Origin of the sequence: Peribacillus folii (assembly GCF_030271255.1) — a bacterium.
Classification (GTDB): domain Bacteria; phylum Bacillota; class Bacilli; order Bacillales; family DSM-1321; genus Peribacillus.
On record NZ_JASJOM010000010.1, the window covers coordinates 57,672 to 115,342 of the forward strand.

General features: G+C 43.3%; 55 protein-coding genes, 1 pseudogene and 2 riboswitches (1 of these 58 only partly in view). Of the genes and pseudogenes, 17 read left to right on the top strand and 39 right to left on the bottom strand.

The genetic code is table 11. The annotated features are described in order from the left end of the window. Positions 1–1,058, top strand: the 3' portion of a protein-coding gene (locus QNI08_RS16985) for an NAD-dependent succinate-semialdehyde dehydrogenase (RefSeq protein ID WP_285768586.1). Its footprint begins 361 nt before the window's first position; the window shows 1,058 of its 1,419 coding nt (coding positions 362–1,419); its start codon lies beyond the left edge, outside the window; it ends in the stop codon at positions 1,056–1,058. A gap of 48 nt (positions 1,059–1,106) precedes the next feature. On the opposite strand, the gene QNI08_RS16990 is transcribed toward QNI08_RS16985, so the two are convergent. The 8 genes from QNI08_RS16990 to QNI08_RS17025 all read right to left on the bottom strand — a co-directional run bounded on the left by QNI08_RS16990 (position 1,107) and on the right by QNI08_RS17025 (position 9,496). After that, entirely contained in the window at positions 1,107–2,213 is a 1,107-nt protein-coding gene (locus QNI08_RS16990) for an AI-2E family transporter (RefSeq protein ID WP_285768587.1), read from the bottom strand. Positions 2,214–2,600: 387 nt separating this feature from the next. Then, positions 2,601–4,127, bottom strand: a complete 1,527-nt coding sequence (locus QNI08_RS16995) for a succinyl-CoA:acetate CoA-transferase ScpC (protein ID WP_285768588.1) — start codon at positions 4,125–4,127, stop codon at positions 2,601–2,603. A gap of 131 nt (positions 4,128–4,258) precedes the next feature. Then, positions 4,259–4,909: a LytTR family DNA-binding domain-containing protein gene (locus tag QNI08_RS17000; protein ID WP_285768589.1), complete on the bottom strand. Its 651-nt coding sequence runs from the start codon at positions 4,907–4,909 to the stop codon at positions 4,259–4,261. Positions 4,910–5,153: 244 nt separating this feature from the next. Next, entirely contained in the window at positions 5,154–5,336 is a 183-nt protein-coding gene (locus QNI08_RS17005) for a hypothetical protein (protein ID WP_285768590.1), read from the bottom strand. 37 nt (positions 5,337–5,373) lie between these two features. Next, on the bottom strand, positions 5,374–5,736 hold the full coding sequence (locus tag QNI08_RS17010; protein WP_285768591.1) for a P-II family nitrogen regulator: 363 nt from the start codon (positions 5,734–5,736) through the stop codon (positions 5,374–5,376). 15 nt (positions 5,737–5,751) lie between these two features. After that, on the bottom strand, positions 5,752–6,966 hold the full coding sequence (locus QNI08_RS17015) for an ammonium transporter (protein ID WP_285768592.1): 1,215 nt from the start codon (positions 6,964–6,966) through the stop codon (positions 5,752–5,754). Between the two features lie 255 nt (positions 6,967–7,221). Next, a complete protein-coding gene (locus tag QNI08_RS17020) occupies positions 7,222–7,425 on the bottom strand; it encodes a YbdD/YjiX family protein (RefSeq protein WP_285768593.1) in 204 nt (67 codons plus the stop codon). Between the two features lie 13 nt (positions 7,426–7,438). Continuing rightward, complete coding sequence (locus QNI08_RS17025) at positions 7,439–9,496, bottom strand: carbon starvation CstA family protein (protein WP_285768594.1); 2,058 nt, start codon at positions 9,494–9,496, stop codon at positions 7,439–7,441. A gap of 400 nt (positions 9,497–9,896) precedes the next feature. On the opposite strand from QNI08_RS17025, the gene QNI08_RS17030 reads away from it, so the two are divergent. Next, entirely contained in the window at positions 9,897–10,109 is a 213-nt protein-coding gene (locus QNI08_RS17030; RefSeq protein ID WP_285768595.1) for a hypothetical protein, read from the top strand. Between the two features lie 81 nt (positions 10,110–10,190). On the opposite strand, the gene QNI08_RS17035 is transcribed toward QNI08_RS17030, so the two are convergent. The 4 genes from QNI08_RS17035 to QNI08_RS17050 all read right to left on the bottom strand — a co-directional run bounded on the left by QNI08_RS17035 (position 10,191) and on the right by QNI08_RS17050 (position 15,713). Further along, positions 10,191–11,393, bottom strand: coding sequence for an MFS transporter (locus tag QNI08_RS17035; RefSeq protein ID WP_285768596.1), 1,203 nt, complete (start codon positions 11,391–11,393; stop codon positions 10,191–10,193). A gap of 28 nt (positions 11,394–11,421) precedes the next feature. Next, positions 11,422–12,000: a TetR/AcrR family transcriptional regulator gene (locus tag QNI08_RS17040; RefSeq protein WP_285768597.1), complete on the bottom strand. Its 579-nt coding sequence runs from the start codon at positions 11,998–12,000 to the stop codon at positions 11,422–11,424. 199 nt (positions 12,001–12,199) lie between these two features. Beyond that, positions 12,200–14,011, bottom strand: a complete 1,812-nt coding sequence (locus tag QNI08_RS17045; protein ID WP_483313791.1) for an ABC transporter ATP-binding protein — start codon at positions 14,009–14,011, stop codon at positions 12,200–12,202. Continuing rightward, complete coding sequence (locus QNI08_RS17050) at positions 13,965–15,713, bottom strand: ABC transporter ATP-binding protein (protein ID WP_285768599.1); 1,749 nt, start codon at positions 15,711–15,713, stop codon at positions 13,965–13,967. The genes QNI08_RS17045 and QNI08_RS17050 overlap by 47 nt, the downstream gene beginning before the upstream one ends. A gap of 454 nt (positions 15,714–16,167) precedes the next feature. On the opposite strand from QNI08_RS17050, the gene QNI08_RS17055 reads away from it, so the two are divergent. After that, on the top strand, positions 16,168–16,728 hold the full coding sequence (locus QNI08_RS17055) for a nitroreductase family protein (protein ID WP_285768600.1): 561 nt from the start codon (positions 16,168–16,170) through the stop codon (positions 16,726–16,728). A 636-nt stretch (positions 16,729–17,364) separates the two neighbouring features. Here QNI08_RS17055 and QNI08_RS17060 read toward each other — a convergent pair. Both QNI08_RS17060 and queF read right to left on the bottom strand, forming a co-directional pair. Next, positions 17,365–18,711, bottom strand: a complete 1,347-nt coding sequence (locus tag QNI08_RS17060) for an aspartate kinase (protein WP_285768601.1) — start codon at positions 18,709–18,711, stop codon at positions 17,365–17,367. 349 nt (positions 18,712–19,060) lie between these two features. Beyond that, positions 19,061–19,558 (bottom strand): preQ(1) synthase, encoded by a 498-nt coding sequence (queF, locus tag QNI08_RS17065; RefSeq protein WP_285768602.1) that lies wholly within the window; start codon positions 19,556–19,558, stop codon positions 19,061–19,063. Between the two features lie 106 nt (positions 19,559–19,664). After that, a riboswitch (PreQ1 riboswitch) is annotated at positions 19,665–19,710 on the bottom strand. A gap of 149 nt (positions 19,711–19,859) precedes the next feature. Between queF and QNI08_RS17070 the strand changes: the two genes are divergently transcribed. From QNI08_RS17070 to qoxD, 6 genes are all read left to right on the top strand, one after another. Next, positions 19,860–20,696 carry a DMT family transporter gene (locus QNI08_RS17070; protein ID WP_285768603.1) on the top strand — a complete coding sequence of 279 codons (837 nt, stop codon included), beginning with the start codon at positions 19,860–19,862 and terminating at the stop codon, positions 20,694–20,696. Between the two features lie 254 nt (positions 20,697–20,950). After that, on the top strand, positions 20,951–21,085 hold the full coding sequence (locus tag QNI08_RS17075; RefSeq protein ID WP_285768604.1) for a BA3454 family stress response protein: 135 nt from the start codon (positions 20,951–20,953) through the stop codon (positions 21,083–21,085). A gap of 474 nt (positions 21,086–21,559) precedes the next feature. After that, on the top strand, positions 21,560–22,477 hold the full coding sequence (qoxA, locus tag QNI08_RS17080; protein WP_285768605.1) for a cytochrome aa3 quinol oxidase subunit II: 918 nt from the start codon (positions 21,560–21,562) through the stop codon (positions 22,475–22,477). A 55-nt stretch (positions 22,478–22,532) separates the two neighbouring features. Continuing rightward, positions 22,533–24,482, top strand: a complete 1,950-nt coding sequence (qoxB, locus tag QNI08_RS17085; RefSeq protein WP_285768606.1) for a cytochrome aa3 quinol oxidase subunit I — start codon at positions 22,533–22,535, stop codon at positions 24,480–24,482. Then, positions 24,479–25,075 (top strand): cytochrome aa3 quinol oxidase subunit III, encoded by a 597-nt coding sequence (gene qoxC, locus QNI08_RS17090; RefSeq protein WP_285768607.1) that lies wholly within the window; start codon positions 24,479–24,481, stop codon positions 25,073–25,075. The genes qoxB and qoxC overlap by 4 nt, the downstream gene beginning before the upstream one ends. A 7-nt stretch (positions 25,076–25,082) precedes the next feature. Continuing rightward, positions 25,083–25,367 carry a cytochrome aa3 quinol oxidase subunit IV gene (gene qoxD / locus QNI08_RS17095; protein ID WP_285768691.1) on the top strand — a complete coding sequence of 95 codons (285 nt, stop codon included), beginning with the start codon at positions 25,083–25,085 and terminating at the stop codon, positions 25,365–25,367. A gap of 19 nt (positions 25,368–25,386) precedes the next feature. Here the strand turns inward: qoxD and QNI08_RS17100 are convergent, their stop codons facing one another. From QNI08_RS17100 to QNI08_RS17110, 3 genes are all read right to left on the bottom strand, one after another. Continuing rightward, on the bottom strand, positions 25,387–25,692 hold the full coding sequence (locus QNI08_RS17100) for a hypothetical protein (protein ID WP_285768608.1): 306 nt from the start codon (positions 25,690–25,692) through the stop codon (positions 25,387–25,389). 535 nt (positions 25,693–26,227) lie between these two features. Then, a complete protein-coding gene (locus QNI08_RS17105; RefSeq protein ID WP_285768609.1) occupies positions 26,228–27,448 on the bottom strand; it encodes a S1C family serine protease in 1,221 nt (406 codons plus the stop codon). Between the two features lie 164 nt (positions 27,449–27,612). Continuing rightward, positions 27,613–28,275, bottom strand: a complete 663-nt coding sequence (locus QNI08_RS17110) for a hypothetical protein (RefSeq protein WP_285768610.1) — start codon at positions 28,273–28,275, stop codon at positions 27,613–27,615. 154 nt (positions 28,276–28,429) lie between these two features. Here QNI08_RS17110 and QNI08_RS17115 point away from each other — a divergent pair, with 154 nt between their 5' ends. Further along, on the top strand, positions 28,430–28,786 hold the full coding sequence (locus tag QNI08_RS17115) for a hydrolase (RefSeq protein ID WP_285768611.1): 357 nt from the start codon (positions 28,430–28,432) through the stop codon (positions 28,784–28,786). A 136-nt stretch (positions 28,787–28,922) separates the two neighbouring features. Here the strand turns inward: QNI08_RS17115 and QNI08_RS17120 are convergent, their stop codons facing one another. The 5 genes from QNI08_RS17120 to QNI08_RS17140 all read right to left on the bottom strand — a co-directional run bounded on the left by QNI08_RS17120 (position 28,923) and on the right by QNI08_RS17140 (position 36,248). Continuing rightward, positions 28,923–29,924, bottom strand: coding sequence for an ABC transporter permease (locus tag QNI08_RS17120; protein ID WP_285768612.1), 1,002 nt, complete (start codon positions 29,922–29,924; stop codon positions 28,923–28,925). A gap of 1 nt (position 29,925) precedes the next feature. Continuing rightward, on the bottom strand, positions 29,926–31,428 hold the full coding sequence (locus tag QNI08_RS17125; protein ID WP_285768613.1) for a sugar ABC transporter ATP-binding protein: 1,503 nt from the start codon (positions 31,426–31,428) through the stop codon (positions 29,926–29,928). Positions 31,429–31,485: 57 nt separating this feature from the next. Continuing rightward, positions 31,486–32,598, bottom strand: a complete 1,113-nt coding sequence (locus tag QNI08_RS17130; RefSeq protein WP_285768614.1) for a sugar ABC transporter substrate-binding protein — start codon at positions 32,596–32,598, stop codon at positions 31,486–31,488. Positions 32,599–32,712: 114 nt separating this feature from the next. After that, positions 32,713–32,818, bottom strand: a riboswitch (SAM riboswitch). A 96-nt stretch (positions 32,819–32,914) separates the two neighbouring features. After that, positions 32,915–35,656, bottom strand: a complete 2,742-nt coding sequence (locus QNI08_RS17135; RefSeq protein ID WP_285768615.1) for a GTP-binding protein — start codon at positions 35,654–35,656, stop codon at positions 32,915–32,917. Positions 35,657–36,074: 418 nt separating this feature from the next. Then, positions 36,075–36,248, bottom strand: coding sequence for a hypothetical protein (locus QNI08_RS17140; RefSeq protein WP_285768616.1), 174 nt, complete (start codon positions 36,246–36,248; stop codon positions 36,075–36,077). 256 nt (positions 36,249–36,504) lie between these two features. Between QNI08_RS17140 and QNI08_RS17145 the strand changes: the two genes are divergently transcribed. The 5 genes and pseudogenes from QNI08_RS17145 to QNI08_RS17160 all read left to right on the top strand — a co-directional run bounded on the left by QNI08_RS17145 (position 36,505) and on the right by QNI08_RS17160 (position 39,650). Continuing rightward, positions 36,505–37,437 (top strand): aldo/keto reductase, encoded by a 933-nt coding sequence (locus QNI08_RS17145; protein ID WP_285768617.1) that lies wholly within the window; start codon positions 36,505–36,507, stop codon positions 37,435–37,437. An 89-nt stretch (positions 37,438–37,526) separates the two neighbouring features. After that, positions 37,527–37,931, top strand: a pseudogene (locus QNI08_RS22545) (DMT family transporter); the annotation flags it as partial. A 6-nt stretch (positions 37,932–37,937) separates the two neighbouring features. Next, entirely contained in the window at positions 37,938–38,423 is a 486-nt protein-coding gene (locus QNI08_RS22550) for a DMT family transporter (RefSeq protein WP_352231230.1), read from the top strand. A 95-nt stretch (positions 38,424–38,518) separates the two neighbouring features. Beyond that, on the top strand, positions 38,519–39,226 hold the full coding sequence (gene rluF / locus QNI08_RS17155) for a 23S rRNA pseudouridine(2604) synthase RluF (protein ID WP_285768618.1): 708 nt from the start codon (positions 38,519–38,521) through the stop codon (positions 39,224–39,226). A 166-nt stretch (positions 39,227–39,392) separates the two neighbouring features. Further along, positions 39,393–39,650: a hypothetical protein gene (locus QNI08_RS17160; RefSeq protein WP_285768619.1), complete on the top strand. Its 258-nt coding sequence runs from the start codon at positions 39,393–39,395 to the stop codon at positions 39,648–39,650. A 72-nt stretch (positions 39,651–39,722) separates the two neighbouring features. Here the strand turns inward: QNI08_RS17160 and QNI08_RS17165 are convergent, their stop codons facing one another. The 10 genes from QNI08_RS17165 to QNI08_RS17210 all read right to left on the bottom strand — a co-directional run bounded on the left by QNI08_RS17165 (position 39,723) and on the right by QNI08_RS17210 (position 49,550). After that, positions 39,723–40,691: a sugar phosphate isomerase/epimerase family protein gene (locus tag QNI08_RS17165; protein WP_285768620.1), complete on the bottom strand. Its 969-nt coding sequence runs from the start codon at positions 40,689–40,691 to the stop codon at positions 39,723–39,725. A 21-nt stretch (positions 40,692–40,712) separates the two neighbouring features. Then, positions 40,713–41,753, bottom strand: a complete 1,041-nt coding sequence (locus tag QNI08_RS17170) for a Gfo/Idh/MocA family protein (RefSeq protein ID WP_285768621.1) — start codon at positions 41,751–41,753, stop codon at positions 40,713–40,715. 17 nt (positions 41,754–41,770) lie between these two features. Then, positions 41,771–42,793 (bottom strand): Gfo/Idh/MocA family protein, encoded by a 1,023-nt coding sequence (locus QNI08_RS17175; RefSeq protein WP_285768622.1) that lies wholly within the window; start codon positions 42,791–42,793, stop codon positions 41,771–41,773. Positions 42,794–42,807: 14 nt separating this feature from the next. Next, a complete protein-coding gene (locus QNI08_RS17180; protein WP_285768623.1) occupies positions 42,808–43,536 on the bottom strand; it encodes a ThuA domain-containing protein in 729 nt (242 codons plus the stop codon). Between the two features lie 219 nt (positions 43,537–43,755). After that, entirely contained in the window at positions 43,756–44,799 is a 1,044-nt protein-coding gene (locus QNI08_RS17185; RefSeq protein WP_285768624.1) for a LacI family DNA-binding transcriptional regulator, read from the bottom strand. Positions 44,800–44,856: 57 nt separating this feature from the next. Beyond that, positions 44,857–45,675: a carbohydrate ABC transporter permease gene (locus tag QNI08_RS17190; protein WP_285768692.1), complete on the bottom strand. Its 819-nt coding sequence runs from the start codon at positions 45,673–45,675 to the stop codon at positions 44,857–44,859. Next, positions 45,675–46,535 carry a carbohydrate ABC transporter permease gene (locus QNI08_RS17195; protein ID WP_285768625.1) on the bottom strand — a complete coding sequence of 287 codons (861 nt, stop codon included), beginning with the start codon at positions 46,533–46,535 and terminating at the stop codon, positions 45,675–45,677. Before QNI08_RS17195 ends, QNI08_RS17190 begins: the two co-directional genes overlap by 1 nt. 122 nt (positions 46,536–46,657) lie before the next feature. Next, positions 46,658–47,950, bottom strand: coding sequence for an ABC transporter substrate-binding protein (locus tag QNI08_RS17200; protein ID WP_285768626.1), 1,293 nt, complete (start codon positions 47,948–47,950; stop codon positions 46,658–46,660). 349 nt (positions 47,951–48,299) lie between these two features. After that, on the bottom strand, positions 48,300–48,485 hold the full coding sequence (locus tag QNI08_RS17205) for a hypothetical protein (RefSeq protein WP_285768627.1): 186 nt from the start codon (positions 48,483–48,485) through the stop codon (positions 48,300–48,302). A 225-nt stretch (positions 48,486–48,710) separates the two neighbouring features. After that, on the bottom strand, positions 48,711–49,550 hold the full coding sequence (locus QNI08_RS17210; protein WP_285768628.1) for a YitT family protein: 840 nt from the start codon (positions 49,548–49,550) through the stop codon (positions 48,711–48,713). Between the two features lie 337 nt (positions 49,551–49,887). Here QNI08_RS17210 and QNI08_RS17215 point away from each other — a divergent pair, with 337 nt between their 5' ends. Both QNI08_RS17215 and QNI08_RS17220 read left to right on the top strand, forming a co-directional pair. Then, entirely contained in the window at positions 49,888–50,862 is a 975-nt protein-coding gene (locus QNI08_RS17215) for a bile acid:sodium symporter family protein (RefSeq protein ID WP_285768629.1), read from the top strand. Positions 50,863–51,059: 197 nt separating this feature from the next. Then, a complete protein-coding gene (locus QNI08_RS17220; protein WP_285768630.1) occupies positions 51,060–52,316 on the top strand; it encodes a DUF445 domain-containing protein in 1,257 nt (418 codons plus the stop codon). Positions 52,317–52,449: 133 nt separating this feature from the next. Here the strand turns inward: QNI08_RS17220 and QNI08_RS17225 are convergent, their stop codons facing one another. The 7 genes from QNI08_RS17225 to QNI08_RS17255 all read right to left on the bottom strand — a co-directional run bounded on the left by QNI08_RS17225 (position 52,450) and on the right by QNI08_RS17255 (position 57,665). After that, positions 52,450–52,641, bottom strand: coding sequence for a hypothetical protein (locus QNI08_RS17225; protein ID WP_285768631.1), 192 nt, complete (start codon positions 52,639–52,641; stop codon positions 52,450–52,452). Positions 52,642–53,155: 514 nt separating this feature from the next. Beyond that, positions 53,156–53,512, bottom strand: coding sequence for an Imm3 family immunity protein (locus tag QNI08_RS17230; protein ID WP_061140568.1), 357 nt, complete (start codon positions 53,510–53,512; stop codon positions 53,156–53,158). A gap of 28 nt (positions 53,513–53,540) precedes the next feature. Further along, positions 53,541–54,170 (bottom strand): deaminase domain-containing protein, encoded by a 630-nt coding sequence (locus QNI08_RS17235; protein ID WP_285768632.1) that lies wholly within the window; start codon positions 54,168–54,170, stop codon positions 53,541–53,543. A 344-nt stretch (positions 54,171–54,514) separates the two neighbouring features. After that, positions 54,515–54,982 (bottom strand): immunity protein YezG family protein, encoded by a 468-nt coding sequence (locus QNI08_RS17240; RefSeq protein WP_285768633.1) that lies wholly within the window; start codon positions 54,980–54,982, stop codon positions 54,515–54,517. A 3-nt stretch (positions 54,983–54,985) separates the two neighbouring features. Next, positions 54,986–56,956: a DNA/RNA non-specific endonuclease gene (locus tag QNI08_RS17245; RefSeq protein ID WP_285768634.1), complete on the bottom strand. Its 1,971-nt coding sequence runs from the start codon at positions 56,954–56,956 to the stop codon at positions 54,986–54,988. Then, positions 56,953–57,240, bottom strand: coding sequence for a YwqI/YxiC family protein (locus QNI08_RS17250; protein ID WP_285768635.1), 288 nt, complete (start codon positions 57,238–57,240; stop codon positions 56,953–56,955). The genes QNI08_RS17245 and QNI08_RS17250 overlap by 4 nt, the downstream gene beginning before the upstream one ends. Further along, positions 57,240–57,665 (bottom strand): YwqH-like family protein, encoded by a 426-nt coding sequence (locus QNI08_RS17255; RefSeq protein WP_285768636.1) that lies wholly within the window; start codon positions 57,663–57,665, stop codon positions 57,240–57,242. The genes QNI08_RS17250 and QNI08_RS17255 overlap by 1 nt, the downstream gene beginning before the upstream one ends. Positions 57,666–57,671: the final 6 nt, after the last annotated feature.

A 57,671-nucleotide genomic window follows, 5' to 3' on the forward strand; every position in this document is an offset into this window, starting at 1 on the left:
AAACGATACCTCCCTCCGTTTCCAACAAGCGACTCTTCGTGACCAAACAGCCAGTCGGAGTCGTGGCTGTCATTACCCCATGGAACTTCCCAGCAGCGATGATCACCAGGAAAGTGGCGCCCGCCCTTGCTGTAGGCTGTACCGTCGTCATTAAACCCGCTAACCTGACGCCAATCACCGCCTTAAAGATGGCTGAATTGGCTGAAGAAGCCGGCATTCCAAAAGGGGTCATCAATGTTGTGACAGGCAAATCAGCTGAAATCGGGGAAACTTGGCTTCAAGATGCAAGAGTTCGCAAATTGACGTTCACCGGTTCTACAGAGGTCGGGAAAACCTTAATGAAAGGATCGGCCGACACGGTCAAGAAAATCTCGCTTGAGCTCGGAGGCCATGCCCCAGCAATCGTTCTTGAGGATGCTAACCTTGATAAAGCGGTTGATGGCATCATTAGCTCCAAATTCAGGAATGCCGGGCAAACGTGCGTCTGTTCCAATCGCATTTATGTCCACGAAGCCATTCAAGAAGCCTTCATCGAAAAGCTCGTTGCCAAGGTCAAGGAACTTAAGGTTGGAAACGGAATGGAGGATGGCGTCGATATCGGGCCGCTCATCGACCAAAATGCTGTGGATAAGGTTCAAAAACAAATTGATGAAGCGATAAACAGCGGAGCTAAGCTTGAAGCAGGCGGGAAAGCCATCGGCGGCCTTTTCCTTGAACCTACTGTCCTATCCAACATTGATGACAACATGCTTTGCATGAAGGAAGAAACGTTCGGACCATTGGCTCCCATCACCTCCTTCAAGACGGATGAAGAGGCAATCAAGAGGGCTAATGACTCCATTTTCGGATTGGCAGCATACGTCTTCACTGAAAATATCACCAAAGGCATCCAAATCACCGAAGCACTTGAATTTGGTATTGTCGGTTTGAATGATGGGCTTCCATCCGTTCCCCAAGCACCATTTGGCGGTTTCAAACAAAGCGGACTTGGCCGTGAAGGCGGCCACCAAGGCATCGAGGAATACCTGGAAGTGAAATACATTTCTCTAGGCTTGTAATCTTTTAATGAGAAAGGGACCAGCTCATATGAGCTGGTCCCCCTTTTTTCATTCCAATATCTCTTCTTCAAGCTTTTCCTCTTTACGGATCCTGATCAATTTCACGATATTCAGCACGATCGTTTTAACGACGGAATAAGTCGGAACTGCCAAAATCATCCCGATGATACCGGCTATGTTTCCGGCCACGAGCAAAAGGATGATGATCGTAAGCGGATGTGTGTTCAATTTTTTCCCGATCACCAATGGCGAAATGACATTGCCATCCAGCTGCTGGATGATCGTTACAACGAGTATGACCAATAACGCCTGGGTCGGCGAATGGATTAACCCCACAATGACTGCCGGAGCTACCCCGATGAAAGGCCCAACATACGGAATGATGTTCGTAACGGCTCCAATCAGCGCAAATAGGAAGGCATAAGGCAGATCAATGATCAAATAACCAATGAATGTGCCAATTCCTACAAACATGCAAACAAGCATCTGTCCCTGTATGTAAGTGGTAAGCGTTTCCCCCGTTTCCTGAAGAACGGTCAAGGCCGGCTTCCTATATCCAACCGGTACGAATTTCATGATCGCGCTCGGAAGCTTATCTCCATCCTTCAACATATAAAACAGGATGAATGGAACCGTCACGACCACTAATGTAATGTTCGTGACTACACTGAATATGGAAGATAGGCTGTTCGTGATATTGGTAGGTAAATCAGTCAAATATTTTTGCAGCGAATCTCCTACTTTTTGCAAATCTACATAATCTTGTTCCATCGTCCACAAGAACCATTTTGACTGTGCCGAATCTTCAATGAACTTCCTTGTTTGATTGAAATAGTCAGGAAGGTTATTAATCAAATCGGTAACCTGTTTGGATAGGGATGGCCCAACAAGTCCAACCAACAAACTGATCAAACCAAGGAAGAATACATATAGCAATAATATCGCCAATCCCCTTGGCACTCGTCTTTTGGCGAGGAAATCCACAGTTGGATTGAACAAAAAGTAGAGAAAGCCCGAAATCAAAATGGGGAAAAACAACGTTGAAGTAAAGATCACAATTGGTTCAAAGAGGAAAGAAATCTTTGTACCAACATAAAAAAGTAAAGATAATAATAATAACTCTAACGTCCAAAAATGCAGTTTTGTTTTGAACAAATTATCTCCTCCACTATAGCCATTCTATCTACCCTTTTTTCTATGGAAACGAAATCATTCGAAGAAAACCTATGTATGAAAATCGTTCATTGTTAGCAGTTTACCATATTTCAATAACTTGAATGTATAATTTAATGCAAAAATAAAAGAAACCTCCCACGATTCCTTTCCCTTTCCTTATCAGGTTCAACCATTTTCTCACATGTTTCGTATTTTCAAAGAAAGGAATTATCAGGACAGTTTCCGGTGCCTGTATCTCCTAAGATTCATTTTAACACCCCGCCTGCTTACCCGCCAGCAATACCCAAATGGAAGTTGATAGGTTTCCATGCTTAAAAGAGAATACGGACCGAATAAAAAACCCTGCTATAAGCAGGGCTTTCACGATCATTCCTGAACTTGAAGGACAGCTTCAAGCATTGTACCATTTTTCATTAGGTTCATATGCCAGGAAAACGCTTTTTCAAGAATATGCGGAGTTTGGTGACCCCCTGTTTGCGCGACCGCTTCCGTGAAATAGGCACGAAGCTGCGGACGGTAGTCAGGATGTGCACAGTTTTCGATGATTAATGCCACGCGCTCTTTAGGAGCAAGTCCGCGCAGATCAGCGATGCCCTGCTCTGTCACTAACACATCCACATCATGCTCAGTGTGATCCACATGAGAAACGAATGGAACGATACTGGATATTTTACCGCCTTTTGCATAGGATTTCGTTACGAAAATACCGAGGCGTGAGTTACGCGCAAAATCTCCTGAACCACCGATCCCGTTCATCATTCTAGTTCCTGAAACATGTGTTGAGTTTACGTTGCCATAAATATCACATTCTAACGCTGTATTGATTGAAATCAGACCGAGGCGGCGGATGATTTCAGGGTGGTTGGATATTTCTTGCGGCCGAAGAACAAGTTTATCGCGGTATTTATCGAGATTACCATATACCTGCTTCCCCTTTTCTTCAGCTAATGTTATCGAACAGCCAGAAGCGAATTTGACTTTCCCAGCATCTATCAAATCGAATACCGCATCTTGCAGGACTTCCGAGTACACTTCCAAATCTGTAAATTCAGAATCAAGGAAGCCGGCGAATACTGCATTTGCCACTGAACCTACACCTGATTGCAGCGGTGCAAGTTTCTCCGTCAAACGGCCTGCCTTGATTTCATCACGAAGGAAATTTATTAGGTGATTGGCGATCGTCGCCGTTTCTTCATCAGGCGGCACGATTGTCGAGGGCGCATCAAGGTCAGTTGATACGACGATTCCCATTACCTTTTCAGGTTCAACCGATATGCCGATGGAGCCTAAGCGATCGCTTGCATCCGTCATTGGAATGGGCTCTCGCTCTCCTTGCCTGGCTGGTGTATATATGTCATGCATACCTTCCAATCCTTCTGGATGGGATACGTTCAATTCAATGATTACATGTTTAGCCTCTTGAACGAAGATGGCTGAGTTACCGACGGAAGTAGTCGGAATGATTAACCCTTCCTCCGTAATGGCCAATGCTTCGATTATCGCAAAATCAATAGGCCCGACAAGGCCTTGACGGACTTGTTCTGCTGTATGAGACAAATGCTGGTCCACATATGTGACTTCATCGGCGTTGATTTTATTGCGTATTCCTTTATCTGCTTGGAATGGTAAGCGTTTATTGATGATTCCGGCTTCCGCCATATGCAGGTCGACTTCCGGTCCCAAGGATGCACCAGTATATACGTCCACTTTGAATACTTCAGTTTTTGCCCTTTCAACCAAGGCCATTGGGATAACTTTTGCATCACCGGCACGAGTGAACCCACTCATGCCAAGCTTCATCCCGTCTTTGATCCATGAAGCGGCTTCCTCCGCCGTAACAACTTTCCCCTTAAATTGTTCATTGCGAATTTTATTGAAAACGCTTTCTTTCATCCAAAAGACCCCCATTTTTTTCGCTTTCTTACACCCAATTTTATCAATCCTTTGTAATCGTCACATTCATTTCCGAATGAAAAGCCTTTATCTGGGCATCAGACAGCATTTTCCACACATAAAGGAGAGCACTAAAAACCTAGTGCTCTCCTGAATTGGCTTGCATATGTTTGGCTGACTTGGATCTTGGAATTGTCCTTCATGATCAGTAAAAATGTTGAATGAAAATCAGGAAGGATTTCTTGTATATAATTGATATTGACGATATAAGAACGATGCACACGAATGAATAAATCGCTCGGCAACATGAATTCCAATTCACTTAAGTTCATTTTATGGTATCCACTCACAAGTTCGGACTGAACTTTCGTTTTCCTGTTTTGTGCTTCTAAATACATGATTTGATCATATGGAAGAGGAATCCAGCGGTCATCCATTTTAATGGTCAGGAATGATGTAGGTAAGATTAATGGCTTTGATGGCAGTATCGCCGTGACCGCCCCTAGAGGATGACCCTCATTCATGATCGGTACGCTCAACCCATAGTAAGGTACGCCGAATACATGACTCTCGACTTGCACCCCAATTTTCCTCCGGACACTCAATGCCTTGTATGTAGCTGTTTTTTCACTTATTAAATCACCCGGCTTTATCCTTAAGTCCACTTGCTTGCTCGGTTGATAATAAATGTATTTCTCTGAATCAGCCACGGAAATTGAAGCACCCTTTGGTACAAACTCCCTGATGATATTTAAAACGGATTCGACCGTAAATTGGTCCATTTCCTTTCACCTCTTAATAAGAACATATTAATAATTTACGAAAAAGAGCACCCGCTAATAGAATTAACGATTTCCACCCTCACCTTTTTACAACACAAGAAATGCGTCAAAAAAAGCTGCTTCAAGTTTACGCCCTTACCCATTATAGTTGTAAAGCTCCGTAATTTCCATGGCCGTTCAAGAAAAAGGTCCCTCGGAAGATCCAAGCAACAAAAAGAAACCGCTCCAGAAGAACGGTGAAGGTTCATTTATTGGAACGGGGATTACGAAAGGAGGGTTTACTTCGAAGCGACAAAATTTCCTCTAAATTCTTTAATGGCAATTCCATTAAAAAGGTTCGATCATCAGGTTGATATATTCCTTCCGAAATGAGCGTAGCGGCAATCCTCTCTTTTTTTGCATGAACGATTCGGACCAATCTTCCCATTTGGTTCGCTCCCTTTCTTCATGTTTCCTGCACTGCTTCAGTACTCATTCTTCAGCGCATCATGCCCTTCTTTTCCAGTGCGGATATTCACGACATTCGCCAATTCATAAATGAAGATCTTCCCATCACCAGGTTTACCGGTGCTTAAGAATTTACGCGCTACATCCACGACTTCCTGAACGGGAACTTCACATACGACAATTTCTATTTTCAACCGGTCATGCAGGGACATTTCGCGATTTCGTCCCCTATACGTTTCCACATAGCTTTTTTGAAGACCCGTTCCTTTCACCTCCGATACAGTCATTCCACTTACCCCTATTTTTGCCAATTCCGCTTTGAATTGTTCAAACTTGATCGGACGTGTGATAATATCTATTTTCGTTAAAACCTCTGACATATATTCACCCTCCTTTTAAATTGATTCATGATAAGCTTTTTCTCCATGAAGTGTAAGGTCGAGACCCATTGACTCATCTTCTTCACTGACTCGCAACGGTACGAACACATGAATGACCTTAGCAATGGCATAAGTGATTACGGCAACGAAAATATATGTCGCCACAATGGCCACAAGCTGCTTCCAGAGTAAGCTGAAATCGCCGTAAAACAGTCCATTTCCACCAGCTTCGTTGACCGAAGTCGTTGCGAATAAACCTGTAGCTATCCCGCCCCATGTTCCGCCTATCCCATGCAGCCCAAAGGCATCCAACGCATCGTCATATCCCAGTTTGTTTTTCAGGAAGAAGACGCCCCAGAAACAAACGGCCCCGCCGACGACTCCTATGAGGATCGAGGAAGCAGGCGTCACGAAACCACAAGCGGGTGTAATGGCAACCAACCCGGAAATCGCTCCGGACACCGCTCCAAGCAATGTCGCCTTTTTATTCGCCATGTAATCAACGATTAGCCAGCCTATGATGCCAGCAGCTGCAGCAACGGCTGTATTGACAAATACCGTCATCGCCACTGCATTGATCGTCAAAGCGCTTCCGACATTAAATCCGTACCACCCGAACCATATTAGTGACCCCCCAAGAAAAGTCAAAGGCAGATTATGCGGCGCGCTGTCCCCCGATTCCTTCCTTTTCCCCAACATGATCGCCAAAACCAACCCGGCAACACCTGAAGAAATATGGACAACATTGCCACCGGCAAAATCAAGTGTCCCAAGCTGCGCCAGCCAGCCGCCTCCCCATACCCAGTGAGCAACCGGTGCGTATACCAATAAAGACCACAAGATCGTAAAAATCAAAAATGCTGAAAACTTCATCCGTTCGGCAATCCCGCCTGCGATGATCGAAACAGTTAAAACGGCAAAAGTCATTTGAAATAACATGAATAAGCTATGGGGAATCGTATCGCTATACGGACCAGGTTCAAAGCCTACATCCTTCAAGCCAACCCAATCCAGTCCCCCCAGCAGCGCATTTCCTGGTGAAAACGATAATGAGTAGCCTAACAGCACCCAAAGAATCGATATCACAGCCAGAGGCATGTAGCTGTGCATGGCTGTATTCAGGACATTTTTACTCTTCACCATCCCCCCATAAAACAGGGCAATCCCTGGTGTCATTAGCCAAACCATCATCGTTGCCAGAAACATAAAAACCGAATCCGCCATTTGCATATTGCATTCCCCCTCATTTTATATGTTATGTTAGTTAACAAATATATGTTATATTTTTTATCATATACTCAATATTCTAACAATTCAACTGATTTTTTTCACTTTTTATTTTTTATGTCATATTACTTAACATCAAATCTACTCCACCACTTCTAAAATAAGCTCAGCAATTCATTTGTCCTTCATGTCTCACATGCCTTTCACTACAAGAAAAAGCTCCTCAAAATTGAGGAGCCTTCAACCGTATATATCCCATTAACAGCATCTTGATACTTTGCCACCTTTGGCATTATAGCGTTCATCTTGCGCTTCGCAAAAAAATTCCTTCCTGGTCTTTACCGGATCTTGCGGATGATGATCCTTCATATGTGCCACATAGGTTTCATAACTGGGCACACCGACAAGCAAACTGACAAACTGCTTTCTGTAGCTTAGTATCTTGAGTAACTTTTTCAACATCGTCACCCCCTTCTCATGATGTCCTTCTCGATACATAAGGAGATTCATGCAAATCTATTTTCTGGTTCTGCAGCACTTTAACCCACAGCTTAATTGCAGAAATCAGGACAATGATTACAACGAGCATGAAAATGGCACAAAGCGCTGCATCCACATAGTCATTGACGATAACCTGCTTCATCTCGGCCAGATTCGCTGCAGGTGCGAGGACTTCTCCTTTATCATAAGCTGCCTTGAATTTATCCTTATGGGCTAAAAAGCCGATCGCCGGGTTTTCATGGAACAGCTTTTGCCAGCCAGCCGTCATGGTCACGATTAATAAGAAGGTAGTCGGGACAAGCGTGACCCAAGTATATGCTTTTTTGCCCATCTTGAAGAGGACTGTCGTCCCAAGCAGCAATGCAATGGCGGCAAGCATCTGATTCGCGATTCCAAACAGCGGCCAGAGGGTATTGATCCCGCCAAGCGGGTCGATGACCCCTTGATAAAGGAAATATCCCCAGCCAATTACACAAAGGGCCGTCGCTATGATATTAGGCAGCCATTTATTCGTTTCGGCAAATGGCTTATAGAAGGTACCGATGATATCCTGGATCATGAAACGCCCCACCCTTGTTCCTGCATCAATGGTTGTCAATATGAACAATGCCTCGAAGAGAATCGCAAAGTGATACCAAAACGCCATTAGCGATGCTCCGCCAATCACTTGCGAGAAGATGTGGGCCATCCCGATTGCAAAGGTTGGAGCCCCCCCGGTACGGGAGATGATGGTCTCTTCCCCAACATCATCCGCAAGGCCGGTGATCATTTCCGGGGTCAAAACGAAGCCCCAATCCGATATCGTCGCCGCCACTTGAGCCGGCTCGGTTCCCACGACCGCACCCGGGCTGTTAATCGCGAAATAAATGCCTGGCGTCAGGACACAGGCTGCTATCATCGCCATGATGGCAACGAATGATTCAGTAAGCATCGCCCCGTAACCAATTGGACGGGAATGGGATTCGCGTTCAATCATTTTAGGAGTTGTACCGGATGAAACGAGTGCATGGAAGCCCGACACTGCACCACAGGCGATCGTGATGAAAAGGAACGGGAATAGATTCCCAGAGAATACAGGCCCTGTCCCATTAACGAATTGTGTGACCGCAGGCATTTCAAGGCTTGGCATGACGAGAAAGATTCCAAGCGCAAGTCCGATGATCGTCCCGATTTTTAAAAACGTACTTAAGTAATCACGCGGTGCCAGCAGCATCCATACCGGCAAAACGGACGCGATGAATCCGTATGCAATCAGCATGATGGCAATCGTTTTCCCCTCGAAGGTGAACATTGGCGCCAATGTCGCGCTTTCCGATACAAAACGGCCGAAGTATAACGCAAGCATCAATAAGATGATGCCAAGGATGGAGCCTTCACCAACACGCCCTGGCCTAATATAGCGCATATAGATGCCCATGAGGACGGCAATCGGGATCGTCGAGGCGATCGTGAACATCCCCCAAGGGCTGCCCACCAGTGCCTTTACGACGACAAGGGCAAGCACAGCCAATAAGATGATCATGATGCCGAGGATGCCGACCATGGCTATCAATCCTGTAATTGGCCCAATTTCCTCTTTGATCATTTCACCCAATGATTTGCCGTTCCGGCGCATCGAACCGAAGAGAATGATGAAATCCTGGACAGCACCAGCCAATACGACTCCTACCACAAGCCAGAGTGTCCCCGGCAAATATCCCATCTGGGCTGCTAGAATGGGGCCTACAAGCGGGCCAGCCCCAGCAATTGCCGCAAAATGGTGACCAAACAGCACCCATTTATTAGTAGGTACGTAGTCCTTCCCATCATTGTTAGCTTCTGCAGGGGTCTGGCGATTATCATCTAGTTCAAACACTTTCTGTGCAATGAATTTACTATAAAAGCGATAGGCAACGGAATATACACAGAGTGCTGCTGTGACGATCCACATGGCATTGATGCTTTCCCCGCGGTTTAAAGCCACGAAACCAAAGCTCACTGCCCCCACAGCGGATATGATTCCCCAAAGAATGACCGATTTAAGCGCTTTCATTTCAACCATCTCCTCTCATTGTAACGAATGATTTACTATAAAAAACCTTCATTTCATATGATGTCAGGTCTTAAATCTCCCGAAATCATCCAATTTAAAGAATTTTATATATATTCTGAATTATATGTTATTAATTGGATTTTTAGCAATAGGAATTTAGTCAATTTGTAATGAATTTACAATGATTTTGTCGATACATCACTTCCCATCCGCCAGATACTTTCCATGACCGAGATAACCTTCACTTTTTATATCAATGCGGGCGCTTGTATGAAATCCTTGCCGACCGATCTTCATTCGTAAATGATGGTTGTCCGATATTTTGTCGGATATTGATACGTGAAAATAAGTATAAGAATTTAATAGAGTGGATAGACTAATAAAAAAGGAGTGGGAGAATATGGAGACTAAAACGAAAGAAAGCACGAAAGAAATGTGGACGGAAATCAATGAGTGCATCACTAGAATAATTGATGAAAAACATGATTTATCTTTTCAAAAGAAAAGCAATGATAATTATATGAATCTATATATCCAAACTGCCGTATTGCACACCTTATTCGGACTTTCGGATGAGCTTAAAAGAATAGAAAGAAAATATAATGGTGTTTGATGCATTCTAAAGCACGAAGCCCCCTTTCCACTATGGACAAGGGGGCTTCGTGCTGCCGGTTGATGGTTCCACAAGAGCTGATTACTGCGCTAAGCTTTCCGCCAATCGTTTTTCCTTCCAGATGACCGTAATGCCAAGGCCAATGACCATGATGACTGCAGCAAAAAGATATGGATAGTGGATGTTTACGTCAAAAAGGATCCCTCCCATTGCCGGTCCTACGATATTCCCCAAGCTGGTATAGGTCGAGTTCATGCCTGCAACGAAGCCTTGCTCCTTTCCGCCCGCTTTCGATAAGAATGTCGTCAACGCCGGACGAAGCAAGTCAAATGCTAGGAAGATGAAGCATGTCACCGCCAAAACGGCCATATAGCTGGAGATCAAGGTTGAGGCAACCGCAAATATGGCACCGACGATCAAACATAGCTGAATCAGCCTTTTTTCACCAAGGATATCCACCATTTTTCCGAACATGAATACTTGGACAACCACCCCGAAGATAGAGCTTATCGTGATGATCATGGCAATATCCTTCGGTGTGAAACCGAATTTATGATCCGAAAACAAGCTAAAGACAGTTTCATAGGCAGATAATCCAAATGCTAGAACGAAAACTAGGATAAACGCAATAAAGAAAAGCGGATTAAGCGATTTTTTCAGATCGTACAAAAAGTTCGTTCCCCCTGCTTCAGCCGAAACTTCTGCAAGCTGCGCCTTTGTCAGCGGTTCCTTTAAGATAAATATCGATGTAAGGCAGGCAATGAAGGCAATCAATGCCGCAAGGAAGAAGGGCAAGCGTATTCCATACTCAGCAACGAACCCGCCGATTCCCGGCCCTATAATAAAGCCCAAGCTAATGGCAGCGGAGATATACCCCATCGCCTTCGGGCGTTCCTTAACGGATGTGATATCAGCAACATATGCCGAAACACCCGGCATTATGAAAGCTGCACTTATCCCCCCCAGTACCCTCGATAGATAAAACACGGCTACATTCGTGCCCAAACCGAAGATAAGCTCTGAAACGCCAAAAAGGAATAATCCGATAATGATGATCCTCTTTCTCCCGTAACGGTCGACCCACCGTCCTGCAAACGGGGACATCACGAGCTGCGATACCGCAAATACGGCCACAAGGTAGCCCATCGTACTTCCCGAAAGATGCATGATGTTCATCAAGGATGGCATGACGGGGATGATGAGCCCGATTCCCAGAAAGGCGATGAATATATTGCTGAGCAATATGATCAATACCGCCTTTTGTTCTTTAATTGGTTTAACCATGCAGTACACCTCTTCCCATGTAAATCATTTATGCACTAATACCCCGCCAAAACACTGTCCAGGAGGCCGTCACTTTGTCCTTCAGCCGCTGCTCATCATTGCCGTAAACAAGCTCGAGCATGATTGAGTCGACTACTCCAAGGAAAGCGAAAGTCGGCGTGATTGCTGCCTCTTCAATGATTAATCCGGCATCGATCCATCCCTGGAATTTCTGTTCAAGTATGACCTGAACCTTTTCCTCAATGTCCATGACTTCCTCGGTAATGGCCTCCTCCAGATGGGCTGGCGGAAAAAAAGACATCCGCAGCCAAAACTTGACATGCTCATTTTTTTGGAAAAGATCGATAATCAATTGTAAGAATCCGTATAAATCCTGCTCGGGGTTGTTTGAATCCACTTTACTGAAATATTGAAGCTTGGAAGTTAGCTCCGTCTCTTTCGCATCACGTAAAACGTTCAGAAAAAGATCATCCTTCCCTTTAAAATGGGCGTAAATGGATTGCTTTCTCATGCCGACTTCTTCTGCTATTTGTGAAAGGGATGCTCCTTCATAACCATGGATCGTAAAATATTTAAGAGCAGCTTCTTTAATGTCATTGCTTTTCAATCCTATCACCTCTCGAATTTTAACGAACGTTCGTCAGTTATCTTAGCAAATTACATATATATAAGCAAGCGGAAAACACTTATCGTTTAAAATCTTCACGGAATTCGGGCCGAACACTTGGAAAATCTTCCCACGTATTAAGTTAGTTTCCCATATAAGACACAAAAAAATGCGTGCCGGACGGCACACATTCCTTACATCACCCTGTCGTATTTTCCTTGATTGAACTGCGGTATAAATCGTAGTAGAAACCTTTTTGCCCGAGCAGTTCATCATGGGATTCCTTTTCAATGATCCTGCCTTCATCAAGAACGAGGATCAAGTCACTTTGCTGAATCGTATTCAGGCGATGGGCAATGACAAAACACGTTCTTCCCTCCATCAAGCGCTGAAGTGCTTCCTGGATTTTAAGCTCGGTGATCGTATCTATACTGCTTGTCGCCTCATCCAGGATCAAGAGGACGGGATCGGCCAAAATGGCCCTGGCAATTGATAAAAGCTGGCGTTGTCCCTGACTGATCCCGCTGCCATCTTGTCTAAGGATGGTCTCGTATCCACGCGGAAGCTTCATGATGAAGGAATGGGCATTGGCAAGCTTGGCTGCCGCTTCCACCTCTCCATCTCCTGCCTCCAATCGGCCATAGCGAATATTTTCACGAATCGTACCTTGAAACAAAAAGGAATCCTGTAAAACGAACCCCATATGTTTACGGAGACTTGACCGTGTTACCTCCTGAATGTTCTGGCCATCGATCAAGATCCTGCCGCTGTTCGGCTCGTAAAACCTGGCCAAGAGGTTAATGATCGTCGTCTTCCCTGCCCCGGTAGGCCCTACAAGCGCGATGGTTTCTCCTTTTTCTGCATGAAAGCTGATATCATGAATCGTTTGTTCCTCTTCAGTATAGGAAAACGATACCCCTTCAAAATCCACCTCACCACTGACATGCCGAAGCTCTGTGGCCTGAATCTCATCCACTTCTTCTTCTTTCTCATCCAAAATGGCGAAAACCCGTTCCGCACCAGCAACTGCAGAAAGGAGTGTATTGAATTGATTCGCAAGATCATTGAGCGGACGGGTGAATTGCCTTGAATATTCGGTAAAGATAACAATCACACCAATGGTGACCGTCCCTATCCCGCTCAACGCCAAAAAACCACCGACAGCAGCTATTACCGTAAAACTTAAGTTGTTCAACAAATTCATCAGCTTTGGAATCAATCCCGAATATGATTGCGATAAAAATCCTGCCTTCTTCAGGTTTTCACTCCTGATGATAAAATCACGAATCACTTTATCTTCCTGTGAGAAGGCCTTTACGATCCGCTGGCCGGAAATCGTTTCTTCGATGAACCCATTCAATTCCCCCAGGTTTTTTTGCTGCTCTTTAAAAAGCTTCCCGGTGCGGTTCGTTATCCATCTCAAGCCAAAAAACATGAGCGGAACGATGATCAAGGTCAGTAAAGTCAACAATGGGCTCAAATAAAGCATGACCCCGATTGTCCCAACCAACGTCAGCAAACTGGAGAAAATCTGGATGACCGAGCTGTTTAAAGTGGAGCTTACATTCTCGATATCGTTCGTGACCCGACTCATCAATTCCCCATGCTGGCGCCTATCAAAGAATGGAATGGACAACTGGTGAAGCTTTTTGAATAATTGATTGCGCATGGCATAGACCGTATCCTGCGCAATGCCGATCATCCAATAATTCTGCAGCCACATCGAGAGGGAATAGAATAGGTAAACGCCAAGCAGCCCGACGAGGAGGCTGATTAGCCCGGCACTATCCTTCGTGACAATATAATCATCGATGGCCCTTCCGACCAGAAAGGGGCCAAGCAAGCCAAGCACCGAGCTTGCCAGTACCATGAACAGGACGCAAAACAAAAGCCCTTTATTCGTTGCCAAGTACGGAATGATCCTTCTTATCGTACTCCATGAGTTAAGTGGCTTTGCCTTTGATTTATCGGGAGATATTCTTCGGCTCAATCGATATCCCCTCCTCCCCATACTGTGAGTGAACGATTTTGCGATAAAGCTCACTCGTTTGGATCAATTCTTCATGTTTCCCTTCAGCAAGCACTTCACCATTTTCCAGCAATAAGATTTTATCCGCTTCCATGGCTGTACTGATTTTCTGCGTAATGATGATCGTCGTGCATGTATAGGACTTTAAAGCACTGAGCAATTTGCTTTCCGTTTTCAAATCGAGCGCGCTTGTACTATCGTCAAGAAGGAGAATCTTCGGTTTGCGCACCAATGCCCTCGCAATCGACAGCCGCTGCTTTTGCCCCCCTGACAAATTCACTCCTTTTTGCCCTAAGAGCGTTTCATATTGCCTCGGAAGCTTCATTACGGTCTCATGGACCTGGGCATGCATGGCCGCTGCCTTGATTTCCTCATCCGTGGCCCCCTCTTTCCCCCAGGCAATGTTATTTTTTATCGTTCCAGAAAAAAGCAAGGCTTCCTGGGGTACGTAGCCGATCCTTTTCCGCAGTGAATCAAGAGGGATGTCCTTCACATCCAGTTCATCAATAAGGATGGAGCCGCCATCAGCCTCATATAATCTTGGAATCAGCTGAAACAAGGATGTTTTCCCAGAACCCGTCGCTCCCATGATGGCAAGCGAACCTCCGGGATCGATCGAGAAGTTCAAATGCTTCAACACGGCATGATCGGTACCTGGATAACGGAAAGAAACATCATGGAACCTGATGCCTCCGCCCTCGACTCCATCGGCACCGCCTTCCGTCCTGCCTTCGTCGCTATCAATCGGCGTCTCGAATATTTCCGTTACACGTTCGGCTGAAGCCTTTGCTCGGGAAATGACCGTGATCAACCAGGAAAAAACCGAAAGTGATGCGGCAATCCTTGTTGCATAGTTAACGATTGCCACGACTTCCCCTACCTTGATATTTCCTGTTTCGATAAATTCGCTTCCAAGCCAGAGAATGATCAGGATTGCCCCATTCATGACCAGCATCAGCACAGGCATGGTCGTTTCAATTAAACGAAGCGACTTCATCGTCTTTCTTTTCAGTTGGTCATTGGCCCCGTCAAACCGGCCAATCTCATGCTCCTTGCGTAGAAAGGCCTTGATCAAGCGCATACCTGTAAGATTTTCCCTCATGACATTATTGACATCATCAAGCTTTGTCTGAACGAGCTTAAACAGCTTTGCCGCCCTTTTCATGACCCACACAAGGAAGAAAACTAGAATCGGAATCGAAATCACCAAAACGAGCGAGAGCTTCAGATCGACCGTCATGGCCATGATCGCACCTCCGATTACGATCAACGGTGCTCTTGCCATGATCCGCAACCCCATAAAAACCGTATTTTGAAGCTGAGTCACATCATTCGTCATCCTTGTAATCAACGAAGAGGTCGGGATATTGTTCAGATTGGCAAAAGAGAACGCCTGTATTTTACCGAATAACGTTTTCCTCACATCATGACCGAAACTTTGACTTACATGTGATGCAGTAAAGGAATTAACGATTCCGCCCAAAAATGAAAAAATGGAAAGCCCGACCATGATGCTTCCCCATTTGATCACCACCGATAAATCTTTCTGTAAAATGCCATCATCGATGATTTTTGCAATGAATAGAGGTTGTAAAAGTTCAACGCCAAGCTCGACGATCATCAAGAATAAAGCAAGAACGATCAGGAGCCAGTATGGCTTAAGGAATGAGGACAGTTTTTTCATTTATGACACCCTTCGATTCTTCATATGTAGATAGCATTCTTTTATCTTCTCATTATACATTTTTATACAGATTTATTAAAAGATTTAACCTGATTTTAAAGATTGTTGAATCATTTGATTTTTTTTAATAAATACTATTGACAAAAAACAAGAAATAAGGCAAAATTCTAATTGATAATGATTTTCAATTTCATTATCGATCTCTGAAATTTGATAAACTTTTACGATATTCCCTTATCGTACCCTGTTGATATTGTACATAGCTACAATGTCGCCCCGGCTTTCTCTGTGCCTAGAAAAATTATATGCTCATTAGCGAATGCATGTCACTAGAATATTGCCCCCTCTTTATTCAAGTAATTTATTCACGTTGGAAGCATAAATTAGGCAGCCGGGGATTTTTTCTTTTTGAAAATGATAAACCATACATATATATTGAAGGAGAAGGATGAATATGAAACTGGAAGATATCATAAAAGGACGGCGCAGTATCAAGCGTTTCAAGGACATCCCTGTTCCATTGGATACCATCCGGACATTATTGGAAACGTCTACATGGGCTCCGAACCATAAAATGACCCAGCCTTGGCGCTTCATTGTCGTCCATGGCGAAAGTCGCCTAAAGCTTGCAGAAGCAACCCGCGCTTTCATGGCCGGCAAGGAAAAGGATCCCGAAAAGAAGAAAGAAGCTGGACAGCGTGGATTCAACAAGCTGAACGGTGTGCCGATGCTTGTCGCGGTGATCATGGAAGAAAACCCGAACCCGATGGTACGTGAAGAGGATTATGCAGCTACAAGTGCCTTGATCCAGAATTTCAGCCTGCTTGCCTGGGAACAGGGCATCGGGATGATATGGGAGACATACGGCATGATACATAGCAAGGAATTCCGTGAGGCTTTAGACGTGAAACCAGGCGAAAAAATAGTCGGCAGCCTGCACGTTGGCTATCCTGATATGATTCCTACACCAAGACCAAGGAAAGAAATTGATCAGCTGATGACTATCATGGACTAATATTAAACGAAGCCTCCAATTTTCAAGATCCTTTGATAAGGACACTTTGAAAATTGGAGGCTTCGTTTTTAGGTTCCAGTCTTCTATACTTGAGTTGCACATCTTTTCATGTCCCAAAACGGCGGAGTCTATTTATAACATGCCATATGGGACTTTTCCTGTTTATAATAATTCAGCCTTTCCGCAGTGACCCCGTATGAATTCAAACTCATGTCCATCTAAATCAATAATATCAATAGACTTCCTGCCTCGCTCCTCTCTCTCTACCTGTTAGGATAGTCACTTGTAAGCTTTTCAATTTCATATACATTTCATCACAGTCTTTTTCATCAATGGGGATACAACATGTTTATATAAAACTTCCTATATCCTTATTCTAAATTCAAGGCGAGCCGTAACCCATTAAAAGTAGGCTGTCAAAGTTCCCTTCATTAGCATTTCCGCTCCAAAAACAGCTTCGTAAAACTCGATGGATTTTTCCAGATTGGAGGTGGATAACTTACCCCTTCTAACTCGGGTTCATTATCCACATACGGGCAATGTCATGACCATAAAGAACAAGAGGAAACACTCAACCGCATGTTTAGCGGCTAAGTGTTCCCTCCCTTATAAAAGACGCTCCCTGAACTTTCATTCTCAAAAAAACTCGTGATACAATGCCTGGATGGCCGTCTCTTCACTGTGCTCTTTGACACCAAACATCATGCTTACTTCCGATGAGCCTTGGTTGATCATTTCGATATTGACCTTGGCATCCGCTAATGCTTTCGAGGCTCTTGCCGTCGTCCCGACATTATGCCGCATACCTTCGCCCACAACCATGATCAATGCCAGATTATGCTCCACGATCACTTCATCGGCTTGTAATTCTTGCTTGATTCGCGAAATGATTTTCTTCTCGGAATCCCCCTTCATCTGGTCCTGTCTGAGAATGAGTGTCACGTCGTCTATTCCCGATGGGATATGCTCATAGGCCACGCCATAATCTTCAAGGATATGCAGCAGCTTCCGGCCAAAGCCGACTTCGCGGTTCATTAAATATTTACTGACGTAAATACTGCAAAACCCCTTGTCACTTGCAATCCCGATAACCGGTCCATTCGTATTATCTCGGGTACTCACAATTCGGGTCCCTTGTGCCTCAGGATTGTTCGTATTTTGGATATGAACGGGTATTCCCGCCCTGAAAGCAGGTATGAGCGCCTCATCATGAAATACCGAAAAGCCAGCATAAGAAAGCTCTCGCATTTCGCGATAGGTTAATTCCCTGATTCCCTTCGGATTGGAAACGACATTTGGATTAACCGCAAAAACAGCATCGACATCGGTGAAATTTTCATACAAGTCGGCTTTGACGCCATTTGCAAGAATCGAACCCGTAATGTCAGATCCGCTTCTTGAAAACGTTAATACATCACCATCTAATGTATATCCGAAAAACCCCGGAAATACGACGATTCCCGGCTCATCATGGAGATCATATAACCGGTCATACGATTCTGGCAGCACCTTGGTAAATCCATCTTCATCCGATACGATTAAGCCGGCTCTCTTCGGGTTGATATACTGCGCCTCGATTCCGCGCCTTTGAAAATAAGCCGCAATCAGCTTCGCATTATTGTCCTCGCCACTGGCCTTTAAAGCATCCAAGTAACGCTTCGGGTTGGATTGATCTGCATGTAACAGTGCCTGAAGATCTTCGCGAATCCCAGCGATGACCTCCTCGGATATATCCAGCTCATTAGCGATATTCCCATATCGTGCGACCACCTCTTCAATTAAGGGCTCGCCATTATCCCCACGGAGTTGCTGCTTTGCAGCCTCGATCAATAAATCCGTCACCTTTGTATCATCGGAATTGCGTTTACCGGGAGCCGAAACGACGACAAACTTCCTCTCCGGGTCAGCTGCCACAATATCGAATACCTTCTTAATCTGTTCACCTGACGCAAGTGAACTTCCGCCAAACTTCGCAACCTTCATCTCGACATCCCCTATTATTATAAAAATTCTGTCAACATTAACTCTCCCTATTATTACGTTTTTCAACGAAACAATCAAGCATAAATCCATTATAGGAGGACATTTGTGTTTTTAAAAAGGACAAATCAACAACAAAACTGTACGATAACAGGTAAAGAAAAAAGCGAATATATAGGTTGTCTCCTTCTTTCATGAACCTCGCACCCTGCAGGAGTATCGTATGCCTTCCGTTCCCATTCCACTCTGCATATAATCATAAATTCGCGGACTGCGTTAGGGGGGTCAATACTATTCAAAAGGGTTTCGGAAGGAATGCCTTCGAAACCCTTTTGTCCACATTTTTCAACTTTTAACGATTATCAACAGTTTCAGGGTACAAGTCATGATTCATCAAGCGGTAATGCGACATTTCTTCATACTTCGTCCCCGGCTTCCCGTAGTTCGTATAAGGGTCGATGGAAATTCCGCCCCGGGGTGTGAATTTGCCCCAAACCTCAATATATTTCGGGTCCATCAATTGAATGAGGTCGTTCATGATGATATTCATACAATCTTCATGGAAATCACCGTGGTTACGGAATGAGAATAAGTACAATTTTAAAGACTTGCTCTCCACCATCTTCACGCTTGGAATATAGCTGATGTATATGGTTGCAAAGTCAGGCTGTCCGGTGATCGGGCATAGGCTGGTGAACTCCGGGCAATTGAATTTGACGAAATAGTCGCGGTTAGGGTGCTTGTTATCGAATGACTCAAGAATTTCTGGTGCATAGTCGAATGTATATTGGGTTCCTTGATTCCCAAGCAATGTAATATCCTTTAATTCCTCTTCTTTTCTTCCAGACATAAAAAATCCTCCTCTTCCACGCTTGTCGGGGGAGATTCATAAAAGGGGCCTCTATATAACAAAAACCATATCTTTAAAAAGATATGGTTGATTAGCGAAAAATATCAAAGCCATAGTTTTTTTAAGAGGGTGATGCTATGAACCTCTCCCATTATCGGGAAATATTTAAAATAGTTATAGTAAATATAGAAAAAAATATCCCGTCTGTCAATCAAACTCTTGTAAAATGAGTTTGATTCCTGCCTATATTCCGCTTAAAATGGAAATGAAGATATCCTACCTGAAGGAAGAGAGTATACAAATGTGGATTTTTGCAGCACTCATCACCAGCATATGTTTCGGTATCAATAACAGCATTTTCAAATGGAGCAGCGGAAAAGGGTACTCCAAGATACATATCCAATTTTTCTTTTATTTTACAGCCTTCATCATGGCATTATTGTATGGAGGAATCGTAGATGGTTTGACCACAAATTGGCTATCCATCATGCTTGGAGCTGCAATCGGAATCCTTAATGCTAACGGGAATATCCAGATGGGCAGTGCGTTTGAAAAGGGACCGGCAAGTTTGACTTCACCGTTGATTGCGGCGAATGCGATTTTCCCCATCCTTTGTGCTGCGATCATTTTTCATGAGCATATTTCTTCTTTGCAATGGAGCGGAATCGCCTGCATGCTCCTTGCTACACTTGTCATTCAATATACCCCTAACGCTAAGGGCAATCACCAATATTTGCCCTGGATGATGCATACATTATTTGCAATATTCTCATTTGGTGTGCTCGGGATCTTGATGACAACAACTACACGCCTGCATCTGAACTCCCTGGATATCCTGGTCTCGATGTATGGTGGCGGAACTCTTTATCTAATGGCGGCCTCGGGTATGAAGAAAGATAAACTCCAGTTGAGCGAAGTGAAAATCGGCTCTCTCGTAGGTTTATTAAGCATCATCGCTTATGTTTGCTATTTCTTCGCTTTAAATACCGGAATTGCCAGCATCATTTTTCCAGTGGTGAGCCTAAACTGTTTGATCGTGGTTTTTGCCGGTTGTTATTTATTCAAGGAGAAATTGAAATCCTATCAAATAGCAGGTGTTTTAGCTGCCTTGATCGGGATCATCTTAACTAAAATATAGAGAAACGGCCCTGCCAGTGCAGGGCCGTTCCTTTTTAACGAAGAAGGATTTCCTGAACAGCATTTTCACTTTTAATGACCTTACCCTCATAAAAATATTGACAATTTTCATAAAATATCAGATAATTATGAATATTAAGTTATGGAACCTCGTTACTTTCAAAATGTTTGAGAAATCGACTCCTCTGGGTATACAAGAAGCGTACACCCATCCCATCAGCCTAAATATCCAAGACAGGAAAGGAAAGATGAATCATGGTAAAAGTTACAGTGAAAGTTGATTATAAAGGGAAATCCTACCAAACGAATGTACTCACGGAACCTAATGCGAATCAGGCACAGATTTTACAAAAGGCCCTCGATCAGGTTCAGAAGCAATGGAGTGAATAATAAGAAGCAGGCATCGTTTTTAGATACCTGCTTTTTTTATTGCGTTTTAGGCTAAATTCCCCAACTTATCCGAGCGATAAATCATTGTTTTTTTATAGTGAAAAACAAATAAAATCCCCATACCCCTCTACTTATAAAACGCTTTCAAATGTAATATTATTCTAATGTAATTTTATTGAAATTTTACCAATTCACGAATGGTTTTTTTGAGAATAAATTTCAATTAAAAACAGCTTATAATTGAAAGAAGTTAATAAGCTATTATACTTCTTTTCTTATTATATATCCAACTAATAAGCTCATATCCTATTCTTTCACTATCTCTTCATGAACTTTTTGTGACATATGTCACTTTTGATTGTTTTTTTCCATATATGATACTAATATAGAGACGTCAGTTTGTGAACAATGTAACACTCACTCTGAATAACTTGTTATTTAGAATTTCCAATAAAGAAAGAAAGGGGTATCTATATGAAAATGAAATGGGCTTTATTAACTATAATTTTTTCCATCGCCACCGTACTAACTGGTTGCGACAACCCATTAGCTGTGCTTGATCCGAAGGGTCCTGTAGCAGCAAACCAAGCTAATGTGATCATGATTTCAATTTGGACGATGTTAATCATTGTCTTAGTCGTTGTCATTCTCTATGCAATTATGTTATTTAAATATCGCGCTTCCAAGACGAGCGATGACTATGTGCCACCTCACGTTGAAGGAAGTCACGTTCTCGAAGCGATCTGGACAATCATCCCGATCCTAATCGTCATATTCCTTTCAGTTGTCAGTGTTCGTTCGACAAATGAAGTCGAGGCTACACCAAAAGGATATGAAGATCAAGAACCATTAATCATTTATGCTGCATCTTCAAATTGGAAGTGGCATTTCAGTTATCCAGAAGAGGATATCGAAACAGTAAACTACTTGTTCATACCAACAAACCGACCAATCGAATTTAAACTTTATTCTTACGGACCAATCTCAAGCTTTTGGATTCCACAGCTAGGCGGACAAAAATATGCGATGAGTGACATGGTGAACACTTTGCACTTAGCAGCAGAAACGCCTGGTGAGTATATGGGAAGAAACGCCAACTTCAGTGGTGCAGGTTTTGCTGAGCATACTTTCAATGTTAAGGCAATGCCTGAAGAAGAATACACGAAATGGGTTGACGAAATTCACGGTACCGCTAAGAAATTGACGGAAAGTGAATTTGATAAACTATTGGAACCAGGTCACGTTGGACAATACACATTTAACGGAACGCACCTTGACTTCAGACCAGCTCCAGAGCATAATCACGGTGCTTCAGGCAAAGGTGAATCGGAACATTCTAATCACGAAGATTCAAAAAAAGCAGATGAAGCAGAAACAGAGCACCAACATTAAGTTAAAATCTCAAGCAGTTATTTAGATGAACTTTTCGAAAGGAGTCACAAAGAGTATGGATTACTTTGATAGATTTGCCGTACCACACAGCTCCCCTATGATTGTCGGTTCACAGATCGCAATCGCGGTTACAGTACTTGCAATACTAGTAGGCGTAACCTATTTTAAAAAGTGGGGCTACCTTTGGCGCGAGTGGTTCACAACAGTTGACCATAAACGTATTGGTATCATGTACATTCTTGCTGCACTACTTATGCTTTTCCGTGGTGGAGCCGACGCAATATTGATGCGTGCTCAAACAGCAATACCTGATAATGGATTGTTGGATGGACAGCATTACAATGAAATTTTCACAACACATGGGGTCGTTATGATCCTGTTCATGGCCATGCCATTCATCATCGGTTTAATGAATATCGTCACTCCTCTGCAAATTGGGGCACGTGACGTAGCTTTCCCTCGTTTGAACGCAGTTTCTTTCTGGTTGTTCTTCTGGGGTGCCATGTTATTCAACATCTCGTTCGTAGTCGGTGGTTCACCTGATGCAGGTTGGACAGCTTACTTCCCGTTAGCGAGTGTGGAATTCAGTGAATCCGTTGGGATGAACTATTACGCGATCGCGATTCAGATCGCAGGTATCGGTACATTGATGACTGGTATCAACTTTATCGTAACAATTTTGAAAATGAGAGCACCTGGTATGACATTGATGAAAATGCCGATGTTCACATGGTCAATCCTTATTACGAACCTTATCATCGTCTTCGCTTTCCCTGTATTGACAGTGGCATTGGCGTTAATGACAATGGACCGTCTGTTTGGAACTAACTTCTTTACAATGGCTAACGGCGGATCGGATATGCTCTGGGCCAACTTGTTCTGGATTTGGGGACACCCTGAGGTTTATATCGTTATCTTGCCTGCCTTCGGTATTTACAGTGAGATCATTTCTACTTTTGCACGTCGTAACCTTTATGGTTATAAATCAATGGTTGTCTCTATGGTTGCCATTTCCGTTCTATCATTCGTTGTATGGGCTCACCATTTCTTCACGATGGGTCACGGTGCAATGGTTAACGGTATCTTCTCGATTACAACGATGGCGATTGCCGTTCCGACGGGAATCAAGATCTTTAACTGGTTATTCACGCTTTGGAAAGGGAAAATCGAATTCACCGTTCCAATGCTTTACTCTTTAGCTTTCATTCCGATCTTCACGATCGGTGGGGTAACGGGCGTCATGCTTGCAATGGCAAGTGCCGATTACCAATATCACAACACCATGTTCTTGGTGGCGCATTTCCACTACGTATTGATTCCGGGTACAGTGTTTGCCGTACTTGCTGGGTTTACGTACTGGTGGCCAAAAATCTTCAACTTCCAATTGAGCGAAAGAATTGGGAAATGGGCTTTCTGGTTCATCGTAGTCGGATTTAACGTAACGTTCTTCCCAATGTTCATCACAGGTTTGGATGGTCAAGCACGTCGTATGTACACATATTCAGAAGCGACAGGATATGGTCCATTGAACCTGCTTTCATTCGTCGGTGCACTTGGATTATTGATTGGTTTCGCATTCCTTGTGTACAACATATACTGGAGCACTCGTTATGCACCAAGAAATGTTACAAGCGATCCGTGGAATGCACGTTCATTGGAATGGGCTACTCACAGTCCAGTTCCTGAATACAACTTCGCTATCGTACCTGAAGTTGATTCTTCACAAGCATTCTGGGATTCAAAAAATAATGGTCCAGCATTGTTCAAAGGCAAGTACAAAGAAATTCATATGCCAAATAACAGCGGCGTTCCGTTCGTACTGGGCATCATCTTCTTCGTATGGGGATTTGCCATGGTATTCAGCATGTGGATCTTCGCAATCATTTCGACACTTGGAATCTTTGCTTGCATGGCCCATCGTTCATTTGAAAAAGATCACGGTCATCATATCTCCGTTGAAGAGATAGAAGAAACAGAAAAAAAATTGCGAGGTGCTAACGCATGAAAATAGATAACTCGCTGCCACTTGAATATAGTACAGAAGAAAACCGATTAAAGATTTTAGGTTTCTGGATTTTCCTTGGAGCTGAAATCGCGCTTTTCGCAACACTGTTTGCAACATACTTCACACTGGTTAACAGGACCGGAAACGGACCTATTGGTGCAGATATATTTGAGGTTACGCCAGTTCTGATTGAAACGATCCTGCTATTGACTAGTAGTTTCACCATCGGCCTTGGAATTAATGCAATGCGCCATGGCAGCAAGAATGCAATGATGGTTTTCTTCATCATCACTCTTGCACTTGGAGCAGGTTTCCTTGGCACTGAGATCTTTGAGTTCAAGCACTATGTTCATATCGGTGCAGGGCTGCAAGTAAGTGCGTTCACGTCCATCTTGTTAACCTTGCTTGGAACGCATGGCGCTCACGTAACGCTCGGTTTATTCTGGGGACTCTTCATCGTACTTCAAGTCAAGAAGCGCGGTTTGACACCGGAAACGACGAACAAAGCGTTCATCTACTCCCTATACTGGCATTTCCTAGACGTTGTTTGGATTTTCATCTTCAGCTTCGTCTACCTGAAAGGAATGATGTAATATGAATATGAAACAGCTATTCCCACGCGGACATGTTATGGGATTCATATTCTCCATGGTTCTTACAGCCGTTGCTCTTGGTGTAGTTGTATATGACCTTTCTTTCAAAACGGGTATGATCGTCCTTCTAGTGACTGCATTCATGCAAGCCGGCGTTCAGCTGGTCATGTTCATGCATGCTGGTGAATCCGAGGATAAGAAAGCCATCTACACAAACGTCTATTACGCTCTATTCATTGCTTTGGTTACCATATTCGGTACACTGCTTACAATGATTTGGGGCTACCAATAATAGCTTAAAAAGAAGGGTGTCATATTGACACCCTTCTTCTTTTTGTTTTCGCTTTTGTTTTCATTTTGATGATCTTGGTCGTCTCCGGTTCAACTCTTTCACCCTTATGTGTATTCATCACCATTTCTTCTGTCAGGACAAAAAATATACCAACTAGAAAAATGGCGGCTGCGCTTAGTGTGATGGCCATACCTACAGCGGTTAGTATATAGTCCTTATTGTAATCGCTTACAAAAAAACTTAAACAAAAAATGAATATTCCGATTACACAACCTGTGCCCGATACCCATCTCACTGCATCCAACATCTTCTGATTAGCTTCCATGATTTCATCCCCTTTCTTTCTATTTTATGATAATTCACAAATTTGTCAAATCTTTTCTATTTTTCAACATATAAACAGTAGAAATTCTTGACAAATAGACTAAGCCATCACTTGACTTTAGGCATTCATGACTAGATGGAAATATTAGCAAAACAGGATAAATACACTATTAGTTTTTCCCTCTATATCCCTTTTCTATACACTACCTATCATGAGGCCTGAACTATTAAAAATGGGCATCCCTGAATGGTTCTGCAGGAATCCTCCAAATTTAGATAAGCTAGAAGATAGGTTTGTGGCCACAGTTGCCGGAGAGGCTCCGGATTGCCATTCCAAAGCTATGCTGCAGCGTACTAAAAACATCCTTGTATGAAAGATGGTTTCTTATTTTATATATGAGGATGTTTAGCTCTTTACCTTGGCTGCCCATAGAACTATTAAAGTGCTAAGCAATAATGAAAGATTTCCAGATCCCTTTGCCTATAAACTAAAGGCCCCCTGAATTGATTTGATCATCAGGGGGCCTCCTCTCTGCCTATGATTTTTGCAATGTGATCGTTACCGTTTTTTCTTCTTGGCCCCGATATACCTTAACCTTCACTTTATCGCCGATTTTTTTATCTGTGTATAAGTACTTCCTTAATTGTGCAGCCGTACTGATTTTCGTTCCGTCAAGTTCCATGATGATATCCTGTTGCTTAAGGCCGCCCTTATCAGCAGCCGATCCAGCTTCTATACTCGTGATCATAACACCTGTTTTTGCAGCCTCAGGTACATCTTGAAGGTAATACTGCGGCAGTTCTTCAATACTGGCCAAGCTGACACCCAAGTATGGGCGGGTGATTTTTCCTTTTTCAATCAGTTCGGTAACGATCGGGATCACATCATTGCTTGGTATCGCAAAGCCTAACCCTTCGACGCCACTTTCCGATATCTTCAAACTGTTAATCCCGATAACTTCGCCAGCCGTGTTGATTAATGCCCCGCCGCTGTTCCCTGGATTAATTGCGGCATCCGTTTGGATGACATCCAGCGTCCAAGCCCCTTCCGATGTATCGACTGAAATGGAGCGTCCCGTCGCACTGACGATTCCTTGTGTAACCGAACGTGAAAAATCAAGTCCAAGCGGATTTCCGATGGCCAGTACCTCCTCACCCGGGCGCATATCATCCGAGTTTCCAAACTTAATTCCATCCGGAGCCTTTGAAGCATCGATTGTCAAAACCGCTAAATCTGTCAATGCATCGGCCCCAACAACGGCAGCTGTTGCCTTTTTTCCGTCATATAAGGAAATTTCGACTTCCTTGGCGCCCTCAATGACATGATTATTCGTGATGATATAGGCTTTTCCATTGTCTTTTTTATAAATGACCCCCGATCCGGTCCCGGTCTCTACCTTTTCACTTTCCGTGCTTTGCTGCTGGAACGGATTTTGATTTTGTGTTTCCTGTAGATTCACGACCCCGACAATCGATTTTGATGCAGCCTCTACCATATTTGCCCGATCTCTTGAATCGGTGCCTGCCGACAGCTTTTGCGTCGTGACACCTCCATCCGGTTGCGTAACACTTGCCGTCTGAGCTGAACCAGCCACAGGATTTTTTTCTTGATCTATGAAATCACCGCCAAATAAAAATACAGAAGATGTAACCATGGAAGCAACCGTACCGGAGACAAGACTAGTCATCCAAAGTGATTTCCCCTTTTTTCGTTCTTCCTTCACCCGGACTTGTTCATTGCCATTATAATTCTCCATCTTAATCCCTCCTAGGATTTCCTTTGATGGATACTATATTAAACGGGGATTATTAAAAAATTCTTAAGAAATCAATCCTTTTCCAAAAAACTTGTAATTCTTTAGCTTTATATATCGAAGTGTGCAATATAAATGGCTGCACCCTGTCCCCTGCTCCCGGCTTCTTACATGACTTCAAAAACCGCTTTCGTCTCCGCATTCACACCATACCAGCCCCATGTCGCCCTGTGACCGCTCCCCTTGCTTTTGTGGTCAGCTTCGTAAACCTGGAATATATAATTGCCCTTTTTATCCTCACGAGCATATTTGATTTGTAAATGCGGGAATTTATTCATGTCCACGTATGCTCTTACAAGCTTTTCTGCCTCATTTTCACTCAGCGCTTTGTCATTCGCTGGTCCAGCCTGCTTCTCCGAACTGGATTTTAACGAGCCCGTATTCGAATCATCATCAGTTCCATCACCTGGTTCAATGTTGTCGGATTGAGATACGGAAATCATCTCCTTTGCCTTTGAAACCAGGAACTTCCCCTCGCCGGATTTTGCTTTGTAGGAGGATGCAGCATTAAATTCAACTTGGGCCGACTTAAAAACCTGGTCTTCATAATTCTTCATTCCGTCTGCAAGAAAGCCGGAAAGATCCATCAACTCTTTTGCTTTCGTCGTTTTCGCTTCTTTATAGGCTAATTCAAATGCCTCGTGGGCTTCTAAATAATTTTCCTCATGTAACTGACTTTTCCCCAAATCCATATTCGAATTGAAATTCCTTGTTACGCAGCCTGAAGCAATCAAGGTCATCCAGACAATGATCACGAAGGATTTCTTCATCGTCTCACTCCTCATTTTTCCAATCTATATATCCAGTTTAAACGAATTTGCATGGATACGATTTTTTATTTTTTTGGAAATGTTCTCTTTTATGATTACTTTTTACAAATAGTGGTACATCATAGGTAAACGCTTGAAAGGATGTTGAGTAAAAATGACACATGAAAAACAGACCTATCACGTCGATTTGGTCAGCGGTGATGTACTGGGACAGAAACTTGAAGAAAACCCAAGCTTCACGATACACGCAACGGATGAGGAATTGGCGGAATTGAAACAATGCTTGGAAGAGCACCACAAAGATGATATGGAGTCATATGCCCGCTCACATGTACCTTATCTCCTCTATCATCATGACCGGGCCAATGATAAATACGACGCAGCCATGAAAAAGCTTTATGCCATCATTTATCGATTGGGCGATGAAAATGCCCGTAATCATATCAAGGAAATCGGCATATTGGAGGATAATAAGTTTGAGGGCAATCAGGAAGTGCAGAATTTCAAATAATACCATCGACAGAGCCTAAAAAACACTCATGTCAAACAGTGCCATTTCTTTGATGGCATCAAAGCTGTACGTAGCATTTCATGCGACAATAAAAATCAGCCCCCCTGCTCCGGATGGCAAGGGGGCTGATTTTTATTCAATGATTTTGTTTGTAGTAGGTGATTGCAAGCGCAAGGGCCAGCACGGTTCCTTTGACGATATCCATCGCATAATAAGGCACAGACATCATGATGAGCCCATTTTGCAGGATTCCGATCAGTACGGCTCCAATGAAGGTTCCGAAGGCATTCGGTTTACCGGCCCCCAAGACGGAGGACCCTATGAAGGCAGCTGCAACGGCATCCATTAAATAAGGTGATCCTGAATTGATTTCAGCCGTCATGACCCTTGAAGCAAGAACAATCCCCCCTATGGCGGCAAATAAAGCGGAAAGGAGATAGGCCAGCACCTTGTACTTATTGACCGCTATCCCGGAAAGCCTCGCTGCCTCCTTATTTCCCCCGATTATGTACATATAACGACCGTGCTTCGTATACGTCAAAAAAACATGCGTCGCCACAACTATGAAGGCCATGATCAAGATAATCCATGGGACTTGGCCCACTTTGGAAAAAAGCGGGCTGATCAGGCCAGTCGCGAAATTCCCATCTGGCATGACCATATTTTGCGAGATCGTCGCCCCTTTTGTATAGGTAAGGGCGATGCCTTGAATAATGAACATCGTCGCCAACGTCATCAGCATGTCAGGGATCCTCAATTTAACGATCATGAAAGAATTCAGGGCACCTACGGCAAGTGAGGCCCCGATTGCAGCCAATATGGCAATCAAGGTATCCTGTGAAAACCAGACAAACATGGATATGACGATGGCATTGGCCAATGAAGCGACAGAACCCACGGAAAGGTCAAATCCATCCACCGTTAAAGATATCGTTATACCGATCGCAATGATCGTCACGATTGATATCGAACGCAGGATATTGATCAGATTGTTGGTTTGAATGAAAGATGGATTGGATGCAGCAAAGATACCAATTAAAAGGATAATCGTCATTATCGTACCGTATTTATAAAAAAATCCGAACACATCCACCTTTCGTTTTTTTCGTATTTCTGTAACAGGAATAGTTGTACTCATCTTAGTTTCCTCCTGTTGAATAGAATAATAGTTCTTCTTCATTGGTTTTGTTTGTTTGTAGTTCAATGACCGTTGCTCCATCGTATAACACATATGTCCGATTGGTAATGCCAATGATTTCGGACAGCTCCGAGGATGCGTAAATGACCGCCTTCCCATTCCTGGCCAGCTTCGCGATCAATTCGAATATATCCTTTTTGGCGCCAACATCTACACCTTTTGTCGGTTCATCGAATATGTAAACATCCGCATCGGCTATAAGCCACTTCCCGATTGCGACCTTCTGCTGATTGCCACCCGAAAGGTTCTCGACCATTGCATCTCCCGATGAAGTCCTGATGCCCAGAATCGCGATCATCTCCCTCGCTTTTTCCTTTTCCGCCTTGCGATCAACGAAGCTAAAGGCATTCGAGAATGTGCCGATGCTGGCTGCAGTCAAGTTAGCCGTAACCGATTCCTGAACGAGGACCCCTTCTTTCCGGCGTTCCTCCGGCACAAGTGCCAAACCGTTTTTTACGGCATCATGCGGAGTTTTCATGGTAAGTCTCCTGCCATTAAGAATCACTTCGCCAGTAATAATCGGAGTATGTCCAAACAGGACTTTACACAGCTCCGTTTTCCCGGCACCGACCAAGCCTGCTAAGCCGATTATCTCCCCAGCCTTCAAATGCAGGCTGACCTGCTTAATCTTCCCTGCATCTGATACCCGCTTCACTTCCAATACGACGCCGCCAATTGCTGCATTCACCTCCGGGAATTGTTCATCCAACGTTTTCCCCAGCATGAGTTCAACCACTTCATTCTGGGTGACGTCGACCATCGCCCGACAAGTGACTCGCTCGCCATTCCTCATGACCGTGATTTTTTCACAAATCTCAAAAATTTCCGGGAGACGATGGGAAATGAAAATGATTCCCACATCCTTTTGCTTTAACCCATTGACTATTCGAAAAAGTTCCTTCGTTTCTTTATGGCTTAAAGGGGCAGTCGGTTCATCGAGAATCAAGAATTTGCATTCAGTCGAAACGGCCCTTGCTATTAAAACCATCTGCTTCTGGGCTAAGGTCAGATCTTTGACCAATTTTTTCGAAGGCACATCAATTTTCATATCTTCAAGAATCCGAGTTGCCGCGCTGTGTAGCTCTTTCCATTTGACAAGCTGTCTCTTGCCCATGTTTTGGACCATTTCATTCATCATTACATTTTCTCCGACTGTTAAGTATGGGATGAGTGCGGTATCCACTTCCTGATACACGATTTGAATGCCTTGTTCCTGCGCTTCCTTTGGCGAACGGATTTCCTGCTTCAGCCCATCCAGACAAATGTCACCTGTATAATGAACATGTGCCCCAGATAAAACTTTCATTAACGTGGATTTCCCTGCTCCATTTGCACCTACCAATGCATGAGCAGTGCCTGAATGAACCGAAAAATCCACATCACTCAGCGCTTTTACGCCAGGAAATTCAATCGAAATGCCCTTCATTTCCAACCGTGTGCCCATGTCCATTCCCCCTACCTGAACAGACACCCCCCTTCATAGGAAAGAGAGTGCCCCTTTTTACTTTTTATAGTGATCTTTCAAGACTTTCATCCAATCTTCTTCAAATGCGCTGGATTCGCCCCATCCGTCGACGATTCCCGATAGATTTGTCATGTTCACCGCTTCTTTTGAAGCCTGGATTTGCTTTTGTGAAATAAGCGAAGCTTCTAAATCATAGGTTTGCGGCGTATCCTCGCCCGCTAATTTTTTTGCCAAGATCCTCATATTCACTGCACCGATCAACTTCGGGTCGACCGCTGCCGTATAGGACCATGAGCTATCAGCGGAGTGGATTTCCTGTAGATCAGCATTGGATACGTCAATTCCGTAAATCTTCACCTCATCGCGGCCAGCTTCTTTTATCGCACGGGCTGCCCCGATAGCGAAGGCATCCCATGTTGCGAAAATGGCATCCAATTTACCTTTAGGATATTTATTCAGCATTGCGGCTACTGCATTTTGTGTTTGAACCGAAGTATCGGCAGCTGCAACCCCGAATCTTTCGACTTCTTTTATACCAGGGTTTTCTTTTAATTTTTCCTGATAGACGGCATTTCTTCTCACCATTGGCGGGAAACCATCAACCCACAGATAGGCAATTGCCGCCTTACCCTTCTGTTCTTCTATCAACTTATCCAAAGCAAGCGTTGCCAGCGCTTCATCATCCTGTGAAGTTAATGTCACGCCGTCTATCTTGGATAAATCGCTTATGGAGTCGAAGGTGACCACGCTTTTTCCTGCATCAACCAATTTTTGAACATCATTGACCGTTGCTGCATCATCGCCATGGGAAATGACATAGCCATCATAATCCTGCTGCAAAGCTTGGGCTATTGCGTCATGGAATTTTGCCGTATCACCATTCGCTGTATATGTATCCACTTGGAACCCGAGATTTTCTCCTTCTTCCTTCGCTCCGGCGAGGTATTGAGCCGTATGATCATCTCCCCCTATTTTACGGATGACCTTGATTTTCGCTCCATTCCCATCTGCGAATCTTTCCGGTACATTTTCAAATGATACCTTTTCTTCTTTCTTCGGTGCTGTTGAACTTTGTCCTGAAGAGCAACCAGTTAAAAGCAGTGCAGAAGCGATAGCTGTAATGAATGCCGCTTTAATAGACTTTCTCATCTTTTTCCCCCATATTCTTTGATTATTCTTATCTGTCAAGTTGGTGTAAAACCTAAAATAAAAACCTCTCTAGTAATAGAGAGGTTTAATCAGCTGTTTTGCAGACTTGTCCCTCTCTTATCTGTCAAAACATTTCTGTTTTGCAGGATTTAGCACCAATTCCTAATGGAACGGTTGCTGGGCATCTTAGGGCCAGTCCCTCCGCCACTCTTGATAAGAGATATATTATGTTACGTTTTTCGTAATTACCACTTTATAGGGATATAATCGTAAAGTCAATAGATATTTGAATATTTGAAATGTTCTCCGTAACTATTTATTTTCTTTGAAGTTGGGCTAGACGCTTTTTCTCGATTTTTTCGAGTCTTTCCAGCTGGCGCAATTTCACTTCGAATAGAGTGATGGGATCACGGTAAACTTCAGGATTTTCCCTCATATGCTCCAATGCCGCTTGATAATCTTTAATTTCTGTCTGCGTTTGCTCGATCGTTTTTTGCAGTAAGGCAAATGAACTGCGATAGAAAAGCGCGATGTCCCGATCCAAGGACTTTTCAAACAAACCGAATTGGGTCAGGAAGCGTTCCGTGATCATCTCCGCTACATCCTGATAATCTTCGCCTTCCAAGTATTTCTTATAACGATTGTACAAATTGGCTTTATTTTGCGGGATTGCCCCAAATAGTTTTCCTGCACCTTTAAGCAGCAGCTGCGATGGTGTCCTGCGCAATAAAATATTGACGTTTTCGATGCGGATGCTGCTTGTCATCCGATCCGCATCACGGCGCCAGTCATCCAATACCCTGAAGTCCCCAGCAAGCATGATCCGTTCTTCTTTGTACAGTTCATTGAATCCCGAACTCATCTCATCCATAAACTGTTGGCTTTGTGAGAACTCCATTTGGGAGCTGGCAATCCAGTCTTGCAGCGAACGGTAATATTGCGGCATGATCTTATCGGATATGAAGGCTTGAATCCGATCATTCATTTCCTGATTCAATTCGATATGAACCTGGCTGAAATCACTGCTTTCCGTTAATGATTTAGAACAATCCCTCAATAATTCAGGAATCTTGGAAGAAAGCTGATTTTTCACTTCATCCTTAAGCAAACGATACGCCCTGATGATGTTTTCGCTTTTTTCTTTTTCCAAATCCGCCAGCTGGTTCACGGCACCATTCAGCTTGATTTCCATCTGTTCATTCCAAGAGATGGAATGCTCGCATTTCCGTTCGTTGGCTGCCCGTTTTTCTAAAAGATATGATAGTGTTTTGCGAATGAACGAAAGGATTTTTTCAGATCTTCTCTCGATCCAACTGCCATCTTGGTAATTCGATTGAAGGAATGCAGAAAGGTCCTTCAGCTGCTGCTTGTTATCGTATAGCTTGGAGAAGGCAAAAACTTTCGCATTAGGGAAATATGAATTCACCTTATCCCACGTTTCGTCCTCCATCCGCACTGCCACTTGATCGCTATAAATCGTATCCATCTTATTCAACAAGAAATGAATCGGCAGCTTCGGAGCCAGCTTTTGAATCTCCAACAACAGATCGCGTTCACTGCCGGTGAAGGGAGCACGGGCGTCAAGGACGAATAACAGACCATCACTGCCATGCAAATAGGCTTGGAAATCTGATTCCACGCTTTTTTCTCCATTGAATCCCGGTGTATCCAACAGGCGCAGGCGATTATTCTTCAGATAGTCACTAATGAGGGTAACATCGACGATCGTCCCGCGCTGACGGCGAGTTTCGTCCAAATCCGTCAGTTCCGCCACAGCTCTGCGCTCTGTGTCGGTGATTTCGAAGATTTCCAATTCATCGCCGTCTTTAACACTGACCAAGGACGAATGATCCTCGGCGGCAATACTTTCTCCGACAATGGATTGGATGAAGGATGTCTTACCGTTGCCTGCACTTCCCACAAGCAGTAGATTGAAGTTGCCCGTATCTTTAAGACCCTCGACCATCCACTTCAGCTTATTGCCGACTTTTAGATCATTATCTTCCGCCCACTGGATGATCGAACGGAAAAGTTTTTCACCCGCTTCGAGACCGCCTCCCAATTTAGGGGACTTCGCCAACAGACTTTCTGCATCCTGAATGACCAGCGCATTGATTGTATCTGGGAAAATTTCATTCCAGGACAACGCGGAGGCTGCTGCAAATAACGAAAGCTCCCCTTCTGCAATTTTCAGCCAGTTTTCCAGGAGCCTTGGCACGACCGGACTCAGGTCCTTAATTAAATGCGTTCCCTCCAAAAGACCTGCATAGGCATCCCGGTAAAGGACGGTAAGATCTTCCCACACGTCTCCTTGGCTTAATTCAATCGTATCTATCAAGTTATTAATCACTTTGAGCCAATCGAAATATGAATCGGTATATTTATAATTTTTCCAGAGGGCAACCGTTATCTTTTCGAAACGATTCTGGTCGAGCGCATATAGCGACCCCAGGACCGTTGAAAAATAATCAGGAGCCATCGATTGTACCACACCCTGCTGGATATAGGTTTTCAGCACATCAAACCAACTCATTGAATGCGTACGGATACTTTCGTCAGACGCCAGAACCACCGCACTATTCCAATCCTTTTGTTCTTCGAAGAAGGCGCGTGCGATTTCGGTGACATTCGGATAATCCGGATGGAACTCAACGGCTTCCTTCACGACTTTGGACGCCAGATCATTTCTCGATTCCACTATGTAAAGGGAAAACAATTGCAGAAGAACCTCGGTTTTCAAAACCGCTTCATCTGTATTTACAGATTTATAAATATCCTCTGCCGTTGAATACATTTCTAATTCAAAATAGGCATCAGCAATATTCTTCTTAGCCCACGCACCAAGCTCGCCTTCGATGTTTTCCCATTTAAAAATGGCTGCTTCATAATCATGATGCTGAAAATATACTTCTCCTTGCGCATATCGAATTGCGGTTAGATCCGCCCTTTCCTTTTTTTGTTCCACAAGGAACATTTCACCCAATGCTTGAATCGGATGCTTGGCTGCATCCTCAATCATCGTTTCATAATATTTTTTTTCGATAAGACGTTCGTCCATCTTTATTCCCCCGATATATTTCATATTTTCATTTAAAGGATGTTCACTCATTTTCCGAGCAAGCGCTCTCTGCTCTATACGTTCCTTTAGGTAAGAAAATTATTAGTAAAACCTTAAAATGTTATTTTAACAAAACAATATGGTAACAAGATGTCACCACTCTTACAATTTTAAAACAGAAGCGGATCGAATTGTAATGATTTTAATAAACCGTTACAGAGAAGGTATTTCCATATTCGTGAAAATATGTTTTATTCAGTTCTGATCCATGCCACATGGGAATATCCGAACCTTGAACCACTTAAAAACGAATAATAATTCTTGCGTGGAAAATGTAAAAAAGCAGCAACTTTTCGTCATGAAAGGTCACTGCTCTTTAATAAGCTCCGAACAGTCGTTGTCCCCTGACGAATAAGGATTATACCCCTGTGCGCTTACGTTGGTTATTCGGCTTTTTGGTCAACTGGCTTTTAAGCGGTTTCGTTTTCTTCACTACGCCGGTTTCCAGTTTATCTTTACTTGAACCTGCCTGCTTTTGAGCCAGTTTTTGTTTAACCGCATCTGCCAAGCTTAATTTTTTATTTTCAGACATCCTGTTATCTCCTTTAGTGTTCTGCCTCCATTATAATATAGTTGCTGTTATAAAGATAATAGGGAATTATTCCGGTTCCTATTATCCCTGAATAAAGGAACCTTCGCCAAAAGGCGACTGATTTCCTGCTCCTTTATGGCGAAATCTGATGAGGCTACCGCTTTATGGCATAATTTAATTGCGATAGTCATTGCTTTATTTTGGAAATATCTACTACCTTTTTGTTATGATGAGTGGAAAGGAGATGATAAGAAGTATGTCTAAGCAAACCCGTATTGGCAAAACAGATTTGTTCGTTAACCCGATTGGCCTTGGCACAAATGCCATTGGCGGGCACAACCTCTTTCCCAATTTAAGCGAGGACACTGGAAGGAATGTCTTAAGAACGGCATTGGAAGAGGGAATTAATTTTTGGGACACAGCCTTCATTTACGGTCCTGAACGATCGGAAGAAATTATAGGAGAAATCCTGAAAGAGTCGGGCCAACGTGAAAACGTAGTTCTTGCCACTAAAGGCGCACATAAATTCGTCGACGGCAAAGTCGTGCTCGATAATTCTCCCGCCTTCTTGAAAAGCGCCGTGGAATCGAGCTTGAAAAGACTGCAAACCGATTATATCGACTTATTCTATATCCATTTTCCTGATGAAGGCACACCGAAGGATGAAGCGGTAGGCGCCTTGAAGGAATTGAGGGATGAGGGGAAAATCAAGGCAATCGGCGTTTCCAACTTTTCATTCGAGCAATTAAAAGAAGCGAATAAAGACGGTTATGTCGATGTCCTCCAATCCGAATATAACTTATTCAAACGCGAGGCTGAATTAGACTTGCTGCCATATACAGCTGAAAACAACATCTCTTTCATTCCCTATTTCCCCCTTGCTTCCGGTCTGCTTGGCGGTAAATATAATCAAGAATCGAAATTCGAGGATGGGCGCGCCCAAAGCCCACTCTTCCAAGGACAGGAATTTGTCAGCAACCTGCAAAAAGTGGAAGAAGTCCGTACCATTGCCAGCAGGAAGAATGCTGATGTTGCCGACGTCGTCCTTGCTTGGTATTTGACCCGTCACTCGATCGACGTCCTCATTCCCGGAGCAAAGAAACCGGAACAGGTCACACGCAACTTAAAGGCCTTGGATGTCGAGCTAACCATGGATGAAATTGCCGAAATCAGCGCCATCTTCGCATGAACCTGCTTATTAACGGATAAGGAAAGGCTGTTCAGCACAAGCTGAGCAGCTTTTTCTCCATATAAAGCTATAACGGAAGAGGCTTACTAATGAAAACATCTACCACTACCTTATTTCTTGTCCTGGCCAATTTATTTTGGGCTGGCAATTATATTTTTGGCAAATACGTCGTATTGGAGCTGCCCCCAATCCAACTGACATTCATGCGGTGGCTGATTGCCCTTTTGTTATTATTTCCGCTAGCACAATGGATTGAAAAGCCGAGCTGGAGGAGTGTATGGCAGGCCTGGAAATTGCTATTAGCATTGGGATTGCTCGGTATCATCAGTTATAATTTTTTCCTTTATTGGGCACTGACCTAAACTTCGCCCATGAACGCTGCACTTGTCAATTCAATGAACCCTGCCTTAATCGCACTTGTGTCCGCCATGCTGTTAAAGGAGAAAATCACCTCCCATCATGCACTTGGACTAAGCATATCCTTATGTGGCGTTTTATTGGTGTTAACGAAGGGACACATCCTGGAGATCTTCAAGCTCAATTTTAATAAAGGAGACTTATTGATGCTCCTAGCGATTCTCGTTTGGACCTTTTATTCGATAATCGGCAAAAAACTGAAAAACATCCCGATCATTTCAGCCACTGCCGTCTCTGTTTTTCTCGCATTGATTCTCATAGCCCCCTTTGCCATTGGCTCTGGGTTGAATTTTCATTTAAGCGGTAGGGCCATTGAAGGTCTCATCTATATTGGAATTTTCCCATCCGTCTGCTCATTCATTTTCTGGAATATATCGCTTCTCCACATCAAGGCCAGCCAAGCTGGTATTTATCTCAACCTGATTGCCGTCTTTACTGCCATCCTGAGCCTCATGACAGGCAAACCAATCACAAGCGCCCAAGTCCTTGGCGGTCTTCTCGTCTTCATTGGTGTCTATTTGACAACCAAAAGGAAAACGCCAAATCGGCATGTCACGAAAACCATGTAATAAAATATCCGGAAATTCGCAACCCCCCTTGTCTATCGGGCATTGTTTACGTTATCCTTTAAAGAAGAAAATTCGAATGAAAAGGTGTGCTTTAATTGAGGATCAATAAATATATTAGTGAATCAGGAATCACCTCGAGACGAGGCGCTGATAAATGGATAGCAGAGGGCCGTGTAACGATAAACGGAGCTGTAGCCGAGCTTGGCAGTCAAGCCCAACCGGGCGATGATGTTCGTGTAGATGGCAAACCGATAAAAGTGGAACAGCAAAATGTCTATATCGCCTTGAATAAACCGATCGGGATTACTAGTACGACGGAAAAGCATATCAAAGGAAACATTGTTGATTTTGTCAATCATCCGCTCCGCATTTTTCATATTGGCCGGCTCGATAAAGACTCAAGCGGACTGATCCTGCTTACTAATGACGGCGATATCGTAAATGAAATCCTTCGAGCAGAAAACAAACATGAAAAAGAATATATCGTAACCGTCGATAAGCCGCTTACCGCTTCTTTCATTAAGGAGATGTCATCCGGAGTAGAGATTTTGGATACAAAAACACTTCCATGTAAAGTAGAACAATTGAACAAATATACCTTTAACATTACTTTGATGCAAGGACTGAACAGACAAATCCGCCGCATGTGTTCAGCGTTAGGTTATGAAGTTCGTGATTTGCACCGAATCCGGATCATGAACATCCATCTAGACGGACTTGCGCTCGGACAATGGCGTGATTTGACGGAGGATGAACTGAAGGAACTGTTCACCGAACTCGATTATACACCTAGGCAAAGATGAAACCCGAAGATGCCCCCTATTTAGGGGCATTTTTTAGTTGTTTAAAAGGATTACTCATAAATAAAGGAAGTTTTCATATGTAATTCATGCTTGACTGACGAGCTTGGAGCACTTTTTCAACAGTTTGATGCTTGTTTTCGAGGAGTAGGAGGGTTTTCTCGCCAGTTTGGCTGCTTTACTCGCCAATTCAGCGATTTTACTCGCCAATTCAGCGATTTTACTCGCCAATTCAGCGATTTACTCGCGAGTTCAGCGGTTTACTCGCCAATTCAGCGATTTTACTCGCCAATTCAGCGATTTTACTCGCCAATTCAGCGGTTTACTCGCCAATTCAGCGATTTTACTCGCCAATTCAGCGATTTTACTCGCCAATTCAGCGATTTTACTCGCGAGTTCAGCAATTTACTCGTCAGTTTGGACTTAGCGCGGATGTCTTACTATTTCTCTTCAGTCATAATAAAAAGCAACCTGCTTAAGGCTGCTTAATATCGTTTGTTCATACCCACCATAAATCTGTAGGGCTTTCGTTGATGAGGACCGTTTTTAAATTGGTTACTGCTCTCTGGAACCCTTCTTCGACTGACATTAACGGATCTTCGTGCTCGATGCTGACGACGTAATCGTATCCGTATGTACGGAGGGCGCTCATGATATCGGACCATTCCTGCAGGCTGTGTCCGCACCCTACCGAGCGGAAGTTCCAGGCACGGCTTTGGACATTCCCGTATGGCTGCATGTCGGTTAATCCATACATATTGATGTTATCCTGATCCAAGTATGTGTCTTTGGCATGGAAGTGGTAAATTGCTCCCGCTTTGCCAAGAATCTTGATGGCGCCAACCGGCTCGATGCCCTGCCACCAAAGATGGCTTGGGTCAAGGTTTGCACCGATTGCCTCAGATGTGGCTTCGCGCAATTTTAACAGTGTATGGGGTGTGTGAACGAGAAATCCACCATGCAGCTCAAGACCGATCTTTATATGATGTTCATCGGCTATGGCCGCAACTTTTTTCCAATAAGGAATTAATTTTTCTTCCCACTGCCACTTCAGCACTTCTGAATATTCATTAGGCCAAGGTGCAACAGGCCAATTTGGATGTTTTGCCCCTTCGTGATCACCGGCTGTACCTGAAAAGGTATTGACGACAGGGACATTGAGCAGGGATGCGAGCTTAATTGTTTTGATCAGTGTTTCGTCACTTTCTTTGGCGAATGCCTCATCCGGTGAGATTGGATTGCCGTGACAGCTGAACGCACTGATCGACAATCCTCTTGACTGAATGGATTCCAAGTATTTTTGACGCTTTTCTTCACTTTCCAGAAGTTCATCGAGGGGACAGTGGACATTGCCTGGATACCCGCCTGTACCGATTTCGACTGTTTTTAACCCGGAATCTGCTACATAATCAAGCATATCCTCGAATGATTTTTGAGCAAATAATACTGTAAAGATTCCTAATTTCACAAGCCCCACCTCACCTTTTATTTAATTAATGCTCATGACCTTCCCACTTGCTGAGCTTTGATAAATGGCTTCAATTATTTTCGAAACTTTCATGGCCTCTTCCGGTTTTACCAACGGTTCCACAAGCCCCAAGCAGCTATTGATAAAGTTTTCCGCCTGTTGCAAGTCCGGTGTATCCTCCCCTGGCATCCACACGGCTTCACTGTTCAAAAGCATGCCGTGCTTTGCCTGGTTCAGGACTAATGGGAAAACATCCAGTCCGCCCTGGGTTCCGGACAAGCTCAAAACCGTTGCTTCCTCACGAATATTCGCGGCCCATGAGGTTTCGAACAATAAAGATGCGCCATTGGAAAATTTGATATAAGCCGTGGCATGGTCATCCACTTCAAAGACCGAGGCATCGAAATTCCCCCAAAGATTGACCTGGTCGACTCCCTTACTGACATAATTATATGTCGAGCCTACAATTTCAATCGGTTCCGGGTCATCCATCAACCATAAAGCCAAATCAAGCAAATGGCAGCCGTAATCGATCACGCTTCCTCCGCCTTGCAATTCCTTGCTGGTGAAGACGCCCCAGCCAGGGACTTTGCGCCGCCTGATTGCCTGTACACGCGCAACATAGGGCTCACCGATTTCACCTGCCTGGATCATTTTCTTGGCGGCCTGCGCTTCCTTCATGAAACGGTAATGATAAGCGGTTGACAGCACTTTACCCGATAGATTGGCGGCCTCGGTTATTGCCTTGCACTCCTCGGTCGTAATCGCCATCGGCTTTTCGCAGAGAACATGTACGCCTGCTTGCAGGGCAGCAATCGAAATCTCCGCATGAAATTTGTTTGGCGTCGCGATCGTGACGCAATCCACCTCAGCAAACATGTCTGCGTAGTTGGTGAAAACCTTCTCGATATGAAATTCCCTCGCCACATCTCTTGCCTTTGACTCGTCTATATCATGAATGGCGTACAATACTACCTTGTCTTGAAATTTTTGAAAAGCTGGGATATGCCTTTTTTGGGCAATTCCGCCAGCACCGATAATACCCATTTTCAATTTGTACATGATGATCGTTAACCCCTTTATAAGCGGATGATTTTGCGGGTCGCATTTGATTCCATCGCGCCAAGAATGACTTTTAAAGATTTTAATCCTTCCACTCCTGAGACTAGGGGCTCCTCATTGTCCGCCACGCATTTAACGAAATGGCTGATCACTTCCGAGTCATGCTGCCCTTCGGAGTCATTCGTCTGGATGCTCCCTAATTTGACGTTATCCGTCTTTCCATTATCATGATGGATGATCAGTGAGTATGTCGGATCGTCTTCCAGGCGCAACACGGCTTTCTCCGCATATATGACCGTCGCATTGTCTTCCTTCGCATACGACCAGCTCGCGGTAAGGGTACCAATGATACCGCTCGCCGTCCTGAGAATACAGGCCGCACTGTCATCGACGTCTGTATTTTTCTTGGCTGTCGTTTCTACAAACGCCCCCACCTCAACAAATTCTTCTCCAAGGATATACCTTAATAAATCAGCTTTGTGAACACCTAAATCACCCATCGCACCAATGACAGCCTGATCTTTTTTAAAAAACCAGCTTTCACGCCCGTCCACGCTCCATGTTTCTGGCCCGGAATGTCCAAACGACGTCCTGAAGCTATAAACCTTCCCAATCTCACCGCTCTCAATGAGCTGTTTTGCTCTTTGATGCGAGGGAACGAATCGCTGATTATGGCCGATCATTAAGATTTTTCCGCTTTTCGCTGCAGCTTCATTCATTTTTTCCGCGTCATCTAAAGAAGTGGCCATCGGTTTTTCACAAAGGACATGCTTGCCTGCTTCCAGTGCCGCAATGGTAATGCGTGCATGCAGGTAGTTCGGTGTACATACACTGACCGCGTCAATTTCCTCATTCTTCAAAAGTTCTATATAATCAGTATATGCTCGCGCGCCATACCTTTGTGCTGCTGCATTCGCCCTGTCTGGCACGATATCGCAAACCGCGATGATCTCTGTTTGCGGATGTGCTTCATACTCAGGAAAATGCCGATTTTTTGCAATGCTTCCGCATCCGATGACTCCTACCTTCACTTTGACCATTTATGCTCTCTCCTTCACTTCAGCTCTTTGTCTGAGATGGTTTCCAACGGTTCTGACCTTCCATAATTGGTCACCATGCCAAACTCCGGCTTGACCCATTTGACGGCATTCTTGATGACCCGCTGTATCTGCGGATTATGGTAAGTCGGATATGATTCATGACCTGGACGGAAGTAAAAAATCCTTCCTTTTCCCCTTTGATACGTGCAGCCGCTCCGGAATATCTCCCCGCCTTCAAACCAACTGACGAATATCAATTGGTCCGGAGCCGGAATATCGAAGTGCTCCCCGTACATCTCTTCCTTTTCAAGTTCAATATATTCCCCGATTCCTTCAACGATGGGGTGGCTGGGATCCATTACCCATAGCCTTTCCTTCTCATCGGCGACACGCCATTTCAAATCGCAAGTCGTGCCCATCAATTTTTTGAAGATTTTCGAAAAATGACCGGAATGGAGAACGATGAGGCCCATTCCCTCGAGTACCCGGTTGTGGACCCTTGCTGCGATTTCATCCCGCACTTCATCATGTGCAACATGCCCCCACCAAAGAAGCACATCGGTTTGTTTCAGTACTTCTTCCGTCAGCCCATGCTCCGCTTCATCAAGAGTGGCGGTCCTTACTTCAATCTGTTCACTTTGTAAAAAATCAGCAATCAGACCATGGATTCCTTCGGGATATATTTCTGCGACTTCAGGCTTGGATTTTTCGTGGCGAAACTCATTCCATACAAGGACCCTCATGAACAATCTCCTCCCTCTGAATTCGACACCTTCTTCGTTTGTTTAATTAATACCTCATTATCGGTAACGCAAACGTTTGCGTTCCAATTGATTGAAGCTCATTCCAATATTCGAACATCCTTATTTAAACGAAATAGTATGAATTATTAAAAATGATTGTGATAATCTTTATTGTAAATTTAAGTGAATAAAAATCAAGCTTTAATTGGGAAAACATTTCTACATTTTTCTTTTAATTTCCTTTTTGACTGCAAAATGTGACTCACGCTTAATGATTCTGGTAGGAATCCTTATGTTTTTTTCCATCATTTCCGGATTTGAAATCAAATCGAATACACATTTGGCCGCCTCATACCCCAGCTGATACGTATGGATATCAACCGTTGTCAGCGGTGTACTTAAGAACTCGATGAATTCGGAATGATTGAAACAGACGACACTGACCTGTTGGGGCACTTTCACATTCCTTTCAGCCAGCACTCCGAGCAAAAGAACCGCCAACAAAAGATCCGTAACCAAAAAAGCGGTCGGTGTTTCTTTTAATTCCAGTAAATCGTCAATTGCCTTAATTCCATCGTTCCGATTCAAAGGAATGAGTTTAATGTATTCCCGAGGTACAGCCAATCCTGCCTGCTCCACCGCCTGCTGGAACCCCATCAAGCGGTCGGAAATCACCTCAAACTCCGGGCTGCCTCCTAAAAAGGCAATCCGCTCATGTCCAAGATCGATGACAAACTCCGTTACCTCCATTGCTGCTTGAACATTATCATTATCTATGAAGGTGATGCCGCTCATGTTCGTACTTGGCTTCCCTATCAATACAAACGGAAAGCCCTGCTTTAGCAAATACGGTACAACCCTGTCATCCTTCTTCGAGTATAAGACAATCATGCCATCCACTCTTCTGCCTTGTACCATCTTCACGACATCCTCGAAGATGGCATCCTCCGTTTCACCCGTTGTCAAAGAAAGACTGAAGCCCTCTTTATTGCAGAAGTCCCCGATTCCGCGAATCACCTCTGGAAAAAAGGGATTATAAAGTGATTCCTTAGCTGAGCTTTTCATGACGATGCCGATGGCCTTGGTCGACTTCGTGACCAAATTCCTGGCGTTTTCGTTCATATGATAGCCCATTTCCTTTAATACCCTGCGTACTTTTCGCTTTGTCTTCTCACTGATTGCCGGGCTGTTATGGATTACACGCGATACCGTAGATGGAGCGACATTCGCTTTTTTGGCGACGTCCTTTATTGTTACAGACATCTTCATCAACACTCCCCGTCCACCGCATATGGTTTAATATTCCCTATATTTAAATAGTTATTTAACGGCTCCATCTGCAATCCCTTTAATGATTTGCCTCTGAGCAAAGAAGTACGCAATGATGACTGGGATGATCGATAAAGTTAATCCAGCCAAGGCGAGATGCCATTGCTTCGTGTATTGCCCGAAGAAGAAAAACAATTTTAACGGAATGGTCTCAGAGCCCGCGCCGCCTATAACTAGGGATGGCAGCAAGTAGTCATTCCATATCCAAATGACATTCAGGATTCCAACGGTAATGGACATCGGCTTCAAGAGTGGAAAAATGATATGCCAGAATATTTGAAAACGGTTAGCTCCATCTATTTTTGCCGCTTCATCCAACGAGACTGGAATCCCCTTCAAGGTGCCATGATAGAGGAAAATGGAGAGGCTGCAGCCAAATCCCAAATACATGAAAATCAATCCCGCCTTATTGAGCATCCCAAACTGACCGAATTGGGCAACTAGCGGTATCATTACGGATTGAAAAGGGATCAGCATCGCTGCTACAAACACGAAGAAAAGCAAGGAGCTTATTTTACTTTTGTTTCGCGAGAGTGCATAAGCTGCCATCGCCGAAAAGATGATGATGATGACCACGCTCACACCCGATATCAATAAAGAATTGAATAATGTCCGGAGAAAATCCAGCTGCTCGAAGGCTTGAACGAAATTTTCGAATGTCCATGCCGACGGCAGGCCAAGTGTATCGGCAAAAATATCACGCTTCATTTTAAATGCATTGACAATCATTAAATAAAACGGAGAGAGCCATAAAATCGCTAAAATGAAGCCAATGAAGCCAAGCAGCCACAATTTCCATTTTTCCCTCATCACAGCTCTACCTCCCTTTTCTTGTTGATATACACTTGTGTCAATGATACGACCGCCACGATCACGAAAAAGATAACCGCTTTTGCCTGTGCATAGGCCATGTCATTTTCCGTGAAGGCCGATTTCACGATATTCATCGCGACCATTTCCGTTGAATTATAAGGAGCACCGTTCGTCAAAGAAAGATTTTGATCATAAATCTTGAACGAATGGGACAGCGTCAAAAACAGGCTGACGGTAAATGCCGGTGCCACAAGCGGAAAGGTAATATGGCGGAAGCGCTGGAAGGTGTTGGCACCATCGATTTTTGCCGCCTCGATCAAGTCTTCAGGAACGGCCTGCAGATAGGCGATATAGATGATCATGATATATCCGGCCATTTGCCAGGAAGTCAATATGATCAAGCCCCAAAACCCGGTGTCAGTCGTTGACAGCCAGCCATTGAATGCTTCTATGCCTGTTAGATCACCGATTGCCCCAAAGACTTTTATGAATATGAACTGCCAGATAAACCCGAGGATCAAGCCGCCGATTAAATTGGGCATAAAGAAAACGGTCCGCAGGATGTTGCTTGATTTGATTTTCGAAGTCACAATAAGGGCCAAACTTAAGCCAATGATATTGATGACCACGATTGCGGCTACGGAAAATTTAATGGTGAACCAGAAAGTATCCAGAAACCCTTTATCGGTGAACAAATCAAGATAATTCTTGAGTCCGATGAAGTCCGGGGTTCCAAGTCCGTTCCAATTCGTAAAAGAATAATAAAAACCGTAGATAAGCGGCACGATCACCACCAATATGAGTGCAGCAAGAACAGGTGTCAAAAACAGCCAATATGCGGCATCCCGATTTCTCAACGGAACCGACCTCCTTAAGAAGAAATAATGTAGGGTAGTATTGTTTATTCAGCGATATGCTGCAATCCAATCAGGAACAACCAATCGACATGCTTTCATGCCGATTGGTCATTTTCAAGCCATTATTTACTGCGGATCTTTTCCCAATTTTCAATGTTCTGTTTAACGAATTCCTCCCATGTCAGCTTTCCGGTTACGTATTTTTGGACGCTGGCACCAAGTTCATCATTCCAGCCGACAGGATATCCGTTAAACACCCAGCCCGTCGTATTTCCTGCTTGGGAATATTTATAGATTTCCTTCGAAATTGGATCGGCTATCTTTTCTACATCATATCCTTCATAAGCAGGAATGAATTTGAAGTCTTCCAAGACGGCTTTTTTCCCTTCGTCGGATGTATACATCCAATCAAGGAACTTCTTCGCTTCCTTCTGTACCTTTTCATCGGATTTCTTGTTCACTGCCCAATAGTTCGGGACGCCGACCGGCATGCCCGTAGCTTTTTCCCCATTAGGGATCGGGATGATGCCAATACCTTTTTCCGCTAGTTCTGGATCCATGTCGTACACGGTGTTATACACCCAGTTTCCTTGCTGAATGATTGCAACCTTTTCCAACGAGAACAATTCCTCCACTTGTTGGGAATAATCAAGACTTGCTGTCGGCTGGACGGAATATTTATTTTGGATATCAACCAGTTGCTTGAACTTATCACCGTCCGTGAATTTAACCGTTGGGGACTTGCTTGCTTCCAAAACATTCCCGTCGAACTCCGGAGCTAAAAACACATTGGATAAGTGATTGCCTGTCACCCACTTCTCCTTGACCGGATAGGCAAAAACCGCATCAAGTTTCAATTGATCCTTCTTTGAATCGATTTTCTTGACCGCTGCCTCGAGCGCTGAATAGCTTGTGATTTCTTCTGGGTTGATTCCTGCTTCTTTAAAGATACGCTTGTTATAAATCAAGCCGTACCCTTCTTGGTTGAATGGAAGTCCCAGAACTTGCCCGTCCTCTTTCACACCATCCAAAGTGCCATCGAGGGCAGCTGCTGCCGCTTTCGTATCCTTTAAATCTAACAATCTATCTCTATATTGTTCGACATCCACCGGTCCGCCAATGTTAAAAACGGCTGGTTCTTCGCCTGAAGCGAATTTTGCCGTAATGGCTGATTTATAATCATTTCCGCCGCCGACTGTCGATATTTTGATTTTCACACCAGGGTTTTCTTTTTCATACTGCTTGGCCAAAGCCTCAAACTGCGATTTGAATTCTACCTTGAATTGAAATATATCGAGCGTCACTTTATCCTTAGAGCCGCCGTCCCCGCCCGTGGAAGAAGAACATCCAGCCAGAATCACACTAAATATCAATAAAATAGAAAAGATTCCCCCGTACCATTTTTTACGCTTCATGCCTAAAGACTCCCCCTTATTCATAAAATTCATGCAATTTAAAGAAAACGTTTGCATAAAAAAAGAAAATAAAAATCTTTTAATCTATCATATTTACAGACTATCCTGACTCTATACCATCACCTCCTCAAACGGTTCTATTGCAAACGTTTACATTTATGCGCTTTATATTACCACCAAATCCCATACTTTACAATAAATTTGTAGAGTTTTGCAAAAAAAGGATTCAAGAAAACTATTTACCTTAATTATATGATTCGGAAGTCGGCAATTATGCCTATATGCGATCACTAAATTAATCATCCGAACTAATTATTACAAAAAAAGGAAACCAATGGTCCCCCTTCTCTCATTTCAATATCAACTTCACATTGGAAGATCCATATTCATCTTTCAATTCATAATATTTATCGCTCGCTTGTCCAAATTCTTCAAACACGCCGCTGATGATCAATTCATTCGTTTCCTTATCTACTACACTATACTTGATCGTGCTTTTCCCAAATTTCCTGTCATCCACTTTCAAAAGAATCATCTTGAACACCTCCATTGTTAATGGCTGCACCCCTCAGGATGTAAAACTTCTGAATTCATGATATAACAAATAATTATGAATATATAGATTATTCAACAAAAAATTTTATGACACATTCAGACAAAATCTGAGGCAATCTCCCTTTAACCGCCCTCGGAAATATAAAAATGGTTTCGGAATGGAACCATTCCAAAACCATTTTGTCTGCCAGTTAAATGCAATCCATTAAGATTTCGATATATCGAGGAACCCTTCACCAAATACGTCACGGACGTCATGAATGGCGATGAATGCATTGCTATCGGTTGCCTTGACGATCCTTTTTAATTTAAGGACCTCTTGCTTGCTGATCACGATATACAAAATATCCTTGGAAGCTTTCGTGTAATATCCATGGCCGCTAAAAACGGTTACCCCTCTGTCCATCAATACGGTTACTTGACTTGCAATCTGGTCCGCTTCATTTGAAATAATCGTAATCGCTTTTTTCGGATTCAAGCCCTCAATAATGAATTCCATCGTTTTCGTTCCAATATAAAGCATTAGGATTGTAAGCATAAGACCCTCTGCGCCAATGATGAAATAAGATGAGAACGCAACGATTAAATCGAAAAACAGAAGGCCATAGCTTAAACTCCATCCCAAATACTTATTCGTAATTCTGGCTAGGATCGTAGTACCGGCCGTTGTGCCGCCCACCCGAATGATCATTCCGATTCCTGCTCCGGCAAACACGCCGCCAAATATCGCATTGATGACAATTTCATCGGAAGATATATTCCAATTCTCCGTTAAATGAAGGAAAAGCGAGTTGAATGCAACAGCAACAATCGTGTAGATCGTGGTGATTTTGGACAAATATTTATACCCGACAATGAGCAGGAAAGCGTTGATAATCAAGCTTAAAAGCCCCGGCGACCATTCAAAAAGATAAAATAAAATGATCGTTATCCCCGTGACTCCCCCTTCCCCTAGTTCATTGGGAATAACGAAAAGGTTTATTGCCAGGGCGAATATAAAAGCCCCTATTACTATAAAGAGAACATCTGAAGAAATCTTTTTCATGGTTAATACCTTCCTTTAAGTATGGTTAATGTGAAAAGATCGCTTAATTTCACTGCTCTATAGTAACATGGAAAGCCACTTATTCCTTCAAAGATTTTTTCTTTTGTCCCCTCTCCGATTGTCTCCTTTTTGAAACATGCAAAAGGAGGCTGTGCTATTCCTCTTCTAACCGGAATAAAGCAGCCGCTTTTTTTTACCTTGTGGCAATTTCACGCTTTTTCTATCAAACCAATTCACTGATCAAGTGCATGGACATTAATTTATTGCCCAAAAAGGGTTTTAAATATTCTGAATATAAACTATAATTGATTTATTTTAAAACATCTAGGAGGTCATTATGGGTTTAGTAGAGAAAGTCAGCGCATTTGCTGGGAAAACATTCACCTTATGGGTCATGATATTTGCAGTCCTAGCATATTTCATGCCTAATCACTTTATATGGATCGGAGCGTACATCGTTCCTTTATTGGGCATAGTCATGTTTGGCATGGGTCTTACACTGTCCGCCGCTGATTTCAAAGAAGTTTTCCGGCGACCGAAAGAGGTAGCCCTCGGTGTGGCAGGACACTTCATCATTATGCCGTTATTGGCATTTGCTTTGGCAATCCTGTTCGACTTGCCGAAGGAAGTGGCGGTCGGGGTCATTTTGGTCGGTTGCTGCCCTAGCGGGACAGCTTCAAATGTCATGGTGTTCCTTGCGCGGGGGAATGTTGCGCTTGCGGTTGCCATCGCTTCCGTATCCACCATTTTAGCGCCCATCATCACCCCGCTTCTCATCCTGCTGTTGGCAAGCAAATGGGTCAATATCAGCATTGGATCGTTATTCATTTCCATCATTCAAGTCGTGATCATCCCGCTCCTGCTTGGATTCATCGTCAAGAAGTTTTTCGGTAAACAGGCAGAGGCCGGCGCAAAGGCTTTGCCCCTCGTATCGGTCATTGCGATCGTCCTGATCGTTTCTGCCGTCGTCGCAGGCAGTCAAGATCAGCTGGCTAAAACCGGGTTGATGATTTTCGCGGTCGTCGTGCTTCATAATGTTCTTGGTTTTATTCTTGGCTTTTTCTTTGCCCGGCTATGCGGGATGGATTTGGCAAAACAGAAGGCCGTTGCCATGGAGGTCGGGATGCAGAATTCCGGTCTGGGAGTAGCAATAGCCACCGCCCATTTCTCGCCTTTGGCTGCTGTACCCAGTGCCATCTTCAGTGTTTGGCATAATATATCCGGATCCATATTGGCCTATATTTTCAGCCGCATGAAAGAGAGAAAAATGAAGGCGGATGTTAAGAACGATTCGATTAAAACAAGCATATAAAAGAGGAGGCCGATTGATATAATCGGCTTTTTTTTGTTGGTGTATTTTCTTCTAAACCATTACTGAAAAATGAACTATTGCCTTGTTGTGGGTATTTTTCGAGCTACCTGCTATACTACTAAATAAAAGTAAGACATAAAACACTCTGATGATTCGATGATAATCATGGAATATCATGTTAAGGATGAGGGAATAAAATGCTACCTAAAATAAAATCGTCAAGAAAAATAGCTCGGTATTCATTAATGATCATGGGAGCGGGATATATTGCAACCACTCCCTTTCTAGGTTCCTTGCCGCTGGATTTATTACACGGAGGATTCGAGGCAGGGCTTGTCGGCGGATTGGCAGATTGGTTTGCCGTCACAGCACTATTCCGCCATCCGCTTGGAATTCCAATTCCACATACAGCCCTTTTGCCCAACAACCGGAAAAGAATGACCCAGGCGTTGGTTTCGATGCTGAAAAATGATTGGCTTTCTAAGGAGAGCATTCAGGACAAAGTGAAAAACATTGCTTTTACAGAAAAATTGATCCCCACTATCGTGAAAGAAACACAAAGTGACACGTTCAGAAAAGTCCTGATTAAACTTATTAAGCAAATGATATGTTATATAGATATTGAAAAGGTGACGCCTTTCGTTGCACAAAAAATAAAAGGCTCACTTTCTAACATCGATATGAGCAAAATTCTGCATGCAGTAAGTTCACAGTTAGTAAACGAAGAGTTTGATAAGAAGGCTTTGGACCATGTTTTGAAAAAAGCGGAAGATTGGTTAAAGCAAAAACAAACAGGTCACAAACTAGGAACTGTTTCCATGGATGTACTCGGCAAGATCGAATTGGAGGGCATGCTTCAGTTTGCCGTTAAATCGATCCAAAGCTTGCTTAACGAGGAGAAACTGGGCAATATCATCCAAAACCTCCTGTTAAGTGTCGTAAACAACTTAAAAAATGAAAATGAACCTAATAGAGAAGCTTTAATTTTATACATCAGGAAAGAGATTCAAGGCTTTACCGATAACAGGGAACTAGTACAGGGAGTTGAAAAATGGAAGGAGCAGCTTATAACAAATTGGGAGCCTGAGACAGCAATAACGGGAACCCTGCAGCAAATTCAACAAGAAGCCTTAGATTTTGTCGAAGGTGAACATTTCATGGACGCTTATTTGACTCCCATCATTCAGCGTGTACTGGATAATATGAAAGAAAACAGCCTCACCATCGATCTATGGATCCAGAAACAAATCACTATTCTCATTGAAAATAATCATACCCAAATCGGCAATCTAGTCCAGGAAAATCTCGATAAGCTAGACAACGAAACGCTGATTGATATGATGGAAAACGGGGTAGGAAAAGACTTGCAATGGATTCGTGTGAATGGAGCCGTATGCGGTTTTATAATCGGGATCATCCTGACCGGCATCCAAGCCCTGCTTACGCTATTATAAGCCTTGCACCAGTTGTTTGATTCCTTTACTATTTGCCACTAATAAAAAAGAAAAGGAGCCGGCCAAGGTTTTCATGAAACACCTCGGCCGGCTTTTCCCTTTTAAATTCACTTGTAAGCAGGGCTTCAATTAGTTAAGGTTTGGATGGCTGATCACGAAGCCAGCCATCAATATGATCTAAATTAAAAACCAGTAAATTATTGATGGGTCTCAGATGGGGTATCTTTTTATTTACTATCAGATCATTGATCTCCTCTTCGGTAATTGGCTGATTTACCGACTCAAGGTACTTTATTAAACTTTTAATACCATAGACTTTCCTCATTTAATCACCTCCCACCAAATTCTCCTTATTCAACATAAAGAAAACTTAGTGCTAGCTATTAAATGAAAGGTCGCTCCATACCTTATACCCGCTTTTTGTAGAACTAATCGCTTGCTTGCTTGCTTAATTAAAGAATAGGGTGGATATTCAGACCTTTTTCCAATCCATGAGGTATAAACCGTCGCGGTTCTTATTTAACATAAGATAAACTGGGACCTGGACATAAAAGCCCCTAAAATGCTTTTTTATATTTATATCGGTGATTGATATTAATCCCCATACTCTTCTTTAATTGCTTTATTTGCACAAGAACTATGAAATTGCTCAATTATTTCTTTTGCTTCTAGTTGCTTCATTTGTTTAGTTTCCTGTAATTTCAAAAATTATAAAAATAACACTTAGCCATCATAGATAACATACTAAGATTTAAAACTGTCTAATTCATTAAAAAACCTCGAATGGCTTTGTCCACTCAAGGTTAACACTTCATGATTAAATATTTTTCTTTCACCTGCTATTCTGCTGATGAATTATAATCAACCTCTGCATTTCTTAGTCCTTGTATTACTTTTTTTATTCGTTTCGATAAGTCTTGTATTTCTTCTAATGTTAAGTCAGATTCTGCTTCTTGTGGGATAAACATGCTTAACCTTTTTGTTATACCTTCAATGCGCCCAACATATACTTTTTCATGGCCGATTGCTATCTCTCCAATAGCAGTATCAACAATAAAATCTTCTATCTTGCCTAATCTATCAAATTCATCAGCTAGTTTTGCTATAGCATACCTATATCCCCTATCTTCTTCTAACAACTCTTCATATGTCTCCTGAATCGCATCAAATAATTCATTATATCCCCAATCTTTCATTAATTTTCTCCTCCATTCAAAATTAAGTTTAAGGAATAATTCTATTACCATTGTTGTGTATGACTTCTAATTCGATATTTTTATATTTAGCAGCAAACTCTGCTATTACTTCACTACAACTGTCACAAGTATCCAATTCTGTAAATAACTTAATACTCCCATTAGCTTGTGTATTCTCTCCAAGCCTAGAAGCAATGTCATTTAGTATTTTATACTCCGTATCTGTATTCCTTAAGTAACTCTCTCCCTCTTTACCAATAGCTTCTGTAGCTTTAAACATTGGATTTTCAGGTTGTAAAGAAATATCAGGCACCATATCCTCAAGACTTCCTTTGAGTTCATTTATCCTACTTTGAGCATAAAATTCAGATTTACTTATCCCACTGACATCCACTTCTGCAACAGCAAAATTACCAGATTTCTTATACCTACTTGTTAAATTTCCTCTTAGCTCTTTTACTCTATCAATTATATGTGTTTCTGCTACTGAATCTATTTGTCTAGTTGGATACACTTTACCTTTAGTAATACTCTCCCCAGAAACACCCTCTACTTTGCTATCCTTAACCATGAATTTCTGATAGGCTTCCTTAATTGTCTGCTTTTCCATCATAACTTGGCGAAGGGTTGGTCGTCCTGCGAGGGATACTTGTTCCATACTTATCCGTTTAGGGATTTCTTTTTTACCTAGTTCTTCACCTATATTTTTTAACGTGGCTTTTCCAGATCTCGCAATGTCTGTTATTGTAGTTTTTGCATACTGTACCTGCTTTTGCGCAAATTCCTTACTGTAAGGAATGAACTTTGTACCACTTGTATTTAATCACGATGTCTGAGGTCAGTAAATCCATATTCTTATCTATATATCTTTTTTAGAACTAACGGCCTTTTATATGAGAAGCCCGATATAACTTAAAACAATACATATGCTATTTCTACAATGAAAAGACCTTAACTTTACCGTTAAGGTCATACAAAAAAACAAGCTTTTTTTATCCTCCATTATTCTTTCTTGAGGTATTCTTCTAAAAGACTCTTATCATATTCAGTTTCAGGTAAAAGACCCAAACGAGTATATTCCCAAATAACCCTTCTTTCGTGATCATCTGCATTTGATAAATCTTCATAATCATAGTCAACTTTAAATTCCCCTGTACTTTCTAAAGTAAAAGTTAAATTGGTCCATTGTTCTTGATTATTATCTTTAAATTCATCTGATAATTCTTTTAAAACCTTTATTAACCTCCGCCAAGTATCTCTATACTCTATTCTACTAATACTATGTAATTCAGGGATATCGTGACTATATATGAGTTTATCATTAATATTAGACTGATAGAAAAAGAACGCAGTCCCTGTCCCCTCATTAACTTCTCCATACAAAATAACTTTACTCCATTCTTCTGGAATCATCTCATTTACTGTTTGAGCTATTTTCTGATAATATTCATTTAGTTTTGATTCATTCATTTTTTATCCCCCTGCTCTATTTTCAAATGTTCTTAAATCCCAACGGCCATCGTCAATTTTATACTCTATGTCGAAACTTGTAGGTCGAGTTGAATTTCCCTCATACACAGGATAAATTTTCACTTCTACTGTTTTAGGAGGATTACTGTCTAAAGCTTTTGCCCAAGATATTTCGAGTTTTTTCCATTCTCCCATATTCAGGTTTGCATTCATAGGAACAAGGTTGTCTAGATGACCAGACCCTTTAAATATGCTGGCGATTAAGTGGCCCCCTTGATCATCCGGCAAGCGGTCTTCCCTTCCAGCAATTCGCTGAGCATAATTGTTTCGTTTACCACTACCTAAGTCGAGAGAACCTTCTACACTTGTTATACGACCCTTTTCGTCTGTTTTATATACGTGACCACCAGGGGATGTATATTCAATATTCGGTTTTAAAACTTTCTTCATCCGCTCTCTTGTATAATGCTTTCCATACTCCACTTTTGTAATTTCAATGGATTCCTTTGCAAGCACTACTTTGCCTGTACCCTTACCACCATCACTCTTAACCGTAAACTTCTGCACGATATCCTTAACCGTAGTATTATCAAAAGTGACATATTTATAGTTGTATCCATACGCCGTCGCTAATTCTTCGACCCTAATCCGGAGAGGAACTTCCACCTTGCCGATTTCCCTGCCGAAAGCTTGAACCTTCTGTACCTGCTTTTGCGCAAATTCCTTACTGTAAGGAATGAACTTTGTACCACTTGCTACTTTATCTGCGACCTTAGCCGCACCAGCCACACCGCCGATCCCAAGTGCCATCAACAGCCCGTTTTGCCGCTGTTCCTCTGTCAGTTGGTTGCCGAACATGTCTTTGCCGGTGACCGCTTCGCCAAGGCCGTTAGCGGTGAGGAGTCCGTATATCCCGTATTCGGATTTCTGGAGAAGGCTAAAGCCTTTTGCCGATTTGTAAGCGTCGAGCGCGTGATTCGCGGCGTTCAGTCCTTTGGCCGTTTTGTAAATGGCGCTGCCGCCCTTAATGGCCCGTCCGGCCCAGCCGACGACGGGGATGAACCCAGCGGCTGCCATGGCGCCTGCGGCGATTCGTTCGGCATCGGACAGCTTGCGGCCCGTAACTGGATCGACCCCGGTCGTTGCCCTGATTGAATCATAATATCCCGTAAATTCCCCTGTAAAGGTTTTTGTCATATCCCAGGCTTTTTCGTACCATGGGCGGTTCTCGAGTTCTTCCATTTCTTGTTCGATTTCCTTAGCTTCGGCTTGTTCCTTTTTGAAGGTCTGGTAATCCTTCATCTGACCGCCGACTTCATCCTTCACTTGATAGACATCACTACTCTTGAAGGCTGTTTGGTTGAACGTCATCGGCGAAATGGTGCCGTCCTGTTTGGTCGCATCAAGCAAGGCACGGAAAAGGCCAACCGCCACGTTTTCCTGCCCGACAGACACTTCATACTCCTCGACCAATTGCCGGTCGACATTCTCTACCTTTGTCACGGTGTCATCCAGTCTATGCCCGGCCAGCGTGATTTTCTCATTAAAATCCTTTTGGTCGAACATATCCAGAGCAAGGATATCATCAATACTGTTCAGGATTCTGTTAAGATCGCTTGCTTGTTCATGGACAAGCGACTGCGCTTGCTTGATGCCACTCGACACTTCCCCATCTAAAAAAGGAACCTCCACCACCGTATTACCGGAGAGGTCCGCTTCTTCGAGAGTGGCAGGAATGCCCTCCAAAAAACTGATTTGCGTGGTGAATAGCTCAATCCAGGCGTCCGCCACTTCGATCTGCGCTTCATAGAAGCTTTTGATGGCTGCAGCTCCTGCTCCTTGAAACTCGTGATCAAGGGCGACGATTCCCTGAAATTCCTTCTTCAGGCCATTGATTTGCTTTTTTAACTCTTCATATTGCTTGGCGCGTGACTTGGTTGCGTCCTGCAAGCTCTCGGCTTCGTAGATTTTCATCGCACAGGATACCCATGTGAAGTATGGGCGATGGCCTCATCCTGTTCTTTTAAAAAATCGATGTTGGCCCGGGTATCTTCGACATTTTTTTGGACAATTTTAATATATTGTTCGAAAACCTTCTCAAGGTTCGTTTCCCGATCCATCCACTTCGAGGTAAATTCCAATTTGTTGCTGCCCAGCTCACCTGCTGGTACATGTCCAAGACTGACGCCGCCAAGCGCCGTCTTTACCTGATCGACCTGCTTCGTTACGACAGGATGATTCAGCTTGATTGTCGTCATTAAACCAACCACCCTTTTAAATATGTTAGTTTACTTTCCAATTGATCAATGACGGCTTCTCCTTTTTCTAAAAGAGCATCCGCTTCATGGGCTATGGTGCCAACTGCACTCAAAGCTGTTTTCTCTATATTCAGCATTGTGATTTTTCCTTCGATTTTCTCCTGGTAGTCGTCATAATCAGCATGAATGATCGCAGACATGGTTTTGTACGCATCACTGCGGGCATCTTGGAAGTCATCGGCTCGATTTCCCGTCCAGCTTCCTGACAAATCCGGATGTATTATTTTCCTGATTTCTCCCAAGCATATATTTTGTTCTGCATTGATTTGTCGTTTAGCCTGCTCCAAGCGATTGATTTTTTCACTCACGTCGGACATTCCGCCCGAGATGGCCGAGTGAATCTCCCTTAAAGAATTTGCATGCACTTCATA

Coding starts and splice junctions, on each gene's coding strand:
- qoxA (WP_285768605.1), top strand. CDS start 21,560: ATGAAAATGAAATGGGCTTTATTAACTATAATTTTTTCCATCGCCACC.
- QNI08_RS17045 (WP_483313791.1), bottom strand. CDS start 14,011: ATGGGGAGGAGGGGATATCGATTGAGCCGAAGAATATCTCCCGATAAA.
- QNI08_RS17105 (WP_285768609.1), bottom strand. CDS start 27,448: ATGGAGAATTATAATGGCAATGAACAAGTCCGGGTGAAGGAAGAACGA.
- QNI08_RS17135 (WP_285768615.1), bottom strand. CDS start 35,656: ATGGACGAACGTCTTATCGAAAAAAAATATTATGAAACGATGATTGAG.
- QNI08_RS17230 (WP_061140568.1), bottom strand. CDS start 53,512: ATGAAAGATTGGGGATATAATGAATTATTTGATGCGATTCAGGAGACA.
- QNI08_RS17025 (WP_285768594.1), bottom strand. CDS start 9,496: ATGAAAGCGCTTAAATCGGTCATTCTTTGGGGAATCATATCCGCTGTG.
- QNI08_RS17060 (WP_285768601.1), bottom strand. CDS start 18,711: ATGAAGGTTGCGAAGTTTGGCGGAAGTTCACTTGCGTCAGGTGAACAG.
- QNI08_RS17120 (WP_285768612.1), bottom strand. CDS start 29,924: ATGAGTACAACTATTCCTGTTACAGAAATACGAAAAAAACGAAAGGTG.
- QNI08_RS17220 (WP_285768630.1), top strand. CDS start 51,060: ATGCTACCTAAAATAAAATCGTCAAGAAAAATAGCTCGGTATTCATTA.
- QNI08_RS17035 (WP_285768596.1), bottom strand. CDS start 11,393: ATGGTTAAACCAATTAAAGAACAAAAGGCGGTATTGATCATATTGCTC.
- QNI08_RS17030 (WP_285768595.1), top strand. CDS start 9,897: ATGGAGACTAAAACGAAAGAAAGCACGAAAGAAATGTGGACGGAAATC.
- QNI08_RS17110 (WP_285768610.1), bottom strand. CDS start 28,275: ATGAAGAAATCCTTCGTGATCATTGTCTGGATGACCTTGATTGCTTCA.
- qoxC (WP_285768607.1), top strand. CDS start 24,479: ATGAAAATAGATAACTCGCTGCCACTTGAATATAGTACAGAAGAAAAC.
- QNI08_RS17190 (WP_285768692.1), bottom strand. CDS start 45,675: ATGAGGGAAAAATGGAAATTGTGGCTGCTTGGCTTCATTGGCTTCATT.
- QNI08_RS17170 (WP_285768621.1), bottom strand. CDS start 41,753: ATGTACAAATTGAAAATGGGTATTATCGGTGCTGGCGGAATTGCCCAA.
- QNI08_RS17175 (WP_285768622.1), bottom strand. CDS start 42,793: ATGGTCAAAGTGAAGGTAGGAGTCATCGGATGCGGAAGCATTGCAAAA.
- QNI08_RS17100 (WP_285768608.1), bottom strand. CDS start 25,692: ATGGAAGCTAATCAGAAGATGTTGGATGCAGTGAGATGGGTATCGGGC.
- QNI08_RS17005 (WP_285768590.1), bottom strand. CDS start 5,336: ATGGGAAGATTGGTCCGAATCGTTCATGCAAAAAAAGAGAGGATTGCC.
- QNI08_RS17225 (WP_285768631.1), bottom strand. CDS start 52,641: ATGAGGAAAGTCTATGGTATTAAAAGTTTAATAAAGTACCTTGAGTCG.
- QNI08_RS17140 (WP_285768616.1), bottom strand. CDS start 36,248: ATGTCTGAAAATAAAAAATTAAGCTTGGCAGATGCGGTTAAACAAAAA.
- QNI08_RS17125 (WP_285768613.1), bottom strand. CDS start 31,428: ATGGGCACACGGTTGGAAATGAAGGGCATTTCGATTGAATTTCCTGGC.
- QNI08_RS17180 (WP_285768623.1), bottom strand. CDS start 43,536: ATGAGGGTCCTTGTATGGAATGAGTTTCGCCACGAAAAATCCAAGCCT.
- QNI08_RS17250 (WP_285768635.1), bottom strand. CDS start 57,240: ATGACGACAATCAAGCTGAATCATCCTGTCGTAACGAAGCAGGTCGAT.
- QNI08_RS16995 (WP_285768588.1), bottom strand. CDS start 4,127: ATGAAAGAAAGCGTTTTCAATAAAATTCGCAATGAACAATTTAAGGGG.
- QNI08_RS17000 (WP_285768589.1), bottom strand. CDS start 4,909: ATGGACCAATTTACGGTCGAATCCGTTTTAAATATCATCAGGGAGTTT.
- QNI08_RS17215 (WP_285768629.1), top strand. CDS start 49,888: ATGGGTTTAGTAGAGAAAGTCAGCGCATTTGCTGGGAAAACATTCACC.
- QNI08_RS17010 (WP_285768591.1), bottom strand. CDS start 5,736: ATGTCAGAGGTTTTAACGAAAATAGATATTATCACACGTCCGATCAAG.
- QNI08_RS17070 (WP_285768603.1), top strand. CDS start 19,860: ATGTGGATTTTTGCAGCACTCATCACCAGCATATGTTTCGGTATCAAT.
- QNI08_RS17075 (WP_285768604.1), top strand. CDS start 20,951: ATGGTAAAAGTTACAGTGAAAGTTGATTATAAAGGGAAATCCTACCAA.
- QNI08_RS17240 (WP_285768633.1), bottom strand. CDS start 54,982: ATGAATGAATCAAAACTAAATGAATATTATCAGAAAATAGCTCAAACA.
- QNI08_RS17205 (WP_285768627.1), bottom strand. CDS start 48,485: ATGATTCTTTTGAAAGTGGATGACAGGAAATTTGGGAAAAGCACGATC.
- QNI08_RS17020 (WP_285768593.1), bottom strand. CDS start 7,425: ATGTTGAAAAAGTTACTCAAGATACTAAGCTACAGAAAGCAGTTTGTC.
- QNI08_RS17145 (WP_285768617.1), top strand. CDS start 36,505: ATGTCTAAGCAAACCCGTATTGGCAAAACAGATTTGTTCGTTAACCCG.
- QNI08_RS17050 (WP_285768599.1), bottom strand. CDS start 15,713: ATGAAAAAACTGTCCTCATTCCTTAAGCCATACTGGCTCCTGATCGTT.
- QNI08_RS17130 (WP_285768614.1), bottom strand. CDS start 32,598: ATGAGAAAGTCTATTAAAGCGGCATTCATTACAGCTATCGCTTCTGCA.
- qoxB (WP_285768606.1), top strand. CDS start 22,533: ATGGATTACTTTGATAGATTTGCCGTACCACACAGCTCCCCTATGATT.
- queF (WP_285768602.1), bottom strand. CDS start 19,558: ATGTCTGGAAGAAAAGAAGAGGAATTAAAGGATATTACATTGCTTGGG.
- QNI08_RS17015 (WP_285768592.1), bottom strand. CDS start 6,966: ATGCAAATGGCGGATTCGGTTTTTATGTTTCTGGCAACGATGATGGTT.
- QNI08_RS17235 (WP_285768632.1), bottom strand. CDS start 54,170: ATGGAACAAGTATCCCTCGCAGGACGACCAACCCTTCGCCAAGTTATG.
- QNI08_RS17055 (WP_285768600.1), top strand. CDS start 16,168: ATGAAACTGGAAGATATCATAAAAGGACGGCGCAGTATCAAGCGTTTC.
- QNI08_RS17185 (WP_285768624.1), bottom strand. CDS start 44,799: ATGTCTGTAACAATAAAGGACGTCGCCAAAAAAGCGAATGTCGCTCCA.
- QNI08_RS17245 (WP_285768634.1), bottom strand. CDS start 56,956: ATGAAAATCTACGAAGCCGAGAGCTTGCAGGACGCAACCAAGTCACGC.
- QNI08_RS17210 (WP_285768628.1), bottom strand. CDS start 49,550: ATGAAAAAGATTTCTTCAGATGTTCTCTTTATAGTAATAGGGGCTTTT.
- QNI08_RS17200 (WP_285768626.1), bottom strand. CDS start 47,950: ATGAAGCGTAAAAAATGGTACGGGGGAATCTTTTCTATTTTATTGATA.
- qoxD (WP_285768691.1), top strand. CDS start 25,083: ATGAAACAGCTATTCCCACGCGGACATGTTATGGGATTCATATTCTCC.
- QNI08_RS17115 (WP_285768611.1), top strand. CDS start 28,430: ATGACACATGAAAAACAGACCTATCACGTCGATTTGGTCAGCGGTGAT.